46 protein-coding genes and 1 pseudogene are annotated in these 45,090 nt (G+C 57.7%); 28 read left to right on the top strand and 19 right to left on the bottom strand.

Features of this window, described 5'->3' with window-relative positions:
• The first annotated feature begins 138 nt into the window (after positions 1 to 138).
• The 4 genes and pseudogenes from KGB24_RS19060 to KGB24_RS19045 all read left to right on the top strand — a co-directional run bounded on the left by KGB24_RS19060 (position 139) and on the right by KGB24_RS19045 (position 2,852).
• Entirely contained in the window at positions 139 to 504 is a 366-nt protein-coding gene (locus KGB24_RS19060; RefSeq protein WP_223416257.1) for a hypothetical protein, read from the top strand.
• Positions 505 to 727: 223 nt separating this feature from the next.
• Entirely contained in the window at positions 728 to 1,297 is a 570-nt protein-coding gene (locus tag KGB24_RS19055; protein WP_008024532.1) for a YSC84-related protein, read from the top strand.
• 73 nt (positions 1,298 to 1,370) lie between these two features.
• Positions 1,371 to 1,802: pseudogene (locus KGB24_RS19050) on the top strand (tyrosine-type recombinase/integrase); the annotation flags it as partial.
• A gap of 147 nt (positions 1,803 to 1,949) precedes the next feature.
• Positions 1,950 to 2,852 carry an alpha/beta fold hydrolase gene (locus KGB24_RS19045; RefSeq protein ID WP_223416238.1) on the top strand — a complete coding sequence of 301 codons (903 nt, stop codon included), beginning with the start codon at positions 1,950 to 1,952 and terminating at the stop codon, positions 2,850 to 2,852.
• A gap of 179 nt (positions 2,853 to 3,031) precedes the next feature.
• Here the strand turns inward: KGB24_RS19045 and KGB24_RS19040 are convergent, their stop codons facing one another.
• Complete coding sequence (locus KGB24_RS19040; RefSeq protein ID WP_223416258.1) at positions 3,032 to 4,090, bottom strand: alpha/beta hydrolase family protein; 1,059 nt, start codon at positions 4,088 to 4,090, stop codon at positions 3,032 to 3,034.
• Between the two features lie 350 nt (positions 4,091 to 4,440).
• On the opposite strand from KGB24_RS19040, the gene KGB24_RS19035 reads away from it, so the two are divergent.
• A complete protein-coding gene (locus tag KGB24_RS19035; RefSeq protein WP_223416239.1) occupies positions 4,441 to 5,139 on the top strand; it encodes an ion channel in 699 nt (232 codons plus the stop codon).
• A gap of 69 nt (positions 5,140 to 5,208) precedes the next feature.
• Here the strand turns inward: KGB24_RS19035 and KGB24_RS29230 are convergent, their stop codons facing one another.
• Positions 5,209 to 5,343, bottom strand: a complete 135-nt coding sequence (locus tag KGB24_RS29230; protein ID WP_263286214.1) for a hypothetical protein — start codon at positions 5,341 to 5,343, stop codon at positions 5,209 to 5,211.
• Between the two features lie 202 nt (positions 5,344 to 5,545).
• Between KGB24_RS29230 and KGB24_RS19030 the strand changes: the two genes are divergently transcribed.
• Both KGB24_RS19030 and KGB24_RS19025 read left to right on the top strand, forming a co-directional pair.
• Positions 5,546 to 5,995 (top strand): anti-virulence regulator CigR family protein, encoded by a 450-nt coding sequence (locus KGB24_RS19030; RefSeq protein ID WP_008030792.1) that lies wholly within the window; start codon positions 5,546 to 5,548, stop codon positions 5,993 to 5,995.
• Positions 5,996 to 6,128: 133 nt separating this feature from the next.
• A complete protein-coding gene (locus KGB24_RS19025) occupies positions 6,129 to 6,620 on the top strand; it encodes a hypothetical protein (protein WP_223416240.1) in 492 nt (163 codons plus the stop codon).
• Positions 6,621 to 6,700: 80 nt separating this feature from the next.
• On the opposite strand, the gene KGB24_RS19020 is transcribed toward KGB24_RS19025, so the two are convergent.
• Both KGB24_RS19020 and KGB24_RS19015 read right to left on the bottom strand, forming a co-directional pair.
• Complete coding sequence (locus KGB24_RS19020) at positions 6,701 to 7,135, bottom strand: GFA family protein (protein ID WP_207286558.1); 435 nt, start codon at positions 7,133 to 7,135, stop codon at positions 6,701 to 6,703.
• Between the two features lie 27 nt (positions 7,136 to 7,162).
• On the bottom strand, positions 7,163 to 8,104 hold the full coding sequence (locus KGB24_RS19015; RefSeq protein WP_223416241.1) for a carbon-nitrogen hydrolase family protein: 942 nt from the start codon (positions 8,102 to 8,104) through the stop codon (positions 7,163 to 7,165).
• A 103-nt stretch (positions 8,105 to 8,207) separates the two neighbouring features.
• Here KGB24_RS19015 and KGB24_RS19010 point away from each other — a divergent pair, with 103 nt between their 5' ends.
• From KGB24_RS19010 to KGB24_RS19000, 3 genes are all read left to right on the top strand, one after another.
• Positions 8,208 to 8,897: a winged helix-turn-helix transcriptional regulator gene (locus KGB24_RS19010; protein WP_008030799.1), complete on the top strand. Its 690-nt coding sequence runs from the start codon at positions 8,208 to 8,210 to the stop codon at positions 8,895 to 8,897.
• Between the two features lie 42 nt (positions 8,898 to 8,939).
• Entirely contained in the window at positions 8,940 to 9,266 is a 327-nt protein-coding gene (locus KGB24_RS19005; RefSeq protein ID WP_223416242.1) for a low molecular weight protein tyrosine phosphatase family protein, read from the top strand.
• A gap of 89 nt (positions 9,267 to 9,355) precedes the next feature.
• Entirely contained in the window at positions 9,356 to 9,829 is a 474-nt protein-coding gene (locus KGB24_RS19000) for a DUF6130 family protein (protein ID WP_223416243.1), read from the top strand.
• 72 nt (positions 9,830 to 9,901) lie between these two features.
• Here KGB24_RS19000 and KGB24_RS18995 read toward each other — a convergent pair whose 3' ends face one another.
• Positions 9,902 to 10,855 (bottom strand): LysR family transcriptional regulator, encoded by a 954-nt coding sequence (locus KGB24_RS18995; RefSeq protein ID WP_223416244.1) that lies wholly within the window; start codon positions 10,853 to 10,855, stop codon positions 9,902 to 9,904.
• Between the two features lie 215 nt (positions 10,856 to 11,070).
• Between KGB24_RS18995 and KGB24_RS18990 the strand changes: the two genes are divergently transcribed.
• The gene (locus KGB24_RS18990; protein ID WP_032828838.1) at positions 11,071 to 11,811 is read left to right on the top strand and encodes an AzlC family ABC transporter permease; all 741 of its coding nucleotides are present in this window, start codon (positions 11,071 to 11,073) and stop codon (positions 11,809 to 11,811) included.
• A complete protein-coding gene (locus KGB24_RS18985) occupies positions 11,808 to 12,134 on the top strand; it encodes an AzlD domain-containing protein (RefSeq protein WP_223416245.1) in 327 nt (108 codons plus the stop codon). Before KGB24_RS18990 ends, KGB24_RS18985 begins: the two co-directional genes overlap by 4 nt.
• Before the next feature lie 31 nt (positions 12,135 to 12,165).
• Here KGB24_RS18985 and KGB24_RS18980 read toward each other — a convergent pair whose 3' ends face one another.
• Positions 12,166 to 13,191, bottom strand: coding sequence for a PDZ domain-containing protein (locus tag KGB24_RS18980; RefSeq protein ID WP_223416246.1), 1,026 nt, complete (start codon positions 13,189 to 13,191; stop codon positions 12,166 to 12,168).
• A 215-nt stretch (positions 13,192 to 13,406) separates the two neighbouring features.
• Here KGB24_RS18980 and KGB24_RS18975 point away from each other — a divergent pair, with 215 nt between their 5' ends.
• Positions 13,407 to 13,619 carry a DUF1059 domain-containing protein gene (locus KGB24_RS18975; protein WP_008030813.1) on the top strand — a complete coding sequence of 71 codons (213 nt, stop codon included), beginning with the start codon at positions 13,407 to 13,409 and terminating at the stop codon, positions 13,617 to 13,619.
• Between the two features lie 128 nt (positions 13,620 to 13,747).
• Here KGB24_RS18975 and KGB24_RS18970 read toward each other — a convergent pair whose 3' ends face one another.
• Entirely contained in the window at positions 13,748 to 14,635 is an 888-nt protein-coding gene (locus KGB24_RS18970; RefSeq protein WP_008030815.1) for a DUF2950 domain-containing protein, read from the bottom strand.
• 26 nt (positions 14,636 to 14,661) lie between these two features.
• Positions 14,662 to 16,161 (bottom strand): DUF3300 domain-containing protein, encoded by a 1,500-nt coding sequence (locus KGB24_RS18965; RefSeq protein ID WP_223416247.1) that lies wholly within the window; start codon positions 16,159 to 16,161, stop codon positions 14,662 to 14,664.
• Positions 16,162 to 16,529: 368 nt separating this feature from the next.
• Here KGB24_RS18965 and KGB24_RS18960 point away from each other — a divergent pair, with 368 nt between their 5' ends.
• Positions 16,530 to 17,216, top strand: coding sequence for a hypothetical protein (locus KGB24_RS18960; RefSeq protein WP_223416248.1), 687 nt, complete (start codon positions 16,530 to 16,532; stop codon positions 17,214 to 17,216).
• A 75-nt stretch (positions 17,217 to 17,291) separates the two neighbouring features.
• Here the strand turns inward: KGB24_RS18960 and KGB24_RS18955 are convergent, their stop codons facing one another.
• Together KGB24_RS18955 and KGB24_RS18950 are read right to left on the bottom strand one after the other, a co-directional pair.
• Positions 17,292 to 17,438 (bottom strand): hypothetical protein, encoded by a 147-nt coding sequence (locus KGB24_RS18955; RefSeq protein ID WP_223416249.1) that lies wholly within the window; start codon positions 17,436 to 17,438, stop codon positions 17,292 to 17,294.
• 661 nt (positions 17,439 to 18,099) lie between these two features.
• Positions 18,100 to 18,462, bottom strand: coding sequence for a hypothetical protein (locus KGB24_RS18950; protein ID WP_223416250.1), 363 nt, complete (start codon positions 18,460 to 18,462; stop codon positions 18,100 to 18,102).
• A gap of 341 nt (positions 18,463 to 18,803) precedes the next feature.
• Between KGB24_RS18950 and KGB24_RS18945 the strand changes: the two genes are divergently transcribed.
• Complete coding sequence (locus KGB24_RS18945) at positions 18,804 to 19,298, top strand: cupin domain-containing protein (protein ID WP_223416251.1); 495 nt, start codon at positions 18,804 to 18,806, stop codon at positions 19,296 to 19,298.
• A 112-nt stretch (positions 19,299 to 19,410) separates the two neighbouring features.
• On the opposite strand, the gene KGB24_RS18940 is transcribed toward KGB24_RS18945, so the two are convergent.
• The 4 genes from KGB24_RS18940 to KGB24_RS18925 form a co-directional block, all read right to left on the bottom strand.
• The gene (locus KGB24_RS18940) at positions 19,411 to 19,683 is read right to left on the bottom strand and encodes a hypothetical protein (protein WP_223416252.1); all 273 of its coding nucleotides are present in this window, start codon (positions 19,681 to 19,683) and stop codon (positions 19,411 to 19,413) included.
• Between the two features lie 470 nt (positions 19,684 to 20,153).
• Complete coding sequence (locus KGB24_RS18935; RefSeq protein ID WP_008029433.1) at positions 20,154 to 20,606, bottom strand: hypothetical protein; 453 nt, start codon at positions 20,604 to 20,606, stop codon at positions 20,154 to 20,156.
• 436 nt (positions 20,607 to 21,042) lie between these two features.
• Positions 21,043 to 22,116, bottom strand: a complete 1,074-nt coding sequence (gene cax, locus KGB24_RS18930) for a calcium/proton exchanger (protein WP_223416253.1) — start codon at positions 22,114 to 22,116, stop codon at positions 21,043 to 21,045.
• A 593-nt stretch (positions 22,117 to 22,709) separates the two neighbouring features.
• Positions 22,710 to 22,982 (bottom strand): hypothetical protein, encoded by a 273-nt coding sequence (locus KGB24_RS18925; RefSeq protein WP_192230206.1) that lies wholly within the window; start codon positions 22,980 to 22,982, stop codon positions 22,710 to 22,712.
• A gap of 424 nt (positions 22,983 to 23,406) precedes the next feature.
• Here KGB24_RS18925 and KGB24_RS18920 point away from each other — a divergent pair, with 424 nt between their 5' ends.
• Positions 23,407 to 23,976, top strand: coding sequence for a DJ-1/PfpI family protein (locus KGB24_RS18920; RefSeq protein WP_223416254.1), 570 nt, complete (start codon positions 23,407 to 23,409; stop codon positions 23,974 to 23,976).
• Positions 23,977 to 24,111: 135 nt separating this feature from the next.
• Here KGB24_RS18920 and KGB24_RS18915 read toward each other — a convergent pair whose 3' ends face one another.
• On the bottom strand, positions 24,112 to 25,122 hold the full coding sequence (locus tag KGB24_RS18915) for a zinc-dependent alcohol dehydrogenase family protein (protein ID WP_223416255.1): 1,011 nt from the start codon (positions 25,120 to 25,122) through the stop codon (positions 24,112 to 24,114).
• Entirely contained in the window at positions 25,119 to 26,228 is a 1,110-nt protein-coding gene (locus KGB24_RS18910) for an alkene reductase (protein WP_223416256.1), read from the bottom strand. Before KGB24_RS18910 ends, KGB24_RS18915 begins: the two co-directional genes overlap by 4 nt.
• A 110-nt stretch (positions 26,229 to 26,338) precedes the next feature.
• On the opposite strand from KGB24_RS18910, the gene KGB24_RS18905 reads away from it, so the two are divergent.
• The 6 genes from KGB24_RS18905 (at position 26,339) to KGB24_RS18880 (ending at position 32,197) form a co-directional block, all read left to right on the top strand.
• Positions 26,339 to 27,235: a LysR family transcriptional regulator gene (locus KGB24_RS18905; RefSeq protein WP_263287244.1), complete on the top strand. Its 897-nt coding sequence runs from the start codon at positions 26,339 to 26,341 to the stop codon at positions 27,233 to 27,235.
• Positions 27,236 to 27,465: 230 nt separating this feature from the next.
• Complete coding sequence (locus KGB24_RS18900) at positions 27,466 to 28,824, top strand: MATE family efflux transporter (RefSeq protein WP_223474845.1); 1,359 nt, start codon at positions 27,466 to 27,468, stop codon at positions 28,822 to 28,824.
• Positions 28,825 to 29,379: 555 nt separating this feature from the next.
• The gene (locus KGB24_RS18895) at positions 29,380 to 30,027 is read left to right on the top strand and encodes a hypothetical protein (RefSeq protein ID WP_223413583.1); all 648 of its coding nucleotides are present in this window, start codon (positions 29,380 to 29,382) and stop codon (positions 30,025 to 30,027) included.
• Positions 30,028 to 30,240: 213 nt separating this feature from the next.
• Positions 30,241 to 30,900, top strand: a complete 660-nt coding sequence (locus KGB24_RS18890; RefSeq protein WP_223413582.1) for a phosphoribosyltransferase — start codon at positions 30,241 to 30,243, stop codon at positions 30,898 to 30,900.
• Between the two features lie 322 nt (positions 30,901 to 31,222).
• Positions 31,223 to 31,675 carry an Ohr family peroxiredoxin gene (locus tag KGB24_RS18885; RefSeq protein ID WP_192417495.1) on the top strand — a complete coding sequence of 151 codons (453 nt, stop codon included), beginning with the start codon at positions 31,223 to 31,225 and terminating at the stop codon, positions 31,673 to 31,675.
• A gap of 69 nt (positions 31,676 to 31,744) precedes the next feature.
• Entirely contained in the window at positions 31,745 to 32,197 is a 453-nt protein-coding gene (locus KGB24_RS18880; RefSeq protein WP_223413581.1) for an Ohr family peroxiredoxin, read from the top strand.
• A gap of 72 nt (positions 32,198 to 32,269) precedes the next feature.
• Here KGB24_RS18880 and KGB24_RS18875 read toward each other — a convergent pair whose 3' ends face one another.
• Entirely contained in the window at positions 32,270 to 33,028 is a 759-nt protein-coding gene (locus KGB24_RS18875; protein ID WP_223413580.1) for an SDR family oxidoreductase, read from the bottom strand.
• 203 nt (positions 33,029 to 33,231) lie between these two features.
• Between KGB24_RS18875 and KGB24_RS18870 the strand changes: the two genes are divergently transcribed.
• The 4 genes from KGB24_RS18870 (at position 33,232) to KGB24_RS18855 (ending at position 38,130) form a co-directional block, all read left to right on the top strand.
• Complete coding sequence (locus KGB24_RS18870) at positions 33,232 to 33,801, top strand: YceI family protein (RefSeq protein ID WP_223413579.1); 570 nt, start codon at positions 33,232 to 33,234, stop codon at positions 33,799 to 33,801.
• Positions 33,802 to 33,909: 108 nt separating this feature from the next.
• The gene (locus KGB24_RS18865; protein ID WP_008030859.1) at positions 33,910 to 34,455 is read left to right on the top strand and encodes a sigma-70 family RNA polymerase sigma factor; all 546 of its coding nucleotides are present in this window, start codon (positions 33,910 to 33,912) and stop codon (positions 34,453 to 34,455) included.
• 26 nt (positions 34,456 to 34,481) lie between these two features.
• Entirely contained in the window at positions 34,482 to 35,411 is a 930-nt protein-coding gene (locus tag KGB24_RS18860) for a FecR family protein (RefSeq protein WP_223413585.1), read from the top strand.
• 223 nt (positions 35,412 to 35,634) lie between these two features.
• Positions 35,635 to 38,130: a TonB-dependent siderophore receptor gene (locus KGB24_RS18855; protein ID WP_223413577.1), complete on the top strand. Its 2,496-nt coding sequence runs from the start codon at positions 35,635 to 35,637 to the stop codon at positions 38,128 to 38,130.
• A 361-nt stretch (positions 38,131 to 38,491) separates the two neighbouring features.
• Here the strand turns inward: KGB24_RS18855 and KGB24_RS18850 are convergent, their stop codons facing one another.
• Positions 38,492 to 41,875 carry an Ig-like domain-containing protein gene (locus KGB24_RS18850; RefSeq protein ID WP_223413576.1) on the bottom strand — a complete coding sequence of 1,128 codons (3,384 nt, stop codon included), beginning with the start codon at positions 41,873 to 41,875 and terminating at the stop codon, positions 38,492 to 38,494.
• Between the two features lie 349 nt (positions 41,876 to 42,224).
• On the opposite strand from KGB24_RS18850, the gene KGB24_RS18845 reads away from it, so the two are divergent.
• Positions 42,225 to 42,917, top strand: coding sequence for a GNAT family N-acetyltransferase (locus KGB24_RS18845; RefSeq protein ID WP_008034576.1), 693 nt, complete (start codon positions 42,225 to 42,227; stop codon positions 42,915 to 42,917).
• Positions 42,918 to 43,052: 135 nt separating this feature from the next.
• Here KGB24_RS18845 and KGB24_RS18840 read toward each other — a convergent pair whose 3' ends face one another.
• On the bottom strand, positions 43,053 to 43,493 hold the full coding sequence (locus KGB24_RS18840) for a hotdog fold domain-containing protein (RefSeq protein ID WP_008034574.1): 441 nt from the start codon (positions 43,491 to 43,493) through the stop codon (positions 43,053 to 43,055).
• Between the two features lie 162 nt (positions 43,494 to 43,655).
• Between KGB24_RS18840 and KGB24_RS18835 the strand changes: the two genes are divergently transcribed.
• The gene (locus KGB24_RS18835) at positions 43,656 to 44,273 is read left to right on the top strand and encodes a TetR/AcrR family transcriptional regulator (protein ID WP_223413575.1); all 618 of its coding nucleotides are present in this window, start codon (positions 43,656 to 43,658) and stop codon (positions 44,271 to 44,273) included.
• Positions 44,274 to 45,090: the final 817 nt, after the last annotated feature.

The following is a 45,090-nucleotide window of genomic DNA, read 5'->3' as shown; positions in this document are numbered from 1 at the left end:
CTTTAAGTGGGGGTGGGAGGTTGGTTCCGGGCACTGGGTGCGTCGTCTACGAACTCGATGCTTTCATCAGTCGCAACAAAATGGCTTAGGGTAATCGAGGACTGGACTGGAACATTTCGACTTAAGAACGCGACATTTATGGAAATCCCCTTTTCTCAAATCAGCGAACGTTTGAACAATCGCCGATTTACGGTAGCGGACAACACCCAAGGGCTATCCGGTGCAGGCACAGTATTTCATTACCATGTCGAGGAAGATGCCATTTGGAGCACTTACCAAGGCGGCCGGATCCGTACGGGTAATCAAGTCGGGCGCGTGACGGGCCCCGATACCATTGAGCTTCTTTTTCAGTGTTTGACTACGGACGGTGAGATTCTGGCCGGCTGGTCTCGTGGCACGGTAGGCGTTGATCACGCAGGGCGTCCCACTTTGGCCTTCGTATGGGGTTGGTTGTCGGGCGCGACTGGCGGTGGGGAGTCCAGCTATGTCGAGCTTGTCGCGTAGCGGTTAGAAGAGTTTCTAAAGCGTGCCGAGCTTCATCAAACGATTTGAACGGTTTGTCAGGCGTACAAGGCATACCCTGCCGCGATGAGCAGCGGATAGCATTTGACCAACTGCTTATTAGGATTAAAGTCTAAGGGAAAGATCGACCCCGTCAGTCTTTGATCCGCAACGGCTATCGCCACGCAGGTTCCTCAATGGCAGGTACAGAAAAGGAGTATTGCTCATGATCAAATACCTTCGAATGATGGCAATGATTTCAATCCTCGCGATCACGGCGGGCTGCCAAATGGGTCAATCAACTTCCGCCTCTGATGCGATGGCTGCTAACGCGGAAATGGACCGCGAGGCGAAAGCGGCGTTACAGAGTTTGTATACCAAAACGCCGCAAGCGCGCGCCCTCGCGCAGCGAGCCAAGGGTATCCTCGTTTTCCCTGATGTGCTGAAAGCGGGCCTCATCGCCGGCGCACACCATGGCGAAGGCGAATTGATTGAGAACGGAAAAGTGACGGGATACTACGCGACCACAGCAGCCTCATACGGCCTTCAGGCGGGCGTGCAGCGGTTTGGATACGTGATGTTTTTCATGACCTATTCAGCGATGAATGATCTGAAAAATGTTAATGGATTTGAGGTCGGCGTGGGCCCAAGCATCGTGGTCGTAGATTCAGGCATGGCCAAATCGATAACTACCTCGACGGCTCAATCCGATGTCTATGCGTTCATCTTTGATCAAAAGGGCTTAATGGCCGGGCTGGGATTGCAGGGTTCAAAAATTACCAGGCTCAATCGCTGAGGCCGTCTGCAAGTCGCTTACACAGAATTTAGTTGTGTTGCATCGACCGGCTGAATTCACAATCCCTGGCTGCCTGCGAGTACGTGACATTGCGCATGGGGAGTATGTTTCGTCACGGACCATCGTGATGCAGCAGAAAACTCAGCATCCAGTGCAGTTTGCAATTACTGAGCAAACACGAACAATTCTGGAGGCTTGGATGCGGCAGGCGCATCTTCGCAGTGAGGACTTTCTGTTCCCGACGCGATTGCACGGATCAGATCATCTCTCTACCAGGCAATACGCTCGAATAGTCAAAGCATGGGTAACAGCCATTGGACTTGACCCGACGATGTACGGTACCCACACGCTACGGCGAACCAAGGCTTCGTTGATCTATCGCAGGACCAAGAACTTGAGGGCAGTCCAACTCTTGCTTGGTCATACGAAGCTCGAAAGCACTGTCAGGTACTTGGGCATCGAGGTAGACGATGCTCTAGAAATGGCAGAGCAGACAGAAGTCTAATCATCCACTGCGACGGTCGAGCCCAGACCGTCGCTTTCCGACCCATAGCTGACGCTACGGATTGCAGGCGGGGGGATAGTTTTCTCGCGTCTTCGTGTGCCGTTATCGTTATATAGTGGCAACATTTTTTCGGTCAAAGGAATGGCTATGAACCCCTTAAGCTCACTCGTCGGCGTGATCGGCGCCACTTTGTCCCTGGTGTCGGCATCGCCAGCCCTGTCTGAGTCCCTGTCGCCAGTGACGGTCAAACAGGGGCGTATCTCTGTGCTGGTCGAAGGCTCGGGAACAGACATTATATTGATTCCAGGATTGGCATCGTCCTACGAAGTATGGGCTGATTTGGCCTCCAGATTGCGACAGACCCACCGTCTCCATCTCGTACAGGTAGCTGGCTTTGCCGGCTCGCCTGCCGCATCCGATCCAGAAGGGAAAGTAGCAGCGCCTACAGCCGAGGCGATTGCTGAATATATCCGCAGCCAGCGCATCGAGGCGCCGGTCATCATCGGTCATTCGTTGGGTGGTGAGGTGGCACTGATGCTTGGTGCTCGTCATCCCGACCAGGTTGGCCCCCTGATGATTGTCGATGCACTGCCTTTTTATACGTTGCTGATCGCCCCCTCGGCTACCAGTGAAACGGCCACCCCGCATGCTGCTGCGATGCGCGATGCGATGTTAGCGGCAACACCTGAGCAGGCCGAAGAGATGCAGCATGCATCCATCGCCCGTCTCGTCAAAACTGAAGCGTTCAGGCCAGGTTTGGCCGCAGCGGGGATAAGCTCGGACCGAAAGACCGTGGCCGATGCCATGTATGAACTGATGGTTACTGACCTGCGGCCTGAGCTTGAACGCATTAAGGTGCCGGTCGAGGTTGTCTATGCCTACGACCCGCTTTACGGCATAGATGCTTCCAACGTTGATGCAATGTACCGGAACGCCTATGTCTCGACCCCAAACATCAGCTTGCGACGCATTGACGACAGTTTTCACTTCGTCATGCTTGATCAATCAGAACTGTTCGCCGCTGCTGTCATCGAGTTCCTGAACCAGTGAGCGGCGGCATGGGGTTGCCAGAGTGACGAATCGCCGCAAACGGGGAAGTGGATTCGTTGCCGTGCTTGCGGGTCACTGACCGTCCGCTTTTGGCTGTGGATTCAACCGGTCGATGCAACAGATTGGCTAAATCGTTCAGCGGTTTTTTGTCGAGCTGCGGCAGTTCTCCTACAACGATTTTACAAGCTGTTCTCTTTGTAGATAGATGACTGAAAAAACTCTGCTATCAGCGAAGTAACCTGCTGTTGGATCAAATCCCGTGAGCGAGCGCCATTACCATCGCCATCCCGGCAAATGATGCCATCGCCTGGCACTTCTTCTTCGAGCATCGCTTCTGCGCCCGGTTTGCACACTGACAAGAAGCTGAAATGGCTTGCGTCGCTGATTTCGACGTAGCGGCTTGACGCCGGAGGCAGGCGTTTGGCCAGGTTGGCAGACTCCAGCTCAGCGGGAAGATCGTGCGACGGTACGCCGGCAGCGATCACCAGCGTTGGTACCGGCAGCGCGGCCAGGCTTTCATCGGTCATGCCCCGTGAGAGGCCCAGGTCCAATGTAACCACCGCCGTGACGCGTTCATCGCGCAAATCGGCGGCCAACGCGGTCTTTGATTCTGAGGTGCTGGCGGGATTCATCTTTCCATAGACGGTGCAACTTGCTAACTGCGGGTGGGCCTTGCAGTCATGGGCGAAGCGGTCTGGATCGAAACGGGCACCGGCGATCTCCAGGGCGGTCCAGCCGCCGAGTGAATGGCCCACTACTGCAATTCGGTCATTGGCGACCAAGCCGAATTTTTCAGGTTGAGCCGTGACCCCATCAATGGCTCGGCTCACATCAACGGGCCGCTGCCATAACTGCGCTGCTGCTTTTGGGCTACGGTCATGAGTGGTGCTGCCAGGGTGATTGATTGCAGCGACGATGTAACCCCTGTGAGCCAGAGCGCTGGCAAGCCAGATCTGGTTGCTCCAGTTTCCTCTGTACCCGTGGGAGAGCACCAATAATGGATGCTTGCCAGCAGCGGGCGGTGCGTCACGAACGGCAGAAGCCCCGACGAACACCACATCATCGCCAATCAATTGCGTGGCGGCGGTCGTTGCACTGGGGTACCAGACGACCATTTCCAGTGTGCGGTCATTGTGTGCGTCCGCCAGTGTGGAAGAGCGGAAGCCGACAGGGTTCTCGCCAGCGAGCGCGACAGTCGTCAGGCAGGTCAATAACAGGGCGCTAAAAGCTATTTTCAATGTCGTTTCTTCCTTGAATGGACAAGTACATGGCAACCGGAACCCGCCGTCAGGCGCATCCATCTTCGTACGGAATCTAAGCTCATGGGGTTGCCTATAAGCACGGACATTAAAGCCCACATTCGAACCGTCGCGCACGACTTTCGTCATTAACGCTGTTCGCGGTCTTTAGTCAGAATACTGAACGCTAACTTTTGGCCGATTGCCGTCAGCCGATCAGGGTAGAAATCGACCCATAGTTGTCTGGCTGAATCCTCTCACATGTATTCGCGACTAGAATTCCACTGCCGACACTTCTAAAACCTGTAGCGCCAGGTATCGAACGTTGTTTCGGTCTATGGGAAATCGCTATGACAGATCCGAAAAATAAAACCGAATCCGACGAGGATTTGGGTCAGATGGTCATAGGGCGAGGGCCCTGTACCTATCTGTTGCTGCTCTTACTTGGATTGATCCTCCTGTTTCCCTTTCTTGAGGAGGGCATATTTGCCCGCACGTTGCTCGGCATTTTGTTTTCAACCGTGCTGCTCGTGGGCGCTTTCGCCACCCGGCAGACTCAGTGGGGGTTCATCCTCAAACTGGGCCTGGCGTTGCTTGGGGTTGGCCTGCAATGGACGGCGTTGTGGGTTGGGAGTATCGCGATTCTTAATCTTGCCGGGATAGCTTATGCGGCATCTCTGGCAGTCTCGTTCATCGGAGTGCTTCGCTATATTCTCCAGCGCGGGCCGATTACGGCCGACAAGCTGCATGGCGCGCTTGCGGGTTACATCCTGCTGGCCTTCGTCTGGTCCTTCGTCTATGCCTTGCTCGAGATATCCAGCGCTGGCTCATTCGGCCCAAGCCACCTCGACTTTGGACAGCCCGGCACGTTCTTCAAACTGATCTATTTCAGCCTCACGACGCTGACGACCACCGGTTACGGTGATGTTCTCCCGTTGACCAACCATGCCCGCTCACTTGTGATGGTCGAAGAATTTTCAGGCGTCTTTTATGTGGGTGTTGTGATAGCGCGGCTTGCCGGTCTATATCCGTCGAATCAGACGAAGTGACTCTCGATTTGCCGTGGCCGAACCGAGGCCGTCAGTCGGGAGGTTATGTTCGCTGTTGATCGCTTTTCACTACGACTTCTTCGACGGGTAGTTGCCACGCAAGCCCCCGGACTTGTTGCCGGTTTTGCCGGGCAGGTTGGGCACCACCGGGCGGGATCTGGGCTGAGGGTTGGAGCGGCTGCGGGGTTGAGGTTGTTTGCTCATTGTTCACCTCCTGAAAACGCCTGGCTACTTGGCGCTCTGCATTGACACTTGGCTAGTGTGCTACGAGTTACCAGAATCCGCAGCACGCAAGTGCAGACAAAACGGGCGTGGGGCCTGGCCATAAATAAGCGGAACTGGAACTCACATCGTCAATAGCGTCTAAATTTCAGAGAGACAACCCGCCACTCTGAGGGAACGACTCATGCACAGATCACGCTCATTGGTTGCCGCGATTACATGCCTTGCGCTGGTTTGCGGCTCAGCGACCGCATTGGCTGATCCTGGTAATGGAAAGGGCCAGGGGAAACCGCAAAACAATCAAGTCCATGGCAATCAAGGCGGCAAAGGCAAAAACGCCGGAGGCGGTGATTGGAGTCATGGCCCCAGTATCAATCAGGGAAGCATTCTCGGGATCGTTGGCGAATACAGGGACTACTGGAGTCCCGGCCCTGCGTTGCCACCCGGAATTCAGAAAAACCTCGCGCGAGGAAAGCCGCTTCCACCCGGCATTGCGAAAAAGCTGGATGGACGCCTGATTGGCAGGCTGCCGCATTATGATGGATACGAATGGCAGCAAGCAGGCACCGATTTGATACTGGTCGCACTGGCAACCGGGATTATCTATGAAGTCCTCAACGGGGCCTTTGACTGATACTTGAACCCTGCGGTTGCGGTGCTTTTACCAGGTGGTGAGCGCACCGCACTCCGTCCGTCGCAGGAGTTGAACTGTCGCCGGGCAATTGCGTCCTAATGCATGCGATATCAACCACCTTACGGAAGCAATCATGCTTTTAAAAAACAAGAGTTTCGTTGCTGTCATGTCATGCGCCCTCATGCTTGCAGCCGCCCCATTACTCCCTGCTGACCTCTCTGTCATGAACTCCGCCTATGCGAAGGACGGTAACGGAGGCGGTAATGGCGGTGGTGGTGGTAACGGCGGCGGAAACGGTGGTGGTAATGGCGGTGGCCACGGCGGCGGTACAGGTGGCGGTCACAGCGGTTCCGATCACGGCAACGCCAACAGCAACGGCCATGGTAATGGACTGAGCAGCGATCATGCCGGAAGGGCGGTTCGCGACCGTGGCGAAAGCGGCAACCACTACGGCAGTGACCGCAATGGTGAGCGCGGTCATGGCACAACGACGTCTGGCATCGCCCATTCCAAAGACACTCGCGGCGTGGCCAAAGCCTCCGCAATCTCGGCCTCGACACCCGGGGATCACAACGCGAAAGGGTTGAGCAAAGCCGGGACGTCGATTTCAAAGAAATCGCACTGATCAGCGTCACTCGCAGCACGCAACCCTGAACAAAACGGGCGCCCGACAAGGCGCCCGTTTTTTTTACTCCGGTGTCAGCGCTATTCGTCCACGCTGATACCCGATCCTCCCAGTTCGTTGGGAACATCCTTCAGCTTGGGCAATCCATCCTTGATGCGCAGCACGCTCTCCTGATAGTGCACGTGAACGCCTGGCGAGTACGCGAGATCCGGAATGATCGCGGCATACACGTCGACGAGCCCCATCCCCGGGTGTTCAGTGAAGAGATGCCCGCCACACGTCTTGCACCACTTGCGGTAACTCTGTGGTGTCTTGTTGTAGGTGCCGATGTTGTCAGCCCCGCGAGTCACCTGTACCGCCTCGGGTTTCCACAGCGTGAAGGCGTTGACCGGTCCTGCTGACCAATGCCGACACGACTCGCAATGGCAATAACCCATCCCGACCGGTTCGCCACTGACCGTGAGCTCGACTGCGCCGCAAAAACAACTGCCCTTGTAAGACCGTTCACTGTTCATTACATAACTCCCGTCAATGGTTTGCCTTCACCCGTCGATATAGCGCACCGCAGTCGCCGGTGTGCGCCGCACCTGCAATTCGAAAATGTCAGGGCGCGCGTAATGCCCGGTGACGTCGAGCGCTCGCCGCGCTGGCGCCACCTGTGCGACGTCGATGTCCGCATACAAAATGCCGGCCTCCCGGTGCAGTGGGCCGGCGACGATCCGGCCTTGCGGATTGACCACCACCGAGTCGCCGTCGTTGATCCATTCCTGCGGATCGGGAAACAGTTGCGCACGCGCCGGAAAGTCTTCGGGGATGTCGCTGCCGCGCAGTGCGGTGCCACTGCCGAGCACCCAACAGCGTCCTTCGAGTGCAATGTGACGCATCGTGCTGATCCAGCCATCGCCCGTGTCGTACGTGGGGGCGACGTAGATTTCCACTCCTTGAGCATAGAGTGAATAGCGTGCCAGCGGCATGTAGTTTTCCCAGCAGATGAGCGCCCCCACGCGACCGACCGGTGTATCGACCGTACGCAACCCGCAGGCATCACCGAAGCCATGCACCATGCGCTCGGGATTCGTTGGCATCAGCTTGCGGTGTCGGTTGAGCACAGCGCCGTTCGCGCCGATAACGACTACGCTGTTATAGAGCGTGCCGCCGCCATTGCACCGGTCGCATTCATTGATGCCGCACACGATCGTCACGGCGTGAGCCCTCGCGGCCTCGCACAAAGGGCTCAGGTCACCGTTCGTAATATCAACGGCGTTGGCCAGCAGCTGCGTGTGCAACTGGCCCATGACAGCCCCGTCCTTTCCCGCCGCCAGCCGCCAGATCCACGACGGGTAACCTGGAATGAACGATTCGGGCAAAACGATCAGCGAAGCTCCCGCCGCCGCAGCTTCGGCGACCGATTGCACGGCCCGGGCGATCGTTGCGCCGCGGTCGAGCAGCACGGGCGGGCGCTGAATAATGGCAACCTTGGTCATGGCGTTCACCTTTGGTTCTTGGCTTCGAAGGCTTGAGCGTGCGCGTGGCGAAGCGGCGGGGCTAGTTCAGAATCTGAAGCGTTGTAATTGCGGAGCCCAGGCAATGGACGAAAGCTACGGTCAGTTCTGCACGGTCGCACGCGGTGCCGAAGCTCTGTGTGAACGCTGGACACCTTTGGTTGTGCGCGAGTTGTTGTGCGGCAGCAAGCGCTTCAACGAGCTGCACCGCGGCGTCCCCCGGATGTCCACCAACCTGCTGACACAGCGGCTGCGCCATCTGGAAGAAATCGGCGTCGTGCACCGCACAGCCACGGGCAAAGTCTGGGAGTACAGCCTGACCGAGGCGGGCAAGGAGTTGCGCCCGATCATCATGGCGCTGGGTCATTGGGGCGCACGCTGGATCGGCAGCCGCCTGCGCGATGATGAACTCGACGCGGGCTTGCTGATGTGGGACGTGCGCCGGTTCGTGCGCATCGAAACATTCCCGCCCCGACCGGTGGTCATCCACTTCACGTTCCGCGACGCACGGCCCGGCGAGCAAGCGTGGTGGCTCGTGGTTGAAGAGGGTGTAGCCGACCTGTGCCGCGACGACCCTGGCCGCGAACTGACCCTCGTCGTGGACTCCAGCGTGCGCGCATTGACCGAGGTGTGGACGGGCGACCGCACGCCGGGGGACGTTCTTCAGTCGCGAGAGCTGCGTGTGGATGGCGCCGTACAAGATGCGAAAAGCCTGTGGCGCTGGCTTGGCACGAGCGCGTTCGCGGGCACCCGGAGTGCGGCAGTGACCCGGTAATTCGCCTGAGTCCCAGGCGCGTTAACTGTCGGGAGTCATACGATGTTGAACGTACTTTTCATCTGCAGCCAAAACCGCCTGCGCAGCCCCACGGCCGAACGGCATTTTGCTGACTGGCCCGGCGTGAAAACCGCGTCGGCGGGCATCAGCAACGATGCGTATGTTCCGGTCAACCTGGAGCTGCTGCAGTGGGCTGAACTGATCGTTGTCATGGAGCCCATTCATCGCAACAAACTGATGGCTCGATTTGGTTCGGAACTGGCGGACAAACGCGTCGTTTGTTTGGACATACCGGATATTTTTCAGTACATGGAGCCGGCGCTGATCAAGCTATTGGATGAGAGGGTTGCGCGGTATTTGCCTTCCTGAAGTGAGCGGCAAAAGACGCCCCGTCAGCCCTGCAATGCGTTCTCTGCAATGGACTAGCCTTGAGTAACATCACGCGGGAGTAAAACGCCATGTCCCTCGCTCTCAGAAATCTGTTTGTCCTGGTCTTGGGCGGCTTTTTTTGCATGGCCGCATTCGGTGAAGGAGAAGCAGATACCGATCACCCACCGGCAATACTCCCACTGGAATCCGAGACGCTGCCAAAACTCATTGCCTATCCACCGCTTGCCGAGCCGTTGGCCCGCGGCGTTGTCATCATCCAGTATCGAACAGAGCACGCCAGGATCATGCCGGTGTTTGGCAAGGCAGCGGGTGAAGTTTCACCTCGTCTCAGCCACCTCCACGTGACGGTCGATGACTGGAAAGGTACGTGGGCGCATACCAGTGACGGCCCGATTATCCTGGTTGGACTGACGCCCGGTGCTCACAAGGTTCTTCTGGAAGTGGCCGACCCGACTCACAAGATCCTCACCGGTACGACAGTGAGTTTTACCGTTCCCGAGAAGAAATCATCGAACGTCTCCCACATGGATACTGGTGGCTGAAGCGTTCAGCGGTTTTTTCATCGTCTGGTGTTTTTCAGGGGCGGCTATTCAGCTGCCATCTTCGTAAATCGCTCACTTGAACTGAGCAACCAGCCAGTCCTTCAAACGCCCACACGCAGGATCATCCGCCTTCTTCTCATTAATCATCAAATACTGAACCGCCTCCCTGAGCGTCAGCTCTTCCGTCACCGGCCGAACCAGGCGCCCCTGCTGTACCAGATGCCTCACCAGATGATCCCAGCCCAGGGCGACACCTTGATTGTCCAGCGCCATTTGCACCAGAAGGCTGTAGTCGTTGCTGCTGAAGTAGTGCGGATTTTCCGAGGCCGCGATCTTCAGGTCATGGGACTGGAAAGCGAACCACACATTCCAGTCGACCTGTTCCGTCAACTGGGAACGGCCATAAGGGTTGAGGTCCAGCAGCACGCTGTTGCGCATGCCCTCCAGGGTGCTCAGTTCTGGATGCGCTTCCAGATAACCAGGCGTGCACACGGGATAGACGACTTCGTGAAACAAGGGGATTCGCAGATAGCCGGGGCGCAGATCACTGGTCTGGGTGATGAAAATATCCGGAATGATTCCGGGCTCCATCACCAGAAAATGCTGGGTGGTGATGACATTCAGGTCGACATCGGGATTGGCGCTGAAGAAGTCTTTGAGCCTGTGGGATAGCCAAAGCGCCGATAGGGCGGGCGAGCAGCAAAGCGTCAGGGTGCGCTTGTCACTTTTTTCCCGACGGATTCTTTCGGTTGCTTGAAAGATGTTCAGCAGGGACAGCTGCGCAGCATCGAAGAGCGCTGTGCCCGAGGCTGTCAGCCTGACTTCCCTCCCGGTGCGCGTGAACAACTCGGTGCCCAAGTAGAGTTCCAGCTCGCGAATCTGACGGCTGATCGCCGCCTGGGTGACGCACAATGCCTCGGCAGCCCGAGTGAAGTTCCGGTATTTGGCAGCGGCCACGAAGGATCTCATGGCCTTGAAGGACGGCATTGAGAGCAGGGCCTGATCAGGCTGGGAGCTTTTAGCCATAACAAAAACTACCTGTTTTCTCGAAAAAAAAGTCGGTTCTGCCCATCGGGCTCCGGGTCCACACTCTACCGCACGATGGGCTGCGGACCATGGGCCAGGCAAAGATCTGAGCAGATGACGCGCAATAGCCCCAGCTTACCCTGTATCGCGCAGCGGAATGGCTGGCGTCACGGCCCATCGAACCGCCAGCGCGAACACCAGACCAAGGAGTCGAAATGCCATATCGAACAGCGAGGGAAGCGTTCATGCAAGGTGTCCGGGCGCTCATTCCATTGAGTCCCGGTGTCGTTCCTTTCGGCCTGCTGACGGGGGTCATGGCGATCAACATGGGCATGTCGCCCGGCACGACCATGGGCATGACGCTGCTGTTCTACTCGGGTTCCGCGCAGATGGTTGCACTGCAACTGCTGCATACGGGGGTTGTGCCGCTGGCGATTGTCGTCACTGCGCTGGTCATCAACTTGCGCTTCATCATGTACAGCGCGTCACTGGCGCCTTACATGCACCACTTGCCCAAGCGCTGGACGTGGCCTTTGTCCTACATGCTTTCTGACCAGTCCTACGCGCTGTGCAGTCTCAAGCTTTCTTCGGGCGAGCTGGGGGCATTCGCACATCACTACTATGCAGGCACCGCCGTGGCGATGTGGCTGTCCTGGCAATTGTCGGTATTGGCGGGCGTCTACCTGGGCGCAAGCATCCCCGAAACCTGGTCGTTGAGCTTTGCCATACCGCTTTCCTTTCTGGCGCTTCTGGTGCCCGGCATACGTAACGCGGCGAGCCTGGGTGCCGCCGTGGTCGGAGGGATGCTCGCGGTGTTGGCGATCAACATGCCCTACAACCTTGGGCTGGTCACCGCTTCCATCGGCGGGGTCATGGCGGGACTGTTGATCGAGACGGTTCGCAAGCGCCCATTGAGCGAGGCGCGGGTCCATGACGTCGAGAGGGAGACACCATGAATGATTTAGCCTTGTGGGGGATGTTCCTGGCGGTCGGCCTGGGAACCTTCGCCATGCGCCTTTCCTTTGTCGAACTGTATGGCCGGCTGCGCATCCCGGCATTGCTGAGTCGGGCCTTGCTTTACGTACCGGCGAGTGTGCTGGCGGCCCTTGTGCTGCCCGCGGTGGTGTACCCCAACGGGCAGAGTGAGTTCGTGTTGAACAACCCGCAGATACCCGCCGCCATTATCGCGGCCTGGGTCGCCTGGCAGACTCGCAATACAGTCCTGACACTGGCGGTCGGGATGGGAGCGGTGTGGTTATTCAAGTTTATCGGGCTGTAGCGCTCCTGGACGAAACGCAACGCCCAAAGGTTCAGTCAGTTTTCAGGACCATTTTCACGTCGCGTTTCGCCTGGTTGCGCCAGACGCTCACGGTCGCTTTGTAGCCGACGCGCATGCGCGATGAGATCTCAGCGACGTCTTGGGCACTGGCGACTTCCTGGCCGCCGATTTCGACAATGACATCCAATGGCTTGATGCCGGCTTTGTCCGCCGCGCTGCCTTTGACCGTGTCGATCACCCAGGCACCCTGTGCCGACGGCAAGCCCGCAGCCTTGGCATAAGTAGAATTCACCTCGCCGAGGTTCATGCCTTGCAGGTGGGAGGAGGGCGCAGTGTTTTGCGCCGCCGATGTGCTCACCGGTAACATCGATACGGGCGTACCTCCGGGCCCGACCACCACGGGCAGAGTCTGAAACGCCTGGTAGCGCCAGACCTTGAGGTTGACCGTGGAGCCTATGGGCGCCTTGGCCAACTGCAGACGGAACTCTACGGAGTCGGCGACAGGCTGCTCATTGACCGCCACGATTAAATCATTAGTCAGTATTCCGCCCTGCTGCGCCGGGCTGCCGGCGCCAACGTTGTAGACCACTACGCCGCTGGTCGGCATGGAATACAGCGACGCTTTCTGTGCGTCGACGGTTTCCATGGCGATACCGATTTTGCCCCCCGGGAAATTGGCCGTTTTGCAGCCTTTCTCCTGCCAGGCCGGGCTGGCCGCAACTTTACGGGCCTCCGCAAGCTGTTTGACCAGCGCATTGGTGCTGGTCATATAGCCCGCCGCTTCGATAAGGGACATTTCAATGTACTCGCAGCTACGCGAGCGATAGCGGTCGGGCGTCTCGCGGTCGATGAGGCGCTGCATGTTAGCGTTTTGATCTGCCGCTAATGGAGCCTGCGCCGTACCGGCAGGCACGTCGTCGTATCCTCCCGATGCCTGCACGGCAGCACCGTACATATAGTAAAACGGGTCCAGTTGATCAACGATGCAACCGCTCAGTGATGACATCATCGCCGTCACGCCCAAGATTCGTCCCACGTTCTTAAGGCGTGTGTCCATTGTCTTTTCCCCAGAGATGCTTACGGCAAGTGCCAGAAATTCAGCGTTGTCGCGGCAAAGTAAACCAAGCTGATAGCACAGCGCTACCGTGTTTTTTTGACGCCAGGGCTGCGGACGTTCGACATCGGGGCGCGCCTTTTGGCGGGCCTATACTTCAAACGTCAGCACACTCGATGCGACCTACGTCGAGTGATCGTTCACGAGAGGAGAAGATCATGGCGCGTAAATACATCGACTGCCGCGAGTTTCCAAGCGATACCAAATGCTCGGTCGCGCTCTGCGCAGATTCTGAAAACGAACTGCTCGAGGCTGCCGCACAGCATGCGGTCAGTGTTCACAAACACACCGACTCACCGGAACTGCGTGCTCAACTGAAAACGATGTTTCACGACGGCACCCCTCCCGTTGAAGCACCGCGCTCGGTTTAGCAAAAAAAAAGGGACAGGCTGCGATTAGATGAGAATTGTCGTCTGTCCCGTTTTTCTATGGGCACCCTCAAAGGTCCCGGGGGATTAAAACGTACTACCCGGTAACGGGCTGGCGGGGCGGAAAAATACTACTGCTTCTGATCTTCCACCTCCTTCCAACTGTCGTCTGGATCAAACCGTTTCATCGACTGCGCCAGTTTGTAACCGTCAGGTCCCAAGTCTTTCTCGAACACTTGGCCTTCATGACTGATCATGAAACTCATCACCCCGGTGTCTTTATATTTCGTCGGCCAGGCGATCAGTGCAAAGCCGCGACTCATCTTGTCTCCGATAAGGTAACTGTAGGCGCCACCCGGTGCCGAAGGACCCTGGCCTTCAAGGATGCGAAAGTGGTAACCGTGCCAGTCTTCGTCGGCAATGCGTTGGCCGAACAAGGGGCCCAGCGGGCTGATCTGACCGCTGTTGTCGTCCTGCCAATAGAGCCCGTCGTGCTTGCCGGCGGTGCTGAAAAACTTCTGCGCATACTCAAGGGCGCCGTCACCGTCACGGTCCTCTGACGCATAGTCCATCTGGGCGTCGTGGTACGTCAGCGCCGATTGCAAGGCGGCCAGTTCGTTGCGGCCAATACGACGGACACGGATTTCTGCGCTGCCGGCCTTAATGTCAAAGCGCCAACCTTTCTCCACTTTTGTCATGGGGATCGGCAATGTCCAGTGGTCACTGCCCACCGACAGGATCGCCTTGCGGTCGCTGGCTTTTTCAATGGCATGTTGCTCGTGGTATTGCTTGATGAACGCATCCACATCACTGCGTTCCACGCCTTCGCGCGGGATGAAACTGCGCCATTCACTGCCCAGCAATTCTGTCAGGCGTGCCTGATCGGCGTGTTCCGTACCCAATGCGTCGACGAACGCTTGAGCGGCTTTTTCTGGCGTGGGAAATACCTGCTGTGCCGTGACAACGCACGACCATGCCAGGCCGGCAGCGATCACCAAGGCATGAGCGGGCAGGCCCATGAGCGTATTCATTCGAGGATAGTGTTTCAACGACGGCCCCCCCCCCTTTGACGCGCAGGCGGACTGGATGGCCGACTGACCTGATGGCCAGCTGATCGCGCCGCACTGGGACGTTGCGCGGATGCCTGACTGGCCCGTCCACGATTGACCTGCGCGCTGGTTTGGGACGGTGCGCGGGCGCCGGCGAATGCGTTGTTGCGGGCGCCGCCCTGACTGGCGGCGGGTCGTTGTGGCGCCCGTTGTGGCGCCGTTTGGCGCGCCTGGGCACGCTGATTGGCGTCGGCGGTCTGTCTTCTGGGCTGCTGACTCTCGCGAGTGTTTCGGGCTGTGCCTTGGCCCCTGTCAGCTGCCTTCGGTCTGTCTGCGCCTTGGCCCCTGTCAGCCACCTTCGGTCTGTCTGTACCGGCTTGCTTGCGATTGACGCCCGCAGTCTGGGCGGCACTCGCTCGATCACGGGCTTCGCGGTTACTGGTCGCAGGTCGTTCAATACCGTGCCTGTCCATCGAGCTTCGGGCTTTTTCACGGGCCTGGGCGCGCTGGGCATTGTCCCCGCGATAGGCATCACGCTGGCTGGCACCATCCAGTTGGCGGCCGTACTGTTGGCGGCTCCTGTTGTCGCGATAGGGCACGCCATCGCGATGAATGGAGTTGTGCTGCCAATTGTTATTGGTGATCTGGTTATTGCGGTTGATGTTGTTGTAGCGGTCGATGTCGATGTCGACATCGTTATTGCCCCAGTCACATTCACCCCACAAAGAGGCGACGATCGCGACGCCAGTCCCAAACGCCAGCCCGGCCATCAATGCCGAACCGGGGTAATAGGCGGGCGGCGGAGGGTAGTAAACAGGAGGTGAAGCCGGGTAGGCCCAAGTGCCGTAGGTTGTTGTCGGGTTGTAGGTGGGGACGTACACCACCTGCGGATCGGAGGGCTCAATGATAATGGTGGTGGTGTTGGCAGGGAGCTGAGCCGGCGCTGGCGCTGAGGGGGCTGGTGCGGGTGGCGCCGCGGCCTGAACCGTCACGTTTTGATACTGGTTGCTCTGCAGGTTGCCGGCTGCTTGCGCCTGATGACGCAAGCGTTGCACACCCTCCATGACATCATCGGGCTGCGCCAGGAATGCATCACCCAGGCGTTGTACCCAAACGGGATCCTGTCCCAGCGTTGCAAGGACCTGCGGAAAGGCCACCAACGCCTGCACGCTCGGATCCCACGGCTGGTTCGCCACTTGTTTGACCGCATCATCACCCTTGGCATCGGGGTGCGCCTTGGACCAGGTCACCGCCTCGGTGACTTCCCCAGGGTAAGTGGTGGCCATCAGCACCTGAGCCAGCAACGGGTCCGGGTAAAGCGCAATGGGCGCCAACATTTGATCCAGCTGCTCTTCGGTAAACACCGCGTCTTTGACCGCCGCCGCGACCGGCGCCGGCTCGGCAGCGCTTGCGGCCGCCTCCACTGGCTGCGCAAGAAGGGCAGGGCTGCTCAGAAACAGTACGGCTGACATCGCGAAAAACAACGGAATGCTCATCGCGCGGCCTCCATGTGGCCAGGCAGGTTTGAAACGACTGGATCAATGTCGGAAAGGTGAAAGCAGGTAGCCTCAATGCCTCAGGCTAAGGGTAGTAGCTAAGATATTTTTCGCCATGAGTTTTGTGTGGTGGTTTTTGAGTTGCAGACCTGTGTGACAGATGGCAGCGTCCGATGGATGTTGGCGCACCTCACATTTGCAGACACAAACACGGGCGTCATCGTGGTGCCGGTTTTCGTTTACGCCTGCATCGGTTGAAATTTCTACAAACGATGATGATTTAACGTCGCAGCCTCTCGGTAGCACCTGACTTGATCGTTTCATCATCCATCTGGCAAAGTTCTGTTTTTAAATGGAATTTTACGTTAATGCGCAGACTTGACTTGCTTGAATGCTACCCGTTGAACAATGGCGAGGTCAGTGACCGTGATCGCCATATTCATGATGCTGCATTGGCGAATGGATGGCCTGTAAGGCCCTTGCACGAAACGAAGTACGCGAATAATGCACATGACTTTGCGCATATCGCTGCTGATCATTGCGGGGCAAATAACGCATTTAACATGCAACTCGATCAAAAACTCAAAGCCTCTCCCGTTTACAGGAATTGGATTGGTTCGATGCCAAGCCTGTATGAAGTTCCGGGCATCAACAATTACAGAGATGAACGCATCACGCCAAGCCTTCTTCAAGAGCTAGGGGGGCTGTCCGCAACGCTGTCTCCGGGGCAGTTTCTATTCCATGGCGGGGCGTGGCCAGGTGAGCTGAAAGTGGGGGCTCGGGTGAGGATTGATAGACCATTTTCAACTTCGTTGAATGCCAACCCAGCTATCGTCCATGCCTACAAGGATGATCGTGAAGTCAATCGAGGAATTCACCTTTGGGTGATTGAAGTCGGGAGCGCTTTTTATCAGCCCGTCTACGTATATAACATCATCAGCCAGCGTAGGTTTAAGCAAGAGTTTGAGGTGCTTATACATCCTGGATCTGAAGCAGTTTGTCAGGGTATCGATTACTCTGGCGAATGCACTGTTATTTCGGTTTTGCTGAACTGAATTTATTTTTTGCCAAAGAAGTGTTGGCGGATTTTTTTGGGGTTTGGCTCGGCTAGGTCAATGGGGTGAGCTTCATTAACGTTGATAAATTTTCAGCGGTTGGGAAACGCTGGTGGTTAGATCCAGTGACATAAAAACGGACGCTTGCACCGCCATTTGTTCAACCGCGAGGCTTTTGAGCTGGCTGCGGTCTTTGACCGGTGCTGCTTGTGCTTTTTGCATCTCGGCAGGCTCGGTTTATTGCCCTTCGATCAGGTTCGAATGGTACGTATTGGTGATTTGCAGGAGACAGCCGAGGCGTGCAGCGGTTTCGGACGGCAAGTGGCCCGCAAGAAATTGTGTCTTTCTGGGCGGCGCGTCCGCGAGCGCAATGATCGATGGAGGCAACGCCGAGCCAGGTTTTTGATGTGATCAGGGACATAGCGGTTTTTACCGTATCAAAGTCTTCACATATTTTTTGTGAAGTCGCTTCGGCCGACTGGCTCACAAATGGATCCTTAGCCGTGCTGACGCGTAGATAGCAACTGCCAAAAAACGGGTGCGCATTGGCAGTCATTTCAGTCAGGTGCACAAACTGTAGGAGCGAGCCTGCTCGCGATGGACCTGAGGATGACGCGTTTATCCAGCAAACACGCATTTTCGTTTACGTCCATCGCGAGCAGGCTCACTCCTACAAGGGTTGCGGTCCGAGCTTGACCTTTTGTCGACTCCCGGATGATCACACCTTTAAGGGTGTTTGTTTCTTGTCAGACCTTGTCTGTACAGAGAAGAGCGCGATGAGCAAGTCAGGCAAGGGTAAGCTCTCGGACTGTGTTTTGCGCCCGCACGAAAAAGCCCGGCTGATCAGGCCGGGCTTTTTGGGTATTGCGTTGACGTGATTTGTTTATACAGCGCGGTTTTCGATCAGGCGGTCGGAGCCACCTTCGGCAACGCGGTTTTCGATCAGGCGGTCGGAGCCACCTTCAGCAACGCGATTTTCGATCAGACGATCCGAGCCACCTTCAGCAACGCGATTTTCGATCAAGCGATCCGAGCCACCTTCGGCTACACGATTTTCGATCAAACGATCCGAACCACCTTCGGCCACACGATTCTCGATCAAACGATCCGAACCACCTTCAGCCACACGACTTTCAATCAGACGATCCGAGCCGCCTTCAGCGACAACCGGGTGAGTCGAGGTAGCGGCGAAAGCGTTAACTGCAAAAACCGAGAAAGCGATGCTGAGAATGGTTTGGCGTTTCATGATCGTGTGCTCCGGGGTGTTGTTGGTTGGTATGGAGCAGATGTTACGCCGCGGATTTTTTAAGAGAACTTCATTGACGTGATGGTGACCATTGACGGCATTGATAGGGCGAGCAGCCTACCTCTGGTGAGTGTGATGATCGGGTGCAGCCCCGGCAGCCGGAACGTGACAGCGCATTGATTACATTGCGTACCAACTGTAATGCGCGACAACGCCATTCTCATTGCCACCAGTGATAAATACAGTAAGCCGCACACGACTCGCCTCGAATTGCCCACCGAACTTACTAGTGGCGCAGGTGACGACATCAGATTTTTTACTGCGTAATCAAGGTGCCTTTCATGATTAAGAACATTATGAAAACTGCTTGTCTGGCTGCACTTATTGTCACCAGCGCCACAATGTCGTTCGTCCAGGCACAACCATTGCCACTCGATAAGGTCGGTGCTTTACATAGTGAAGACGTTGAATGGCGTAGCTTTCCGGCTTTCCCGAAAGAAGTGAAACTGGCCGTGTTGGCCGGCGACCCGAGCAAGCCAGCACCCTACGTTGTCAGGGTCAAAGTGCCGAATGGCACAAAATTAATGCCCCATACGCATCCTGAGGATCGTATCTATACCGTCATGTCCGGTGTTTTCTATATTGGCTTCGGTACTGTTTTCGATCCGGCCAAGCTGGTTGCTTATGGCCCAGGCAGCGTAGTGATACTTCCGGCCAATACGCCACACTTTCACTGGGCTAAATCAGGAGAGTACATTTCACAAGTTTACGGAACGGGTCCGCTAGGCCTTGAGTATGTTGATAGCCATGATGATCCTCGTAAGGCGTCGAAGTAAGAAGGATTTGTAAGTTTCGTCCAAGGTTTTATTTGGTTTTAAAAGTAGGCAAGGGGCGAAATCTGTTTTGTCGTCCAACGAAAAAACGGGTGCCATCGGCACCCGTTTTCATTCACACCTTCGTCTGCGCCCGCAATCGCCGACCAATCACATCCATCAAGTCACAACCATCGCGCAACGGAATGGCCAGCAGTTTGGAGAAATCCGACAACACCACCGTGTCGCAACCAATCTCGGCGCGAAAGGCGATGTTTTCCAGCACCTGAGTAACTGCGCGAATGCGGTAGTCAGCGGCGGCTTGCAATACGTCGAGTGGGGCTTCGGTATCGATGAGCAGGGAGGCCGGAACCAGGTCTACTCCGGTGAGGGGCATGTATCTTTCCATAGGTGAGATCTCGTTCAGTTAAATGAGACCGCCAACAGATCGTCGCCAAATGAATAGGGTGGCAGTTGCGCGCAGGTTGGCGAACCGGGAACGAGTAACCGGCAGACCCGAAGGTCTCCCGCGCGCAACCGCCATAGTACAGCGGTTTTGCGGTTGCGACGACGCCTGCAAATGAGCAGGCTGCTCTCGCACGCGTAGCTCAGGTCGCCAAACCCGAATCGCCATACTGGGCGACGGGTCGGACTATAGGCTTCATCAGCACGGCGGGGAAGGTGACGCATTCCGAGGTTTGTGTAGGAATTTTAATAGCGTCCTAGGACCATTACGCGCCTTCCGTGGGCGACTGCTATCGACCCATTGCTGCCCTTCATGCAGGGCAGCAATGGGTCATCAGTTGAAAAAGTCGGATTTTCAGCCCGCCAGAACTCAGGCATGACTTCCACGCGTAGCGTGAGAACGATCAACCTCAATCAAAACTGCTTTGATGCGCTGGCAATGCGCTGGTACTTACGCAGCTGTCGGTTAATGTTGCGGATATCCAGAAAAAATATCTCTGCGCTACGCCAGAGCAGCATCCACGCGGTGACGGTAACGACTCCCACGGGGATGGTGCCTTCAATGCCCAGAGCCGTGCCTGCCAGCACCAAGGCTAGTGCCAAGCCCAGGAGTGTCAGCGCTACCAGCCGTTGGGTGCGAATATCCCCTCTGAGTTGTTCGCTCTTTTCCGCAAAGGTATTGCTGATGGCTTGCTGCAGGCGTTCTCGCTCATCTTCCGGGCAGCGAATGTGCAGACACAGTTCGGAGTGGTACCAGGCGCTATCTGACAGGTAGTCCACCAGCTCGGGGCTTAGCTTGGGGTTGTCCGGCGAGGCAAACGGATTAAGGTAATCGTGGGTAATCGTCAGATCGATTTTTTTTGTCATAACGAACCTTCACCTGATTGAGCTGTGGACTGAGATTTTAGTGTTCGAGGTAAAGCTAGTCGCAAGACAGCTGCTCTGCCTGATCGGCAGTTGCACGCGCTGTTGCAAGAGCGGATTTATCCGCGATGCGTTGGCTGAATGTGCGCCACGACCGTCTGCATCAGCGCTGATTGTTATCACTCTCTCCGTGAGGGACATCAGGCAGCGGGCGGTGCATGCGCGGATAAGGGCTAGAGGCAGCTTTTGGCCGATTGCTGCCCTCCGCGACAGGCAGCAATCGACCCTTAGCGGCCGGTGGGCAGTGGCAGAAAGCCGACAGTAACTGCTCATTTTGAGATGTGTTCAGTTCGAACTTGGCTCTCAGCTGCGGTTCCTCATGAGGCAGAAGTACAATTACTCGAATTGGCAAAACAAATGCCAGCGCCAAACTCCGGCCTCAGGAAACCGGAGTATCCGGCGTAAAAAAATAAGCAAGGCCCAGGATCAGGTATACGGTGAGCAATTGCACCCCCTTGAGCCAGTCTGAGCGCCCGTCGCCCGCTACCTGACCGGTGATCAGCACTGCGAGCAACAGACTTAGTACCAAGCCATTGGAGAACGCAAGGTCCATGGCAGTAGCGTTGATGAAGTAGCTCGCCAGTACCAGGACGGGTGCAACAAACAACGCCACTTGCACACTAGAGCCAATGGCGATGGCTAGCGTGAGATCCATGCGGTTTTGCATGGCGGCTGAAATAGCAGAGGCATGTTCCGCCGCGTTACCCAGTATCGCAATGACGAAAACACCCATGAATAAATTGCTGAGGCCGAGCTGACGGGCCGAGGGGTCGATTGCGGCCACCAGGATCTCACTGACCCAGGCGATCAACACGGTCGCTACCGTCAAGACCAACAACGCCTTGCCCTTCGACCAGAGGCGCGCCTGGTCCGAGTTGTGTTTAAGGTTGGGATCGCCGGAAAAGGAGTTTTTGTGAGTGACAAGCGAGTACACGAGGAACAGGGCGTAAACCACAAGCAGGACCAGAGATATATAAAGGCTCAAAGATTGAAGACCCTTCGGCGCCCGAGCTGCGATAACGGCGTTGTAGGCCGCAGGAATCACCAGCGCAATGGCCGCTAATGTCAGCAGGGTCGCCTGCGAGCGTGCGGCCGTAGCGTTGAACCGTTGTTCTTGATGACGCAGCCCGCCAGCGAGCATGGCCGCCCCCAGGACCAGCAGGATATTGCCAACGATAGAACCCGCAATGGACGCCTTCACCACATCGTACAGACCTGCCCGCATCGCGCTGAGCGCAATGATCAGCTCGGTGGCATTGCCAAACGTTGCGTTCAGAAGTCCGCCCACACCTTCACCGGATCGTTCCGCCAGGTGTTCGGTTGCCCTGCCTAACCAACCCGCCAACGGAATGATCGCAAGCGATGCCGCCAGGAACACCACTAGATGATGCGTTGGGGCGGCGAACTCCAACACAATAGCTATCGGAACGAAGAGCAGCATCCAGGTGAGCATCGCGGCGCCCCTTGCATTTGTGTGAACAAATCCGTTGCTTGAAACCCGATAAGGATGGTTCGTTGCTGCCTCTGCGTCAAAACAGACGCTTAGGCGAATTTGCTTTCAACAATATGGCGAATCAGTAGAACACGAAGGCATAGGCTTGCGCGCAACAGTAAGTTTTTTTGAGCTTTCAACTAAACTTTTAAGTGTCGTTCCCGAGTGTCGGAGACAATTCTATGGTACTGCCGATCGAGTTGGTCGCCAGGCAGCCTACGCCCTTTTGGGTAGTTCATGCCTACGGTATGAACATAAGGTTCTCAGACCAGAAATCCGCCGAAAAGTACGCGACCAAGTTAGAGGAGCGCGTATGTGCCCCCCACGCTCTCCCATCGGAAATTCAAAAGCAATGGACGGTTGAGCACTTTCGAATGGTGCGCGGCGCCTGACGATATTTGTGATTTTATGCCGTGCCCAGCTACAGGGTATAAGTTGCGCTAAACCAACTCTCGGCAGGTATACGCAGTCTGTTCGGTGGCACGAGAATAAAAGGTGTCAGATCTCTTTTATTGTAGTCCAAAAAAACGGGCGCCCTCAGCGCCCGTTTCCATTCACTCCTTCGCCTGCGCCCGCAATCGCCGACCAATCACATCCATCAAGTCACAACCATCGCGCAACGGAATGGCCAGCAGTTTGGAGAAATCCGACAACACCACCGTGTCGCAACCAATCTCGGCGCGAAAGGCGATGTTTTCCAGCACCTGAGTAACTGCGCGAATTCGGTAGTCAGCGGCGGCTTGCAATACGTCGAGTGGGGCTTCGGTGTCGATGAGCAGGGAGGCCGGAACCAGGTCGATTCCGGTGAGGGGCATGTATCTTTCCATGGGTGAAACTCCGATCAAGGCAAAGTTTGACTGCCCCTCAATCGTCGCCAAACGAATGGGTGACAGCTGTACGCAGGTTGGCGAACCGGGATCGGAAAACCGGCAGACCCGAAGGTCTCCCGCGCACAGCTGCCATAAAGACAGCTTTGCGGGCATGCAAAAGCGACTGCATTAAAGCACAGCGCTTTTGCATCCGACCGATCAGGTCGCCAAACCCGAATCGCCATATTGGGCGACGGGTCGGACTATAGGCTTCACCAGAACAGCAGGGAAGGTGACGCATTCCGAGGTTTGTGTAGGAATTTTAATAGCGTCCTAGGACCATTACGCGCCTTCCGTGGTCGACTGCTATCGACCCATAGCAGCCCTTGCTGTATGTGTGTTGTCGCCATATGTTATTGGCTTTCATGGAGGATTCTGACTGATGGCACGCGTGGGATTGATACTGACACCCGGTTTTGCGGACTGGGAATATGCTTTCATTGCTGGAACTGCGTCTCCGTTTTACGGGATCGACGTCAGGTTTTTCGCTTCTACTACGGGGCAGTTCCTCTCGCAGGGTGGATTGGCTGTAACTGTCGATAGCAGCTTGCAACAATGTCTGGACTGGAAACCGGACGTTGTTGTCGTCATTGGAGGAATGGTCTGGGAGCGTGCAGAAGCACCGGATATTCGAGAGTTTCTTCATGCTAGTCGTTCAAGTGGAGCGACAATTGCCGGTATCTGTGGGGGAACGCTGGCACTTGCGAGGGCCGGGCTTCTCGACACGGTTCCTCATACATCGAACAGCGCTGACTTCTTACAGCAGAATGCCGTAGGTTATGAGGGGCGCACGCTTTATCGATGCAGTGCAGTGGCTGTGGTTGCAGACCGCATTATAACTGCTCCAGGCCATGCACCCGTTAGCTTCACCTGCGCAGTGTTCGAAGGTGCCGGGCTATCTTCAGAGATCACTTCTCAATTCAGGTCAATGTTGGCAGCGGAACATCGGTGACTGCTTCGTCCTGCAAAACAGCCAATCTGTTGCGTCGACCGGTTGAATCCACAGCCGAAAGCAGTCGTTTGTGAACGACAACAATCGGCCAGAAGCAGCCGCGTGAGCGACGGCGTCCGGCCGAGCATCTCCACGTCAGAAGGTGATTACGATCTTTCCAAAATCTGGCCCTTTGAGTTGCTGGGCGAAGGCATCCCTGGCATTGCCAAAGTCAAAGCGGTGTCCAATAAGCGGATGGATTCCTTTACGTTCGATGAAGGTATTCATCTCCTCGAACAATTGCCGCGAACCGACACGTACGCCGCGCACAGTGACCGTACCGCCAAGAATAAGCATGGGGTCAATCTTCCCAACCGGATTGATCAGGCCAACCAAATGCACCGTACCGTCACGGCGTGTTGCGAGTATGGAGCGTTCCAGCGTATCAGGACCAACGGTCTCGATGACGTGATCAACACCTTTCCCACCGGTCAGCTCGCGTGCTTTTTTGTGCCAGTCCGGATCGCTTTGATAGTTGATCAGGTGATCCGCCCCGGCCGCAGCTGCTCGCGCCAGCTTGGCATCGCTGGAGGACGTGACAATAGTTCGGGCGCCCAGCGCACTGGCAAATTGCAGTGCGAACAGGGCTACGCCGCCGGTGCCCAGAATGAGCACTGTTTGCGAAGGACGTACCTCTCGAACGGCATTCCAGGCTGTCACCGCAGCGCAAGGTAACGTGGCACCCTCTTCGTAAGATAAATTCCGGGGTAATGCCACCAACCCCTCCTGGTTGAAGACACGGTATTGCGTCAGCGTGCCGTCAATTCCGTGACCAAGCGTCGTGCTCGAATTTGCGGCGTGATCGCCGAGGGGGCCATACAGCCAGTCCTGCACAAAGTTACCCGCTACGCTATCGCCCACTGCGAACCGATTTACATGCTCACCAACCGCTACGATTTCGCCAGCGCCGTCCGATAACGGCACGGTTGGGCGAGGCAGTTGAATACCTTGTGCGCCAGCCAGGTAGAAATTGTCCTTGTAGTTAAGTGATGCGGCGCGCATCCGGACCAATACTTCGTATGAGCCGATGGCAGGCACGGTCTCGGTAAACAGTTGCAGCGATTCCAGGCTTGGCGCTGTCAGCCGATAGGTTTGGGACGTCTTCATGCTTCAACCTTCAATGCGTTTTGTTCAGCCAGAGTCGGGTAGTCGGTATAGCCTTGCGATCCGCGTGAATAAAACGTCGCGAAGTCGGCGGAATTCAAATGAGCGCCGGCCTGCAAACGATTTACCAGATCAGGATTGGCCAGAAATGGCCGGCCAAAGGCAAGAAACTCGGCCTCGCCTCTTTCCAGTGCGCCTGCCGCATTGGCCTGGTCAAAACCACCTGCCAATACGAGCGGCCCCTTGAAAGCGTCGCGCATGGCGTCACGTAGGCTGACCGGCAGCGGCGGCAGCCCCATCGATTCGAAGTTCACCAGGTGCAGGTACATGAGGCCGAAGCTGGAGAGTTGCCGACAGAGCTCGACATATTGCGCGTCCATTTCCGCATAGTTGAATGCACCATTCGCTCCACTGTGGGGCATGAAGCGGATGCCTACACGCGCCGCGCCGATTGCAGCCACCACTGCCTGAACGACTTCCAGAATGAAACGGTTACGCGCGGACGTACTTCCGCCGTATGCATCATTGCGTTGATTGATGGTTGCGTTGAAAAAGGAATCAAGCAGATAACCGCCGCCGGCATGCAGCTCCACACCGTCAAAACCGGCTTCAATGGCGAGGCTCGCTGCGCGCGCAAATTCGGCGACGGCCATCTGAATATCGGTGGCACTCATTGCGCGTGGCGTGGAGGTGGCCTGCATGCCATGTGCGTCAGTATGAATGTCACCCGGTGCGCGCTCTGCGCCAGGGCCAAGCACTTCTGCGCCGAGGGGCAAATTGGCAACATGCGCAACACGACCGGCGTGCATTAGCTGAAGCACGATCTTGCCACCCTTGGCATGCACTGCGGCGGTGACCTGCTTCCAGTCTTGTACGTGGGCACCATTGAATAAGGCTGGCATCCGCGCGTAACCCAGGCCGTTCGGTGAAGGCGAGGTGCCTTCAACGATGATCAGCCCTGCGGATGCGCGCTGGGAGTAATACTCGGCCATTAAAGCGTTGGGAGTGTTGGCTTCAGTTGCCCGGCTGCGTGTCATCGGCGCCATGATGATGCGATTCTTTAAATACAGTTCGCCAAGCTGCGCCGGGTGATGCAAAGAGAGGGTCATTACAGGCTTCCTGTGTAAAAGGTGCCCGCAATGTTAGGTCGGGAGTTATTATGGGAAAAGATGAAGCAATGACATGTACTCGTGCATTTTTGGGATGATTGATCTTGGACTTGAATGACATTGCCCTATTCGTTCACGTGGTACGTGCGGGCAGCTTTGCAGAGGCTGGGCGACGGTTGGGTATTCCGCCCAGCACTGGCAGCCGTCGTCTGCAAGCACTGGAACGCAGCGTCGGCGTACGCTTACTGCAGCGCTCAACGCGCCGTTTGGCATTGACAGATGCCGGCCAGGCCTTTTTTGCACAGTGTGCAGAGCAGATCGACGCACTGAACCAGTCTGCCCAGGATCTGGCAGATAGCAGCAAAAAGCCGAGCGGCCGGGTTCGTGTGGCAGCCGGCGTGGACTTCTTAAACTGGTTTCCCATGGCATTGATTGCGGACTTCATGGCCAAGCATCCCGCCGTGCGAGTGGAGTTTGTGCTTAGCGATGCTCGCGCCGACTTACTGGCTGACGGCATTGATGTCGCCGTCAGGTCCGGCAAAATGGTGGAGCCAATGCTGGTGGCAAAGGAAATCGGTTGGATTGAGTGGCGTATGGTTGCCAGCCCTGACTACCTGTCCACACATGGAACACCGATCAGTCCGCAAGATCTGACCCAACATGAATGCATCACGCGGCCCGCGATCGGAAGCACTCCGGTCACATGGCGATTGCGTGGTCCAGACGGCATGATCGAAGTGCCCGTCAGCAGCCGCTTTCAGGTGAACACTCATCAGGCACAGCTAGGCGCTGCGCTGGCAAACCTGGGTATAGCGCTGGTGCCATCCCTGACCACACTCGCACCTCTAGAACAAGGAGTGCTGAAGGAAGTTTTGCCCGGCTATAGCCATGAGGCAGGTGTCTATTTTGTATTTCCGAGCAGGCGGCATATTCCCCGTGCAGTTAGAGCGTTCACGGAGTTTGCCAGTACTGTCCTGTTTGAGCGGGGCATGGTTCTGCCTTCTTAGCATCAACGTTTGGAGAGCACTTAACGGTTCTTTATCGAGGAAGTGATCACTCATTCAATGGGGCGCAGCGCTGGACGATTTACCCAATCTGTTGAGTCGACCGGTTGAATCCACAGCCGAAAGCAGACATTAATCACGCTACCCAATCTTTCGAAAATGGGCACGCGTTACGGTCAGCCCCCTAGCGTAGAATTTCCTGGATGCCAGCCCCCACCCGAGACGGACCCTCAATGCAAACCCCGACCACCCCAATCCCCCTCTGGAAAACCTACCTCCTTTTCCTCACCCCCATGGTCCTCTCCAATTTCCTCCAATCCATGTCGGGCACCGTCAACAGCATCTACATCGGCCAAATGCTCGGCACCCAAGCCTTGGCCGCCGTTTCCGGCATGTTCCCCATCGTGTTCTTCTTCATCGCCCTGGTCATCGGCCTCGGCGCAGGTGCGAGCGTGCTCATCGGCCAAGCCTGGGGCGCGCGTGAACCGCATCTGGTGAAAACCATCGCCGCTACCACGTTGCTGTTGGGAGCAATCATCGGCCTGACAGCGGCGGTGCTGGGCAGCGTATTCGCAAGACCAGCCTTGCAAGGCTTGGGCACTCCGGCCGACGTATTGGATGACGCCGTGTCCTACGCCCACGTGATGATGTGGATCATGCCGTCGCTGTTGGTCTACGTCCTGTTCACCCAGCTGCTGCGCGGGGTGAGCGATACGGTGTCGCCGCTGATCGCATTGGTGGTGTCGACGTGCATCGGCCTGGCGCTGACGCCGGCGTTGATTCGCGGTTGGTTCGGGTTGCCGATGTTGGGGATTCAGAGTGCGGCGTATGCGGGGTTGGCGGGGAATTTGTCGGCGATGGGGTGGTTGGCGTGGCGGTTGATTCGGCGGGGGCATCCGTTGGCGCCGGATCGGGAGATGTTTGCGGCGATGCGCCTGGATCGGGTGATTCTCGGCAAGGTGTTGCGCATCGGTTTGCCGACCGGGTTGCAGATGGTGGTGTTGTCGGTGTCGGAGTTGGTGATTCTGGCGCTGGTGAATCAGCACGGGTCGCAGGCGACGGCGGCGTATGGGGCGGTGACGCAGATCGTCAACTATGTGCAGTTTCCGGCGTTGTCGATTGCGATCACGGCGTCGATTCTCGGGGCGCAGGCGATTGGGGCAGGGCGCATTGAGCGGATGGGGCCGATTCTGCGCACCGGGTTGTTGATCAATGTGTGCCTGACCGGTGGGTTGGTGGTGTTGGGTTACCTGTTGTCGCACTGGTTGCTGGGGTTGTTTCTGACGGACGATTTGACTCAGGCGAAGGCCGAGCACTTGCTGCACATCATGCTCTGGAGCCTGTTGGTGTTTGGCTTTCAGGCGATTGTCGGCGGGATCATGCGGGCCAGCGGCACGGTGTTGGTGCCGATGGCGATTTCGATTGTGTGCGTGCTTGGCGTGCAGTTGCCGATGGCGTATGTGCTGGACGGGCAGTTCGGGTTGCAGGGTGTATGGATGGCGTTTCCGGTGGCGTATTTGGGGATGCTGATGTTGCAAACGCTGTATTACAAACTAGTGTGGCAACATCAGAAGATTGAACGCCTGGTGTAGATTGGATCCTTTATTTCAATCTTGACCCTAATAAGTATGACTGTTTTAGTTGGAGGGGGCCTGAATGCGAGTTGGTCTCTATTGCAGATATCGTTAGTGAGGTAACAACTAATGGATCCAATAGAAGAATCTAAGGCCCCATGTAATTTACCAGGCCAGTTGTCACGTGGCTTTCAGGGAAGTTGGGATTTATCCAGCGAGGTGAGTTGCTTCTTCTGAACTAACCGTTTGTCGGTGGTTTGCTCGAAAAATGAACATTTGGGTTCTAATGCCCTCTGATACTTCAGCGCGTCGCCATGACCTGCTCCTGCAGCCGCAGAAAGAGAAGTGGATCCCGAACCTCATATGCATTGAATGCAAGTGAGGATTTTTTTACCTGAAATTCAGGAGCCAACAAATAGCCGAACTTGATTTGCCGGGCAAATTAATCGGTTCAGCCGCGCCAAATCACTGATTTGGCTTGTCTTTTATCAGTCGGATCTCATAGGGCCTGCAACTCGATTAGAGCCCCGCTGAACTAATGATTCGCACTGTATAATCAGTTGGAGAAGTACCGTGTCTATAAATACAATTATGAGTCTGGTCGAAAACAAAGAGTGTATGGAATTTGTGCGGTTGGGTGTTGTTTATGCTCACTTGGTCGCCTGTTGTGTTGCCATTGGTTTGGTGTTGACCAGTGATATAGCCATGGTTAAGAACTTGTTGAAGGGCAAGGTGTTTTCGGAGCACGATAATGCGCATCTGGAAAGTCTCCAGACGTCTGTCGTTGTTGCATTGATTGCGTTGTGGGTCACCGGTATTGCAATTGTGGGTATTGATTACCTGGAGAAGGGAGTCGAGTACTTCATGAACCCGAAACTTCAAGCCAAAGTGATCATTGTCATGTTGCTGACGTACAACGGCATCTTGCTGCATCGCCTGGTGTTGCCGGCCATGCAGAAGGCCGGATCGCTGCTCAAGCTCGAGTTTAGCGCACGGATGCTGGCGCTGTTCTGCGGCTCGCTGTCGGCGGTGTCCTGGATGTATGCGGCCCTGCTGGGTGTCGGACGCCCGTTGGCCTGGAAGTATTCACTCTCTGAACTGTTGATGGCGTATCCGCTGTTGATTGCACTGGGTTTCCTGGCAATGCTGGCATTGACTCAGCGAGTGATAAAACAGAACGACGATGTGGTGCCGCTGCGGACTGTTGCGAGTGCTTGCTAAGTTGTAACGTTCGCTGAACTTCCCGGACACCTCCGGTTTTAAAAAGAGGGCCACCCGTAACAGGGTGGCTCTTTTTTTTGCGTCAAAAGTTGCTCCAGAAAGTCGAGTCGTCGGTGAAGGCCGGCGGGCTTGCTGTCGTCCACCTTCGGACTGACAATCCAGAGTGACGGTGATGTAAACCGACAGGCGTGATCGCCTGGGGAGGTTTTCCACATGAGTCCTTCATCGACAACCATTCTGCAAGACCGCGCCGATGCCGGTCGGCGGCTGGTGGCGCCGTTGCTCAAGTACGCGCATCGCCCCGATGTCATCGTCCTCGCCTTGCCCCGTGGCGGTGTGCCGGTGGCGTATGAAGTGGCGATCGCGCTGGACGTTCGCCTCGACCTGATGCTGGTGCGCAAACTGGGCGTTCCGACCCATCAGGAGCTGGCGATGGGCGCGATTGCCAGCGGCGGTATTCAAATCCTCAATGAGCATACGCTGCGGGCACACCCGATTGATCAGGCAACGTTCGAGGCCGTGGTCGCACGGGAAACCCGCGAACTGCTGCGGCGTGAGCAGGTGTATCGCGGAACGCGTGCGCCGGTGCAGTTGAAGGATCAGGTGGTGATTCTGATTGACGATGGCTTGGCGACGGGCGCTTCGATGAGGGCGGCGATTCACGCGGTGCGCGCACAGGCGCCGGCGCGCGTTGTCGTCGCGGTGCCGGTGGCGCCGGTTGAAACGGCGGAGGCGCTGCGCGGTGAGGTGGACGAGTTGGTGTGCCCGATCACTGCTGATTGGTTTATGTCGATTGGGCATTGGTACGTGGATTTTTCCCAGACTGCGGATGCCGAGGTCATCAGGTTGTTGACGCGGGCGTGGCAGCGGTAGGGGAGTGGGGCGGCGTAAACATTTGGGGTTTGAGAGATGGGTCATCCGTTACGGGGTGGCCCATTTTTTTGGCTGGAAGTTGCGTTGATCTTGAGGGCGCCATCGCCGGCAAGCCGGCTCCTACAATGTCCGCGTGCAAACCCGATCCTTGTAGGAGCCGGCTTGCCGGTGATAGCGGCCTCACGGTTTACACCGTTCGTCGCAGAACCCTAAAACGACCTATTGACACCCGCCGGCATCTGCGTGAATATTCATCCATCGCATGCGATGCAATCGAATGCGACACTAAATCAAACCTATCGCAACATCGAGGATTCACCCCATGAGCAAGATCGAAAAAGTCCTGGCCACCGGCAAAACCCACACCACCGCCAGCACTGCCGGCAATACATCCGGCGGCCACAACGGCAGCCTCGACATCACCCTGTCGACACCCGGCAGCGCCAAACCTGCTCATGTGTTTGCCGGCACCCAGCCGCACCCGGCTGCCGAGCAACTGTTCGCCGGTGCATGGTCGGCGTGCTACACCGCTGCCGTCGGTCTGGTGGCCAATGATTTGAACGTGGTACTGCCAGCGGACTTCTCCGTCGACATCGAAGTCGATCTGGGGCAAACCGGCCCGGCCTACTTCCTTCAGGCGCGTTTGACCCTGCGCGTACCTGGCCTGCCACACGACATCGCCACCACGCTGGCGCACACCGCTGATCAGATCTGCCCATACTCGAAAGCAACACGCGGCAATATTGATGTGGCACTGAACGTCCTCACCGTTTAATTATTATAAAAGCATCGCGTGCGATAAAAGCGCACGCGAAAAACAAATCCCCAATTGAGAGCATTCATCATGAGCAAGATCGAAAAAGTCCTGGCCACCGGCAAAACCCACACCACCCCTAGCGCAGCCGGCAACACGTCGCGCGGCCACAACGGCAACCTCGACATCGTGCTGTCCTCGCCCGGCAGCGCAAAACCGGCGCACCAGTTTTCGAACATTCTGCCGCACCCGACCGCCGAGCAATTGTTCTCCGGTGCCTGGTCGGCCTGCTATAGCGCCGCCGTCGGCCTGGTGGCCAAGGAGTTGAGCGTGACACTGCCGGCCGACACGGCGGTAGACATCGAAGTTGATTTGGGCCAGACCGGCCAGGCGTACTTCATCCAGGGGCGATTGACCCTGCGCGTACCGGGCCTGTCGAACGAGGTCGCAACGAAACTGGCGCATGGCGCCCATGAGATCTGCCCGTACTCCAAAGCCACCCGCGGCAACATCGACGTGGCGTTGAACGTCATCACCGAGTGATGCACCGCACGACCGGTTCGACTTCGCCAGGCGAGTCGAACCGGCCGCCGGCCCGGGCAACATCGATAAGCGTCAATTGGGCGCCAATGTGCTCTTCAGCCAATGTTCAAAACGTGTCGCACCCATGATCGGATTCGCCCCAGGCGTCAGTGACTGATCGTTGATGGACGCACCGAAGTAAGGAACCGTGTCATCCGCGACGACCTCGCGCGGATCTTTGATGTGCCGCAGGTATTGGTTCACGAATTCAACGATCGGCTTGCGATCCGGCCCGGCGACTTCCAGGGTCTGGTTGTCTGGCGCTTTCAAGGCGATATCGGTCAGGGCCGTGGCGACATCGAGCGAGGCAATCGGTTGCAGTGCGGCAGGGGTCAGGTGGATGGTGTTGCCGTCTTCGCGACCCGAGTAGGCAATGGCACCGATGAACTCGAAGAACTGCGTGGCGCGCAGGATCGTGTAAGGAATGCCCGAGTGTTTGATGAGTTTTTCCTGAGCCATCTTCGCCCGGAAGTAACCGCTTTCGAGCATGCGCTCGGTGCCGACCACTGACAGCGCAACATGGTGTTTGACGCCGTCGGCTTTCTCCGCCGCGAACAGGTTTTTCCCGGCCGTTTCGAAAAAATGCAACGCCGCGTGATCCTCAAATGAGGGCGAGTTCGCCACGTCCACCACCACATCTGCGCCTTTCAAGGCTTCCTTCAGTCCTTCGCCACTGATGACGTTGACGCCGGTACTCGGCGACGCTGCCAGCGCTTCATGCCCCAGTGCCCGCAGGTTTTTGCACAGTTGACTGCCGATCAGTCCGGTCCCTCCGATGACGACGATTTTCATGACCCGTCTCCCGTTGCGGTCAATGGAACACTCATTAAACACCTGCATGACTCAGGCATCCGGCGCGTAACGGGGGTGCGCGACAGGTGGTCGGGCCGCCGGTGCACCCATGGCACAAACGGCGATTTTTTGCTTTAGTCCACCTATGGCTGGCCTTTGTGTGCAGCACCTCACTGCACCAGGGCGTCCTGCCGGAGAATCCCATGAACCTTCGTTTCCCGCGTTCCGCCGCCGTGCTTGTCGCGCTCACGCTCGGCGTGTTGCCGTGCGCCGATGCCATCGAATACAAACAGGTGAATGAGACCGCCAGCACGATCTCTTTCACCTACAAACAGTTCAGTTCACGGGTCTACGGCACGTTCGGCAAGTTCGAAGGCACGCTGGATTTCGACACGGCGAACCCCTCGGCAGCCCACGCCGTGCTCACGATCGAACTCGACAGCATCGATGCCGGAAGCAGTGACGCCAACGAAGAACTGAAAAAGCCCGCGTGGTTCGACACGGCCACTTATCCGCAGGCGACGTTTGAGTCGACCGCTGTTAAAGCGTTGAGCAACAACCGTTACGTGATCACCGGCAATCTCACCCTCAAGAAAATAACGCGCACGGTGCAAGTGCCGGTCCTGCTGAAGTCCCAGAAAGCCATCGGCATATTCGATGGCCAGCTGACGCTCAAGCGCAGCGACTTCAAAATCGGTGAAGGCGAGTGGGCGGACACGGTGGTTTCCGACGATATCAACATCAGGTTCCGGATGGTTGCGCCGGAGCAATAGCTGTTCAGCGTTCTGATTCACCGCGGCTTTACGTCGCTTGCTCTGCCATGGTTTTACTGTCATCGTTCGCGCTACTGGTAATCTTTCTTATTTGAGAAATTTTTGCGTATGCGCGATTTTTCCGTGGCTGATGACGACGTTGCCCGTCGTCGGCGGACCTTCACCGACCTCTATAGCGATCACCATTCCTGGTTGCATGGCTGGCTACGGAAAAAACTCGGCTGTTCGCAACGTGCGGCCGATTTGGCCCATGACGCGTTCATTCGCGTGCTCACCCTCGCCGAGCCTCACACCATCAAAGAGCCGCGGGCGTTTCTGGCGACCATGGCGGGGCGCTTGTTGATTGATGGCGCCCGACGCCGGCGGATCGAGCAGGCGTACCTCGAGGCGCTGGCGATCCAGGCGCATGACGCCGGCATGCCCGACCCCGAAGCGATCCATGTGGCGCTTGAAGCGCTGGAAAAAATCGCCGTGATGCTCGCCGGGTTGCCAGACAAGAACCGCGAGGCGTTCCTGCTCAGCCGGCTCGACGGCCTTACCTACAGCGAGATCGCGATTGAACTGAAAGTGTCCGCCAGCACGGTCAAAAACTACGTCGCCGGTGCGCTCGTCCATTGCTACAACACCTTGTACGGGGCGGAACAGCCGTCGTGACGAACATCCAACCACCCTCCGAGCAGATGATCCTTGAGGCGGCTTACTGGCTGACGTTGTTGCACGACGATTTGGCTACCGACGCCGAACGCGTGGCTTTCGATGTCTGGTGCGAAGCCGACCCGCGACACGCGCTCGCCCTGGAGCGCATGCGGGCTTTGTGGGGTGGTTTTGACGAGCTGCCTGCCGCCCCCGCACGCGTTGCCCTCAAGCATGCCTTTGCCCGGCCGGGCCCGAGAGTGTCGAGCCGTGGCGCCCAGGCGATTGCGCTGCTGGGTGTGTTGGTCTGTGGCTGGATCGGCCTGGACAACATGCCGGTCTGGCTCGCCGATCAACGTACCGGTGTGGGCGAGCGGCGCGAGGTGGTGCTTTCGGACGGCAGCCATATTCAGCTCAACAGTCATTCGGCGCTGGACGTGAAGTTCGACGGCCAGCAGCGCGTCATCGAGTTGTTGGAAGGGGAGATGTGGGTCGAGGTGGCCAAGGACGCCCGGCGTCCGTTTGTGGTGCGCACTGATCAGGGGACGGCGACGGCACTGGGCACGCGCTATCTGGTGAAACGCGCAGCCGATGGTTCGACCGTGGTCAGTGTGCTGGAGTCTATCGTTGCCGCCAAAGCCAACGGCGCCGAGGCGGTGAACGTCGCGGCGGGTGAGCAAACCACCCTCAGAGAGGGCCGGGCGCAAGCACCGCAACCTATCGGCAACGCCCACCCGGATGCCTGGACCCGGGGCCTGCTCAAAGTCGATGACCGCCCTTTGAGCGAAGTGCTTCAGGCCCTCGCCGGTTACCGACGGGGCCTGGTGCGCTACGACGAACAGGCGCTGCAAGGGCTGCGCGTCTCCGGCGTGTTCCGCCTCGACGACACCGATGCTGCACTCGCGGCACTGGCGGACAACCTGCCGATCCAGGTCGAGCACTTCACCGATCTGCTGGTGGTGATCAAACCCCTATAACCCCCCAACCCCCTGTAGGAGCGAGCTTGCTCGCGATGGACTCAAGCGCGCCGCGTTCATTCAGAAAATACGCGTCTTCGTTAACGTCCATCGCGAGCAGGCTCGCTCCTACAGGGTTTTGGGTTATCCAAAAAAATATTAATGCAAATCGCTCGCATTCATTGTCTGTTTTTCCGACATGACCGTCATGGTTAGTAACGCCTTCCATTTCGCAGGATTTCTCATGTCTCGCTTTGCTCGTCCGTTGCACCCACTGGCGCTTTCAGTGGCGATGGCTTTTGTCGCGGCACCGCTGCTGGCTGCCGAATCGCCGGTCGCGGGTTCACACACCAGTGCTGTCCGCAGTTTTTCGATCCCGGCCGGGGATTTGAGTCAGGCGCTGAACAGCCTGGCCGAGCAGGCAGATCTGGTGTTGGCCTTCGACCCGGCCTTGACGCGCGGTAAACGCAGCAATGGCCTGAGCGGACCATTCAGCACCGGCGACGCACTTGCCCAATTGCTTCAGGGCAGCGGCCTCAACGCCATCGCGCTGTCGGCCACGCGCTATCGCATCGAACCTGCGCCCGAGGCGGTCGAAGGTTCTCTGGAGTTGCAGGCCACCAACATCAACGGCGCGTATGCGAGCGAAAGTCCGACCGGCCCGGTGGCGGGTTATGTCGCGACGCGCGCACTGTCGGCGACCAAGACCGATACGGCGCTGAACGAAACACCGCAGTCGATTTCCGTGGTCACCAAGGACCAGATGCGTGCCCAGGGCGCGGAGAATCTCAACCAGATTTTGCGTTACACCGCCGGCGTGATTCCCGAAACCCGTGGCTCTACCGCCTCGCGACTGGATCAGATGACCATCCGTGGTTTTTCCCCTGCCGTGTATCTGGACGGCTTGCGCATGCCGGGCAGTCGCGATGCCTCGCCGCAAAAAGACTCGTTTGATCTGGAGCGCGTGGACGTTTTGCGCGGGCCGTCGTCGGTGCTGTACGGGCAGGCCAGCCCCAGCGGTGTGGTGAACATGGTCAGCAAGCGGCCGCTGGATACGCCGTTCCATGAAATCGGCGTCGAGTACGGCACCTTCGACAAGAAACGCACGACCTTCGATTTGAGCGGCCCGCTCGACGACCAGGGCGTTTACTCCTATCGCCTGGCCGGTCTGTACGACGAGGCCGATGGTCAACTGGAACACACCGAAACCCAGCGTCAGTCCATTTCGTCGGCGTTCACCTGGCGCCCGAGCGATGACACGTCGCTGACGCTGTTGGGGCATTTCCAGAAAGACCCGAAGGCGGCTTCGTACGGTTCGACACCGGCGTGGGGCTCGGTGTTGCACAGCCCGACCGGGCGTGACATCGATGTCGATTTCTATGACGGCGACAAGGATTTCGAGAAGAGTGACCGCGAGTATTTCTCCATCGGTTATTTGTTCGAACATCACCTCAACGACGTCTGGACCTTGCGTCAGAACGCGCGTTACCTGCGCAGCGAAGGCGTTTATCGCAGCCTCTACAACAGCAACCTGCGCGCCGATTACCGCACCTCCAACCGGTCGACCATTGCCACAGACGTCGACCTGGATGCCTACACCCTGGATAACCAGGTGCAGGCCAGATTCGACACCGGACCGGTGCAGCACACGGTGCTGTTGGGTGGCGATTATCAGAACACCAGCACGGATACCAAGTCCGGTTTCGGCACGGGGCCGACGCTGGATATCTTTGACTCGGTCTACGGTGTTCCGGTCGTCACACCCGCGTTTACCACCGACGCGACGCAGCGTAACCAGCAGAAGGGCTTGTACCTGCAAGACCAGATCAAATGGGACAAGTGGGTGTTGCTGATGGGGGGGCGCTACGACTGGGCGACCAACAACAACAGCTCGATGAACTTGCGCAACAACGTCAAGACCAAAACCTCTCTGGACAGCGAGGCGTTCACCGGTCGCGTGGGGCTGGTCTATCTGTTCGATAACGGCCTGTCGCCGTACATCAGCTACGCCGAATCCTTCGAACCGCAGTCGGGCACCGGCTACGGTGGTTCGGTGTTCAAGCCGACCGAGGGCCAGCAATACGAAGTGGGGATCAAGTACCAGCCACCGGGCAGCAACAGCTTTATCACCGCGTCGGTCTTCGACCTGCGCCAAAGCAACGTGCCGACGCTTGATCCGGATCCGACGCACCTGTGCGGCACCGGGCGTTGCCAGGAACAGAGCGGTGAAGTGCGTTCCCGTGGTTTCGAACTCGAAGGCAAGGCCAGCCTGAATGACAACCTGGACATCACCGCCGCGTACGCTTATCTGGACAACCGCATCACCAAGTCCAACAGCACCGTGAGCTACGCGCCGCTGACCGACATCGCCGTCGGCCCGGCAGTGCCGGCGAAAGGCACCACCAACTATGGCGTGCCGCGTCATACGGCCTCGGTCTGGGCGGATTACACCTTCCACGACGGCGTTGCCAAAGGCTTCGGTGTCGGCGGCGGGGCGCGTTACGTCGGTTCCTCCTGGGGCGACACTGCCAACACACTGAAGGTGCCGGGTTACACGCTGCTGGATGCGGCAGTGCACTACGACATCCCGCACATCAACAGCCTCAAGGACAACCTGCGCCTGGCGGTGAACGCCAGCAACCTGGCCAACAAAGAGTACGTGGCGTCGTGCTATTCCTATTCGTGGTGCTGGTATGGCGCACAGCGCACCGTTCAGGCGAGCGCGACGTATCAGTGGTGACACCCGCTGAGCTGACACACCACGTCGCCTGTATCGCCAGCAAGCCGGCTCCTACACACCACCGAGCCTGTAGGAGCTGGCTTGCCAGCGATGGCGGCGTATTTGATACACCGCGCAAGCCCCATCGCCAGCAAGCTGGCTCCTACAAGGATCTGCATTCACCTGACACACCACCGAACCTGTAGGAGCCGGCTTGCCAGCGATGGCGGCGGATCTGATACACCGCGCAAGCTCCATCGCCAGCCAGCTGGCTCCTACAAGGATCTGCATTCACCTGACACACCACCGAACCTGTAGGAGCCGGCTTGCTGGCGATGGAGCTTGCGCGGTGTGGCTGACCAGACGTCAAAGCGTGGCCGTTTTAATGCACGGCAATTGGCGCTGTAACGGTCTTCCCGAGCGCTGAGCGAACGGTGATGGTCGGGCTCGGTGTCGGGCCGTTGCCGGTGGTGGTAACGGACAGTCTCCAGCGTGCCCCCGTACCGTTCGGCGTGAGCGTCGCGGTTCCCAGATTGAGCTGGCCGCCCGTGGTCGACGCACTGACGGTGATGCTGTTGCCCGCCGCCCGCGAGGTCGTCCCGGTCACGTCCCAGGTATAGCGATTGTTGCTGCGCACGTTGACGGAAGCGCGGGTGACCAACAACGTTTCATTCACCGCCGCCGCAGCGCTGACCGCCACGGACACCGTCGCCGGTTTGTCCGAGACGGCACCAAGGTTGTCGCTGGCTTCGTAGGTAAACACCGCAGTGAACGGCGCCGCAACAATGGCCGGTGGCATATAGAACACTCGAATGCCGTCGGTGCTCACGGAGCCCTGGCCCGAATCCGGCTGGGTCAGGCCGACAACCTTGAGCGGCAGGTTACCGTCCGGGTCAGTGTCGTTGGCGAGCACGCTGATGGTCACTGGCAGGCCGTTACTGCTCGTGGCGCTGTCATTGTTGGCCACGGGTTTTTTGTTCGGGCCTTCATTATCATCGCCGTCAACGCCAGTGCGGAAGGTTGGCAGTGCCACGGAGTTGACGAAAGTGACGCCGTCCCAACCCGGTATCGGCGTTGGCATCAACTGGAACTGCCCCGGATGCTCGGAATCCCAGCGCAGCAGCATCGACGTGTCCTCGTGCTGAGTGTTGTGGCAGTGCTCCATGTAGGTGCCGGCGAACTCGCGGAAGTGGAGCGCTACGTCGACATCCACTGAACTGTCGACGCCTTCGCCAATACGAAAGACGTCCTTGCGTGCCCATTTTTCCCATTCCGGCGGTGCCTTGCCGTCGCGACTGAGAATGACGCCTTCTTCGAAATGCACATGCACCGGGTGGTTCCAGCCATTGCCGCCGTTCTTGATTTTCCACACTTCGAGGGTGCCGTCGCCGGAGAACCCGGCGTCCGTGGGGCCGCTGGCCAGTTGCGGTGCGGCACTGATGCGACGCGGGTCCATGGGAAAGCCGGGGCCGCCATCTGTCTTGATCGTCCACGGTGCTTCATCGGTGCCATCGGAGCGACCGAAAATGAACTCCCGATGCCGCGCCACGTTGAGCCTGGCCTGGTCATTCGGGTTGTCGCGATCGATGGGCAACGGGATCATCGTCTTGCCGCCAGGCACAAAGGCTGCCGGGTCCATGGCCACGTCCTGACCGCTGTAGGGCTGAACCAGCAGTTGCAGGAATTTGCCAACCAGCGGGTCGCCCCTGTCCCATTTCGGGCCTTTGCTGGTTTGCTTGATGACGGCCTTGTACTTCTCGGACAGCACGTCAGCCAGGGGGGCGGGCTCTTCCGGGCCCTTGCCGTCTTCGTGCACCAGCAGGTTGACGAAGTACAGTTTGTCGCCGACCTTGATCCCGTTTTTCGAGAAATTGACGATGATGTCGAAACGTTCGGCGATGCCCATGGTTGGCAGGATCGCATTGTTATTGGTCTTATCGCCGTCACCATCCAGGTCCATGCTGCCGTCGAACGGCACGGCGTGTTCCATGATATTGCCGTCGTTGGCAATCAGGTGGAGCGGCACCCGATTATAGGAAACCCCAGAGCCGGCAGGCCCCGGAAATTCACCGCCATTGCCGCTGATTTCCCGTACCAGCGCCAGCTTGAAATAGCGCGACACCGAGCCGTTGAGAATGCGGAAACGGTAGCTGCGCGCGCGAACTTTCAGGCTCGGCTGGTACTGCCAGTTGACCAGCATCTGATCCCCGAGAAAGCCGTCGGTGTTGAACGGGTTGAACCACAACTGGCCGTTCTCGTCCCAGGCCTTATCGGAGATCAGCAGGTTCACGTCGTAGTCGCGGTTGCCCCAAGGCATCGCTGAACCGCTGGGAAAACGCAGGTTGACGCCGTCCTCGATCGCTTCGTTGCCGCGATCCACAGCGCTGTAGTAATTCATCATTGCCGCATTGCCCTTGTAGACATTCTGCGCGGTGAAATCGAGCATGTGGTCGTGGAACCAGTGGCTGCTCATGGTCTCGCGCCAGTCGCCTCGGATTTTTATGCTGCCGTTTTCGCAAGTCTTGAGGCCCGGACTGACATCGTTGACGAAGAGTTTTTCGCCCGGTGAGCAGGGGAAGGCTGCACGCGGATCTTGCGCCTTGGTGTTGATCGTGTCGTAGCCGGCCAGTTGCAGCGGCCAGCGATAATCGTAGAACTGCCCCGGAAAGAAAAATGCATTGGTAAAGCCATCGCTTTCAGCCGGCGAGTGCCCATTGTGTTCGTGGGTGCTGAGGGTGTGCAGGCCAAAACCGGCGTTGGCTGCGGGGTCGATTGGCAGGGCGTTGTAATGGCGCATCAGCAACGCTTGACCGTAGCGGACCATCAGCAATTTGGCCGGCACGGTGCCGTCGAACGTCCACAGCGAGTTGTGATTCTGCACCGGCATTCTTGAATGAAAACGCACGTCGATACCGCGAGTGGTGCCCGCTGTCGCCGGGATGTCCGAAGTTTGGTAGTAGAGCCCGCCGGGGGCGAATTCACCCTTGTTGTAGTGGTGCAATTGTTGGGCGTCACGCAGGCCCTGGTTGGTTCTGGCACCGGCTTGAACAGTCTTGAACTGAACCTGCGGGAAGAACTCGTTCCAGCGTTGATGCGACCAGCCTTTTCCCGGTGGCCGACCCTCCGCCGGCGAGCCCACCGGATGCCGGTTGAGGAAGGCTTCGATCTGCGCTTTCCACGGATTGCGGTCCAGTACATTGGAAAACTGTGAGGGAAACGGGGACAACCCCGGCTGGCGCAGGAAGGCTTCGAGCGCTGCACTCGACGGGCCGCTGCGGGCGACGTTGTTCGGATCCTGCTGGGGCGCCGGGCCGAGGGTTGGCACGGGGAATGTCAGCGTCTGCGGCGGGGTAGTCGGGTCGAGTGTTTCCGAACCGAACTCTTCGAACAGCAGCAGTTGTTGAGTGAATGGTTCGGCTCCGAACAAGGGGCTGGGCTTGCCGTTGGTGGGGTAGTTGAACGACGTCTGTGCGGCGGGCGGCAGTACGTTGTCGGCCCGCGGCGTGTTTCGGTCGCCGAACACGCCGTTGGGCAAGGCCAGGGCACCTTGATTGGCCGGGGGCAGGTTTTTCAGTGCTTCCAGGGCTGCCTTAGGGTCAGCAGGCGGGTTATGGAAGGCTGACGGATCGGTCGGAGGCGGTGGCCCGAAATCATCGAGCGGAGCGGCATTCACCACAGACAGGCTGAAAGTCATCAGCATCACCAAAGTAATGCCCGGCGTCCGGAAAAAGCCGGGCGACTTGTTCACAGGAGCTGAGCTTTTCATGGTGGTTCTCTGGGGCGTGTCGTGGTGTCGGCACATGCGCAAAAATCGACGCAAAAGCTGAGCCACTAACGAGATTGTCAGATAAATCATCGCGTTAGGTTCAGTGATATGCGTGGGAAGTGTTAACGAGAGTTAACAGTTGGGGGATATTCCTCAGTCTTGGGGAGGGTGTTATTCCCCATTGCCCCGTCCGGTGAGGAGGTGTTGTCGTTGGCCTCATCGCCGGCAAGCCGGCTCCTACAGTTGATTTCCATAGTCACTCGGCATGACTGCCAACTGACACGCCACCCCGGTCTCGTCGGCGCGTTATGATAGGCGCGTCCGCCGCCAGAGTCAGAGCAGAGCCTCAATGCCCCAGATCACCCATTTCAAAACCCCGTGCCCCGAGCACCTCACCAGCCAGATTCTGCAGATGGTGGTCGATAACCTGACCGACATCAGCATGGTCGCCATCCCGCCGAGCAACCTGTTGTACAACGTTTACCAGTACGCGATTGGCTATGAGGTTCACCTCTATCTGGAGGCGCTGAACGGGGCGAAAGGGGTGGCGGTGGAGTTGCTGGTCGCGACCGATGTGGACGATCCGGAACAGGTCATCGGCTTCTTGCTGTACCTGCCGATCAAGGACGATCCCGAGGCGTGCGGCGTCGCATACATGGCGGTGCAGGCCGGCCATCGGCGTCAAGGCGTGGCGCGGCGGATGCTGCGGGAAATGGTCGGCCGCTATCCGCATGCCGAGCTGACCTGCGCGGTGGCCAAGGTGCCGTGGTTTGAATCGATGGGCTTTCAGGTGCTGGGCACGCGCGGTACGCAGGTGTTGATGAACACCCGCGATCATCGCTCTGACGGGTTGATGGGGCTGCTCGACGTGGCGTCGATCTACAGCTCGCTGGAGGTGCGGCAGATTCATACGTACCTGCTGCAAAAGCACGGCAAGCGGGCGATGCTCGATGCGGAAAAACAGCGTGACCGGCATCTGGATCAATTGACGCACAAGGCCAATGAATTTGTCCGCGAGCGGTTGGGCGAGTCGCCGCGCTGACCGCGCCCCACCAGTCAAATCGATCAACTGTGGGAGCGGGCTTGCTCGCGAAGGCGGAGTTACATTCAGCATTGATGTTGACTGACACATCGCCTTCGCGAGCAAGCCCGCTCCCACATTGGGCCATGGCAAAATTCAGGAAAGCTTCACGTTCATGGTGATCCGCGCCGTGAACACCTTCTTGCCCTCGACGTCGTGAATATCTACCGGCACGAGCTTGTCGCCTTCCGTGGTCCAGTCCACGGAACCCCCGTCGGCCACCGCCGTCACGTCGGTTTTTGCCTTCGCCAGGTACTCCACCGTCATGCCTTTTGGAATCCAGCGTGCGCCTTCGGGAATCGACACGTCGGTCATCATTCCCGCCGCCAATTCAGCCGCATTGCACATCGCGATCGCGTGCACGGTGCCCAAGTGGTTGGTGATTTCCTTGGCGAACGGCACCTGCACCGTCGCGCAGCCTTTGCGCAACTCCGTGACCAGCGGGTTGATGGTGCTGAAGTAGGGCGCAACCTGACAGGCCATTTTGCTGAATGCTTGCGGGCCTACGCTGTTGAACATGCTGAGAAACTGACTCATTTGAAACCTCGCTGAGGGGGTTAAAGCAGAATTGTGTTCCGTTACGGAATAATGTTCTGTAACGGAACAGTATTCTGTCGGCTGGAAATCTGTCAACCTGTCGCCACGTGTCCGATGGCAGTCATCTGCCTTCACCATCGATTTTTTGGGACTGTGTTGAGCATGGAAACGTCAGATTTACTCGAGCGCTGCTACCCCGGAAGACGCGCCGAACTCAAGCGCGATATTTTTCGAAAGGCCCTCGCCCTGTTCAACGAGCAGGGGATCGAGGCCACGACCATTGAAATGATCCGCGCCGAATGCGACACCAGCGTGGGTGCGATTTATCACCACTTCGGGAACAAGGAAGGGTTGGTAGCCGCGCTGTTTTTCACCGCCCTGGATGATCAGGCCAGGCTGCGCGACAGCTATTTGAGCGAGGCGAAAACCACGCAAGAGGGTGTGTATGCGCTGGTGCACAGTTACGTGGATTGGGTCGACAGCCAACCCGAATGGGCGCGGTTCCAGTACCACGCGCGATTTGCTGTCACCAAGGGACCTTTCAAGGACGAACTGGCTACCCGTAACAAGATGCGCAACAAGCAATTGCTGGAATGGCTGTCGGATTCGGCCAGAGGCGATGAATTGAAAGGTTTTCCGGCTGAATTGATGCTGTCGCTGATTATTGGCCAGGCAGACAACTATTGCAGGACGTGGTTATCGGGTCGGGTGAAGGGCAGTCCGAAGGTGTACAGGGACGAGCTTGCACAGGCGGCGTGGCGGTCGATTTCCGGCGGTTGACCTGCAAAAAAGCCTGGTCTGATGCGGTAATGCTGTTCACTTGGGCTCAGGGAGGGCATGCGCTATTGGGAGGTTTTGAATGGGGGTATATCCGTTGCTGCGGTAACGGCTGCTATTGGTTTCGCCCTTACGGCGAGTCACTTGGAAGAGCCCCAAGTAACCAAGGGCTCTTGCCCCTTTCGTTCGGTGCCTCGCTGTGGCTCGGCATACCCTCGCTCCGGTCCTGCTCCGTGGGCCCGCCGCGATCGGCCATCCCTGGCCGTGCGCGGCTAACCCGGCATCCATGCCGGGTTGCCCACTGCGCAGAACCTGCGCTCGGCCTCTCGAGGGGGCGCTCAGATCAAAAGCTGAAGGCGAGCTAACGCTCGGCCTGATGAGTGGTGAAAATCAAAAGCAAACGCAATTACCTGTAGGAGCCGGCTTGCCGGCGAAAAACGCCCAGACACCGCGTTGATTCAGACACCCCGCGTTATCGTTGACGTCCATCGCTGGCAAGCCAGCTCCTACAATTTTGAATCGTGTGAACCCAATCCCCGTGTAGGAGCCGGCTTGCTGGCGATAGCGGTGTGTCAGTCGACGCATTTATCGCCTGAACAGACGCTATCGCCAGCAAGCCGGCTCCTACACGGGATCGGTGTACATATCCGGAATAAGTGGCCGCAGCAGTGAAGCAGAACGCGTACGCAAGATGAGCCAGGTCGGCTTTCAGGCCGCCTCGGCGGCTGTGGCGGTAGTCGCCCCCTCGAGAGGCCGAGTGGAGGTTCTGCGCAGTGGGCAACCCGGCATGGATGCCGGGTTAGCCGCCCCCGGCCATGGA

Source organism: Pseudomonas sp. BF-RE-25 (genome assembly GCF_019956105.1).
GTDB lineage: Bacteria > Pseudomonadota > Gammaproteobacteria > Pseudomonadales > Pseudomonadaceae > Aquipseudomonas > Aquipseudomonas migulae.
This window is presented reverse-complemented; position numbering and strand designations above follow the sequence as displayed.

What these genes read in the sequence shown, in the direction of transcription:
- KGB24_RS19060 (WP_223416257.1), top strand. Translation starts at nt 139, where the DNA reads ATGGAAATCCCCTTTTCTCAAATCAGCGAACGTTTGAACAATCGCCGA.
- KGB24_RS19055 (WP_008024532.1), top strand. Translation starts at nt 728, where the DNA reads ATGATCAAATACCTTCGAATGATGGCAATGATTTCAATCCTCGCGATC.
- KGB24_RS19045 (WP_223416238.1), top strand. Translation starts at nt 1,950, where the DNA reads ATGAACCCCTTAAGCTCACTCGTCGGCGTGATCGGCGCCACTTTGTCC.
- KGB24_RS19035 (WP_223416239.1), top strand. Translation starts at nt 4,441, where the DNA reads ATGACAGATCCGAAAAATAAAACCGAATCCGACGAGGATTTGGGTCAG.
- KGB24_RS29230 (WP_263286214.1), bottom strand. Translation starts at nt 5,343, where the DNA reads ATGAGCAAACAACCTCAACCCCGCAGCCGCTCCAACCCTCAGCCCAGA.
- KGB24_RS19030 (WP_008030792.1), top strand. Translation starts at nt 5,546, where the DNA reads ATGCACAGATCACGCTCATTGGTTGCCGCGATTACATGCCTTGCGCTG.
- KGB24_RS19025 (WP_223416240.1), top strand. Translation starts at nt 6,129, where the DNA reads ATGCTTTTAAAAAACAAGAGTTTCGTTGCTGTCATGTCATGCGCCCTC.
- KGB24_RS19020 (WP_207286558.1), bottom strand. Translation starts at nt 7,135, where the DNA reads ATGAACAGTGAACGGTCTTACAAGGGCAGTTGTTTTTGCGGCGCAGTC.
- KGB24_RS19015 (WP_223416241.1), bottom strand. Translation starts at nt 8,104, where the DNA reads ATGACCAAGGTTGCCATTATTCAGCGCCCGCCCGTGCTGCTCGACCGC.
- KGB24_RS19010 (WP_008030799.1), top strand. Translation starts at nt 8,208, where the DNA reads ATGGACGAAAGCTACGGTCAGTTCTGCACGGTCGCACGCGGTGCCGAA.
- KGB24_RS19005 (WP_223416242.1), top strand. Translation starts at nt 8,940, where the DNA reads ATGTTGAACGTACTTTTCATCTGCAGCCAAAACCGCCTGCGCAGCCCC.
- KGB24_RS19000 (WP_223416243.1), top strand. Translation starts at nt 9,356, where the DNA reads ATGTCCCTCGCTCTCAGAAATCTGTTTGTCCTGGTCTTGGGCGGCTTT.
- KGB24_RS18995 (WP_223416244.1), bottom strand. Translation starts at nt 10,855, where the DNA reads ATGGCTAAAAGCTCCCAGCCTGATCAGGCCCTGCTCTCAATGCCGTCC.
- KGB24_RS18990 (WP_032828838.1), top strand. Translation starts at nt 11,071, where the DNA reads ATGCCATATCGAACAGCGAGGGAAGCGTTCATGCAAGGTGTCCGGGCG.
- KGB24_RS18985 (WP_223416245.1), top strand. Translation starts at nt 11,808, where the DNA reads ATGAATGATTTAGCCTTGTGGGGGATGTTCCTGGCGGTCGGCCTGGGA.
- KGB24_RS18980 (WP_223416246.1), bottom strand. Translation starts at nt 13,191, where the DNA reads ATGGACACACGCCTTAAGAACGTGGGACGAATCTTGGGCGTGACGGCG.
- KGB24_RS18975 (WP_008030813.1), top strand. Translation starts at nt 13,407, where the DNA reads ATGGCGCGTAAATACATCGACTGCCGCGAGTTTCCAAGCGATACCAAA.
- KGB24_RS18970 (WP_008030815.1), bottom strand. Translation starts at nt 14,635, where the DNA reads ATGGGCCTGCCCGCTCATGCCTTGGTGATCGCTGCCGGCCTGGCATGG.
- KGB24_RS18965 (WP_223416247.1), bottom strand. Translation starts at nt 16,161, where the DNA reads ATGAGCATTCCGTTGTTTTTCGCGATGTCAGCCGTACTGTTTCTGAGC.
- KGB24_RS18960 (WP_223416248.1), top strand. Translation starts at nt 16,530, where the DNA reads ATGCGCAGACTTGACTTGCTTGAATGCTACCCGTTGAACAATGGCGAG.
- KGB24_RS18955 (WP_223416249.1), bottom strand. Translation starts at nt 17,438, where the DNA reads ATGCAAAAAGCACAAGCAGCACCGGTCAAAGACCGCAGCCAGCTCAAA.
- KGB24_RS18950 (WP_223416250.1), bottom strand. Translation starts at nt 18,462, where the DNA reads ATGAAACGCCAAACCATTCTCAGCATCGCTTTCTCGGTTTTTGCAGTT.
- KGB24_RS18945 (WP_223416251.1), top strand. Translation starts at nt 18,804, where the DNA reads ATGATTAAGAACATTATGAAAACTGCTTGTCTGGCTGCACTTATTGTC.
- KGB24_RS18940 (WP_223416252.1), bottom strand. Translation starts at nt 19,683, where the DNA reads ATGGAAAGATACATGCCCCTCACCGGAGTAGACCTGGTTCCGGCCTCC.
- KGB24_RS18935 (WP_008029433.1), bottom strand. Translation starts at nt 20,606, where the DNA reads ATGACAAAAAAAATCGATCTGACGATTACCCACGATTACCTTAATCCG.
- cax (WP_223416253.1), bottom strand. Translation starts at nt 22,116, where the DNA reads ATGCTCACCTGGATGCTGCTCTTCGTTCCGATAGCTATTGTGTTGGAG.
- KGB24_RS18925 (WP_192230206.1), bottom strand. Translation starts at nt 22,982, where the DNA reads ATGGAAAGATACATGCCCCTCACCGGAATCGACCTGGTTCCGGCCTCC.
- KGB24_RS18920 (WP_223416254.1), top strand. Translation starts at nt 23,407, where the DNA reads ATGGCACGCGTGGGATTGATACTGACACCCGGTTTTGCGGACTGGGAA.
- KGB24_RS18915 (WP_223416255.1), bottom strand. Translation starts at nt 25,122, where the DNA reads ATGAAGACGTCCCAAACCTATCGGCTGACAGCGCCAAGCCTGGAATCG.
- KGB24_RS18910 (WP_223416256.1), bottom strand. Translation starts at nt 26,228, where the DNA reads ATGACCCTCTCTTTGCATCACCCGGCGCAGCTTGGCGAACTGTATTTA.
- KGB24_RS18900 (WP_223474845.1), top strand. Translation starts at nt 27,466, where the DNA reads ATGCAAACCCCGACCACCCCAATCCCCCTCTGGAAAACCTACCTCCTT.
- KGB24_RS18890 (WP_223413582.1), top strand. Translation starts at nt 30,241, where the DNA reads ATGAGTCCTTCATCGACAACCATTCTGCAAGACCGCGCCGATGCCGGT.
- KGB24_RS18885 (WP_192417495.1), top strand. Translation starts at nt 31,223, where the DNA reads ATGAGCAAGATCGAAAAAGTCCTGGCCACCGGCAAAACCCACACCACC.
- KGB24_RS18880 (WP_223413581.1), top strand. Translation starts at nt 31,745, where the DNA reads ATGAGCAAGATCGAAAAAGTCCTGGCCACCGGCAAAACCCACACCACC.
- KGB24_RS18875 (WP_223413580.1), bottom strand. Translation starts at nt 33,028, where the DNA reads ATGAAAATCGTCGTCATCGGAGGGACCGGACTGATCGGCAGTCAACTG.
- KGB24_RS18870 (WP_223413579.1), top strand. Translation starts at nt 33,232, where the DNA reads ATGAACCTTCGTTTCCCGCGTTCCGCCGCCGTGCTTGTCGCGCTCACG.
- KGB24_RS18865 (WP_008030859.1), top strand. Translation starts at nt 33,910, where the DNA reads ATGCGCGATTTTTCCGTGGCTGATGACGACGTTGCCCGTCGTCGGCGG.
- KGB24_RS18860 (WP_223413585.1), top strand. Translation starts at nt 34,482, where the DNA reads ATGATCCTTGAGGCGGCTTACTGGCTGACGTTGTTGCACGACGATTTG.
- KGB24_RS18855 (WP_223413577.1), top strand. Translation starts at nt 35,635, where the DNA reads ATGTCTCGCTTTGCTCGTCCGTTGCACCCACTGGCGCTTTCAGTGGCG.
- KGB24_RS18850 (WP_223413576.1), bottom strand. Translation starts at nt 41,875, where the DNA reads ATGAAAAGCTCAGCTCCTGTGAACAAGTCGCCCGGCTTTTTCCGGACG.
- KGB24_RS18845 (WP_008034576.1), top strand. Translation starts at nt 42,225, where the DNA reads ATGCCCCAGATCACCCATTTCAAAACCCCGTGCCCCGAGCACCTCACC.
- KGB24_RS18840 (WP_008034574.1), bottom strand. Translation starts at nt 43,493, where the DNA reads ATGAGTCAGTTTCTCAGCATGTTCAACAGCGTAGGCCCGCAAGCATTC.
- KGB24_RS18835 (WP_223413575.1), top strand. Translation starts at nt 43,656, where the DNA reads ATGGAAACGTCAGATTTACTCGAGCGCTGCTACCCCGGAAGACGCGCC.